Source organism: Alistipes sp. Marseille-P2263, from assembly GCF_018101075.1.
GTDB lineage: Bacteria > Bacteroidota > Bacteroidia > Bacteroidales > Rikenellaceae > Alistipes > Alistipes dispar.
Genome location: NZ_JAGQEJ010000009.1, coordinates 57,255 through 114,925, shown reverse-complemented (window position 1 = coordinate 114,925; position 57,671 = coordinate 57,255). Strand labels below are relative to the sequence as shown.

Annotated in this window: 40 protein-coding genes (2 of these 40 cut by a window edge); 21 read left to right on the top strand and 19 right to left on the bottom strand. The window is 63.9% G+C overall.

Annotation, left to right across the window (positions count from 1 at the left end; translation table 11 throughout):
* The 4 genes from KB554_RS11200 to KB554_RS11185 all read right to left on the bottom strand — a co-directional run.
* A protein-coding gene (locus KB554_RS11200) for a S46 family peptidase (RefSeq protein ID WP_211036174.1) crosses the window boundary here: on the bottom strand, positions 1-1,759 show its 5' portion. The gene continues 374 nt to the left of window position 1, outside the view; 1,759 of the gene's 2,133 nt are visible here — the first part of the coding sequence; its start codon is at positions 1,757-1,759; its stop codon lies off the left edge, out of view.
* Between the two features lie 6 nt (positions 1,760-1,765).
* On the bottom strand, positions 1,766-2,707 hold the full coding sequence (gene nadA / locus KB554_RS11195; RefSeq protein WP_211036173.1) for a quinolinate synthase NadA: 942 nt from the start codon (positions 2,705-2,707) through the stop codon (positions 1,766-1,768).
* 388 nt (positions 2,708-3,095) lie between these two features.
* The gene (locus KB554_RS11190) at positions 3,096-4,148 is read right to left on the bottom strand and encodes an Mrp/NBP35 family ATP-binding protein (protein WP_211036172.1); all 1,053 of its coding nucleotides are present in this window, start codon (positions 4,146-4,148) and stop codon (positions 3,096-3,098) included.
* A gap of 33 nt (positions 4,149-4,181) precedes the next feature.
* Complete coding sequence (locus tag KB554_RS11185; protein WP_211036171.1) at positions 4,182-5,312, bottom strand: 6-bladed beta-propeller; 1,131 nt, start codon at positions 5,310-5,312, stop codon at positions 4,182-4,184.
* A gap of 165 nt (positions 5,313-5,477) precedes the next feature.
* Here KB554_RS11185 and sppA point away from each other — a divergent pair, with 165 nt between their 5' ends.
* A complete protein-coding gene (sppA, locus tag KB554_RS11180) occupies positions 5,478-7,253 on the top strand; it encodes a signal peptide peptidase SppA (protein WP_211036170.1) in 1,776 nt (591 codons plus the stop codon).
* 102 nt (positions 7,254-7,355) lie between these two features.
* On the opposite strand, the gene KB554_RS11175 is transcribed toward sppA, so the two are convergent.
* The 7 genes from KB554_RS11175 to KB554_RS11145 all read right to left on the bottom strand — a co-directional run bounded on the left by KB554_RS11175 (position 7,356) and on the right by KB554_RS11145 (position 16,727).
* Positions 7,356-8,903: an arylsulfatase gene (locus tag KB554_RS11175; protein WP_211036169.1), complete on the bottom strand. Its 1,548-nt coding sequence runs from the start codon at positions 8,901-8,903 to the stop codon at positions 7,356-7,358.
* Between the two features lie 179 nt (positions 8,904-9,082).
* Positions 9,083-10,474, bottom strand: coding sequence for an MFS transporter (locus KB554_RS11170; protein WP_211036167.1), 1,392 nt, complete (start codon positions 10,472-10,474; stop codon positions 9,083-9,085).
* Positions 10,459-11,949, bottom strand: a complete 1,491-nt coding sequence (locus KB554_RS11165) for a sialate O-acetylesterase (protein ID WP_211036165.1) — start codon at positions 11,947-11,949, stop codon at positions 10,459-10,461. Before KB554_RS11165 ends, KB554_RS11170 begins: the two co-directional genes overlap by 16 nt.
* A 4-nt stretch (positions 11,950-11,953) precedes the next feature.
* Positions 11,954-14,182: a hypothetical protein gene (locus tag KB554_RS11160; RefSeq protein ID WP_211036163.1), complete on the bottom strand. Its 2,229-nt coding sequence runs from the start codon at positions 14,180-14,182 to the stop codon at positions 11,954-11,956.
* 4 nt (positions 14,183-14,186) lie between these two features.
* Complete coding sequence (locus tag KB554_RS11155; RefSeq protein ID WP_211036161.1) at positions 14,187-14,849, bottom strand: D-lyxose/D-mannose family sugar isomerase; 663 nt, start codon at positions 14,847-14,849, stop codon at positions 14,187-14,189.
* Positions 14,846-15,859 carry a carbohydrate kinase family protein gene (locus KB554_RS11150; RefSeq protein ID WP_211036159.1) on the bottom strand — a complete coding sequence of 338 codons (1,014 nt, stop codon included), beginning with the start codon at positions 15,857-15,859 and terminating at the stop codon, positions 14,846-14,848. Before KB554_RS11150 ends, KB554_RS11155 begins: the two co-directional genes overlap by 4 nt.
* A gap of 13 nt (positions 15,860-15,872) precedes the next feature.
* A complete protein-coding gene (locus tag KB554_RS11145; RefSeq protein ID WP_211036157.1) occupies positions 15,873-16,727 on the bottom strand; it encodes a class II fructose-bisphosphate aldolase in 855 nt (284 codons plus the stop codon).
* 371 nt (positions 16,728-17,098) lie between these two features.
* On the opposite strand from KB554_RS11145, the gene KB554_RS11140 reads away from it, so the two are divergent.
* From KB554_RS11140 to KB554_RS11120, 5 genes are all read left to right on the top strand, one after another.
* Positions 17,099-20,149: a TonB-dependent receptor gene (locus tag KB554_RS11140; protein ID WP_211036156.1), complete on the top strand. Its 3,051-nt coding sequence runs from the start codon at positions 17,099-17,101 to the stop codon at positions 20,147-20,149.
* A 12-nt stretch (positions 20,150-20,161) separates the two neighbouring features.
* Positions 20,162-21,703, top strand: a complete 1,542-nt coding sequence (locus tag KB554_RS11135) for a RagB/SusD family nutrient uptake outer membrane protein (RefSeq protein ID WP_141428347.1) — start codon at positions 20,162-20,164, stop codon at positions 21,701-21,703.
* 21 nt (positions 21,704-21,724) lie between these two features.
* Complete coding sequence (locus tag KB554_RS11130; protein WP_211036154.1) at positions 21,725-23,956, top strand: hypothetical protein; 2,232 nt, start codon at positions 21,725-21,727, stop codon at positions 23,954-23,956.
* Positions 23,957-24,022: 66 nt separating this feature from the next.
* Positions 24,023-25,315 (top strand): hypothetical protein, encoded by a 1,293-nt coding sequence (locus KB554_RS11125; RefSeq protein WP_211036152.1) that lies wholly within the window; start codon positions 24,023-24,025, stop codon positions 25,313-25,315.
* A gap of 11 nt (positions 25,316-25,326) precedes the next feature.
* Positions 25,327-26,574 carry a hypothetical protein gene (locus KB554_RS11120; RefSeq protein ID WP_242116260.1) on the top strand — a complete coding sequence of 416 codons (1,248 nt, stop codon included), beginning with the start codon at positions 25,327-25,329 and terminating at the stop codon, positions 26,572-26,574.
* A gap of 50 nt (positions 26,575-26,624) precedes the next feature.
* Here the strand turns inward: KB554_RS11120 and KB554_RS11115 are convergent, their stop codons facing one another.
* On the bottom strand, positions 26,625-27,497 hold the full coding sequence (locus tag KB554_RS11115) for an AraC family transcriptional regulator (RefSeq protein ID WP_141428343.1): 873 nt from the start codon (positions 27,495-27,497) through the stop codon (positions 26,625-26,627).
* Between the two features lie 97 nt (positions 27,498-27,594).
* Here KB554_RS11115 and KB554_RS11110 point away from each other — a divergent pair, with 97 nt between their 5' ends.
* Positions 27,595-29,862 (top strand): GH92 family glycosyl hydrolase, encoded by a 2,268-nt coding sequence (locus tag KB554_RS11110; protein WP_211036148.1) that lies wholly within the window; start codon positions 27,595-27,597, stop codon positions 29,860-29,862.
* A gap of 619 nt (positions 29,863-30,481) precedes the next feature.
* Here the strand turns inward: KB554_RS11110 and KB554_RS11105 are convergent.
* Both KB554_RS11105 and KB554_RS13415 read right to left on the bottom strand, forming a co-directional pair.
* Entirely contained in the window at positions 30,482-31,855 is a 1,374-nt protein-coding gene (locus KB554_RS11105; RefSeq protein ID WP_211036146.1) for a sigma-54 dependent transcriptional regulator, read from the bottom strand.
* 21 nt (positions 31,856-31,876) lie between these two features.
* Positions 31,877-34,528 carry an ATP-binding protein gene (locus tag KB554_RS13415; RefSeq protein WP_211036144.1) on the bottom strand — a complete coding sequence of 884 codons (2,652 nt, stop codon included), beginning with the start codon at positions 34,526-34,528 and terminating at the stop codon, positions 31,877-31,879.
* 119 nt (positions 34,529-34,647) lie between these two features.
* Between KB554_RS13415 and KB554_RS11095 the strand changes: the two genes are divergently transcribed.
* The 6 genes from KB554_RS11095 (at position 34,648) to KB554_RS11070 (ending at position 41,270) form a co-directional block, all read left to right on the top strand.
* Positions 34,648-35,070, top strand: coding sequence for a hypothetical protein (locus KB554_RS11095; protein WP_141428339.1), 423 nt, complete (start codon positions 34,648-34,650; stop codon positions 35,068-35,070).
* Positions 35,071-35,180: 110 nt separating this feature from the next.
* Positions 35,181-36,152 (top strand): ATP-binding cassette domain-containing protein, encoded by a 972-nt coding sequence (locus tag KB554_RS11090; RefSeq protein ID WP_211036142.1) that lies wholly within the window; start codon positions 35,181-35,183, stop codon positions 36,150-36,152.
* Positions 36,153-36,157: 5 nt separating this feature from the next.
* A complete protein-coding gene (locus KB554_RS11085) occupies positions 36,158-36,373 on the top strand; it encodes a hypothetical protein (RefSeq protein WP_141428337.1) in 216 nt (71 codons plus the stop codon).
* Positions 36,374-36,386: 13 nt separating this feature from the next.
* The gene (locus tag KB554_RS11080; protein WP_141428336.1) at positions 36,387-37,709 is read left to right on the top strand and encodes an ABC transporter permease; all 1,323 of its coding nucleotides are present in this window, start codon (positions 36,387-36,389) and stop codon (positions 37,707-37,709) included.
* 173 nt (positions 37,710-37,882) lie between these two features.
* A complete protein-coding gene (locus KB554_RS11075; protein WP_141428335.1) occupies positions 37,883-39,145 on the top strand; it encodes a phosphoglycerate kinase in 1,263 nt (420 codons plus the stop codon).
* A gap of 127 nt (positions 39,146-39,272) precedes the next feature.
* Positions 39,273-41,270 carry a M13 family metallopeptidase gene (locus KB554_RS11070; protein WP_211036209.1) on the top strand — a complete coding sequence of 666 codons (1,998 nt, stop codon included), beginning with the start codon at positions 39,273-39,275 and terminating at the stop codon, positions 41,268-41,270.
* Positions 41,271-41,373: 103 nt separating this feature from the next.
* On the opposite strand, the gene KB554_RS11065 is transcribed toward KB554_RS11070, so the two are convergent.
* Both KB554_RS11065 and KB554_RS11060 read right to left on the bottom strand, forming a co-directional pair.
* Complete coding sequence (locus KB554_RS11065) at positions 41,374-42,381, bottom strand: GNAT family N-acetyltransferase (protein ID WP_141428325.1); 1,008 nt, start codon at positions 42,379-42,381, stop codon at positions 41,374-41,376.
* A gap of 22 nt (positions 42,382-42,403) precedes the next feature.
* On the bottom strand, positions 42,404-43,237 hold the full coding sequence (locus tag KB554_RS11060) for an acyltransferase (protein WP_141428324.1): 834 nt from the start codon (positions 43,235-43,237) through the stop codon (positions 42,404-42,406).
* Positions 43,238-43,331: 94 nt separating this feature from the next.
* On the opposite strand from KB554_RS11060, the gene rsmH reads away from it, so the two are divergent.
* The 8 genes from rsmH to KB554_RS11020 all read left to right on the top strand — a co-directional run bounded on the left by rsmH (position 43,332) and on the right by KB554_RS11020 (position 53,038).
* Positions 43,332-44,234 (top strand): 16S rRNA (cytosine(1402)-N(4))-methyltransferase RsmH, encoded by a 903-nt coding sequence (rsmH, locus tag KB554_RS11055; RefSeq protein WP_211036140.1) that lies wholly within the window; start codon positions 43,332-43,334, stop codon positions 44,232-44,234.
* A gap of 7 nt (positions 44,235-44,241) precedes the next feature.
* A complete protein-coding gene (locus tag KB554_RS11050; RefSeq protein WP_141428322.1) occupies positions 44,242-44,757 on the top strand; it encodes a hypothetical protein in 516 nt (171 codons plus the stop codon).
* 8 nt (positions 44,758-44,765) lie between these two features.
* Positions 44,766-47,027: a penicillin-binding transpeptidase domain-containing protein gene (locus KB554_RS11045; protein ID WP_211036138.1), complete on the top strand. Its 2,262-nt coding sequence runs from the start codon at positions 44,766-44,768 to the stop codon at positions 47,025-47,027.
* 1 nt (position 47,028) lies between these two features.
* Positions 47,029-48,501 carry a UDP-N-acetylmuramoyl-L-alanyl-D-glutamate--2,6-diaminopimelate ligase gene (locus KB554_RS11040; protein ID WP_211036136.1) on the top strand — a complete coding sequence of 491 codons (1,473 nt, stop codon included), beginning with the start codon at positions 47,029-47,031 and terminating at the stop codon, positions 48,499-48,501.
* A 4-nt stretch (positions 48,502-48,505) separates the two neighbouring features.
* Positions 48,506-49,750 carry a phospho-N-acetylmuramoyl-pentapeptide-transferase gene (mraY, locus tag KB554_RS11035; protein WP_141428319.1) on the top strand — a complete coding sequence of 415 codons (1,245 nt, stop codon included), beginning with the start codon at positions 48,506-48,508 and terminating at the stop codon, positions 49,748-49,750.
* Positions 49,751-49,816: 66 nt separating this feature from the next.
* Entirely contained in the window at positions 49,817-51,172 is a 1,356-nt protein-coding gene (gene murD, locus KB554_RS11030) for a UDP-N-acetylmuramoyl-L-alanine--D-glutamate ligase (protein ID WP_211036134.1), read from the top strand.
* A gap of 4 nt (positions 51,173-51,176) precedes the next feature.
* A complete protein-coding gene (locus tag KB554_RS11025) occupies positions 51,177-52,574 on the top strand; it encodes an FtsW/RodA/SpoVE family cell cycle protein (RefSeq protein ID WP_211036132.1) in 1,398 nt (465 codons plus the stop codon).
* 62 nt (positions 52,575-52,636) lie between these two features.
* Positions 52,637-53,038, top strand: coding sequence for an RNA-binding S4 domain-containing protein (locus KB554_RS11020; protein ID WP_211036131.1), 402 nt, complete (start codon positions 52,637-52,639; stop codon positions 53,036-53,038).
* A 230-nt stretch (positions 53,039-53,268) separates the two neighbouring features.
* Here the strand turns inward: KB554_RS11020 and KB554_RS11015 are convergent, their stop codons facing one another.
* The 3 genes from KB554_RS11015 to KB554_RS11005 form a co-directional block, all read right to left on the bottom strand.
* Positions 53,269-53,736 (bottom strand): lipocalin family protein, encoded by a 468-nt coding sequence (locus KB554_RS11015; protein WP_141428315.1) that lies wholly within the window; start codon positions 53,734-53,736, stop codon positions 53,269-53,271.
* A 26-nt stretch (positions 53,737-53,762) separates the two neighbouring features.
* Positions 53,763-55,781 carry a S8 family serine peptidase gene (locus KB554_RS11010; RefSeq protein WP_211036129.1) on the bottom strand — a complete coding sequence of 673 codons (2,019 nt, stop codon included), beginning with the start codon at positions 55,779-55,781 and terminating at the stop codon, positions 53,763-53,765.
* Between the two features lie 95 nt (positions 55,782-55,876).
* Positions 55,877-57,671: the 3' portion of a hypothetical protein gene (locus KB554_RS11005; protein WP_211036128.1), read on the bottom strand. 698 nt of this gene lie beyond the right edge of the window; only the last 1,795 of its 2,493 coding nucleotides appear in the window; its start codon lies beyond the right edge, outside the window — the gene reads right to left on this strand; the stop codon is at positions 55,877-55,879.

The window sequence follows — 57,671 nt, the reverse complement described above, 5'->3', positions numbered from 1 at the left end:
AGTTGTACTCGATGCCGTCGGCCGGCTCGTAGGGCAGCACGCGGCCGTAGGTCAGACGGATCGTGAAGTTGGCGTCCGAAGCCCACGCTTTCGAGGGGTTCTGCAACATGAGGCCGGCGATGTACTTGCGGTGGCCTTCGGCATAGAGCTGCGCGGCATCCTTGCGCGCCTCGGTCAGCTCCTTATACTTCTCCATGACCGATCCGGCCAGCTCCACCGCAGGATCCGAAGCCACCTTTTCGGGCGCATAGTCCTCCAGCAGGGCCATCACCTTCTCCTCGGAGGCGAAAACCGAATTGTCGTAGAGGTAGTCCACATAGGCGTCGATGTCGCCGCCGAACCGTTTGTCCACGATCTCACCGTAGAACGACGGCAGCTCCTTCATGTTCTCACGGGCGATGGCCATCATCCGCTTGGCCACCTTGCGGTCGGTCGAGGGGCTGAAGTCCTTGTACCATTCGCTCATCGCCTCCTTGGCCTCGGCGACTTTCTTGATCTCGGACTTGGGCTCCATCGTCTCCGCATCGACGAACGAACGCGCCGGCGTCAGCAGCTCGATGCCGCGCAGAAACGCCTCCGAGAGGTACTGCCGTCCGGCGTCGGGAGCCGACATGCGCTCCACGGCGAGCTTGATTTTCGGCAGCGCGTCGATATACCCCTCCTCGGGCAGCGTGTTCTTCTCGGCCCAGGCCTGGAACGACGCCTCCTGAGCCTCCTTGCGGGCCTTCACGTCGAGTTTCTCGATGCCGCGCGACATGCCGATCGAGTTCTTCCAGTAATTCGACGAGGTGCGGTATTTCGCGGCATACTGGATGCGCACTTCGGGATCGGCCATCATGTCGTCCCAGAGAATCCTCTGCCGCTCGCCGCGGATGAAGATGCGCTGCGGGTTCTCCACGCCGAGCATGTTGTCGATCTCGTACGAGGTCATGTAGCGCTCCGTGGAGCCGGGGAAGCCCATCACCATGGCGAAGTCCTCCTCTTCGACGCCGTCGAGCGACACCTTGAGGAACTTTTCGGCCCTATACGGACGGTTTTCGGCCGCATAGGCCGCCGGACGGTTGTCCGGCCCCGCATAGACGCGGAAAACCGAGAAGTCGCCCGTATGACGGGGCCACATCCAGTTGTCGGTATCGCCGCCGAAGTTGCCGATCGACGAGGGGGGAGCGCCCACCAGCCGGACGTCGGTATAGACCTCCTTGACGAAGGCGAAGTACTGGTTGCCGCCGAAGAACGACTCCACCGAAACCTCCATGCCGGGATTCTCACTGCGGAGTTTCTCGGTCAGCGCCTCGATATTCCCGGAAGTGATCTTCCGGTACTCCTCCTGTCCGGCGATCGAGGGCACGTTGCCCACGATTTCGGGGGTCACGTCGCTGATCTTGCGGATGAAGCGCACCTCGAGCCCCGGAACGGGCAGCTCCTCGGCGTTCGACATGGCCCAGAAGCCGTTCTTGAGGTAGTCGTGCTCGACGGACGAGAGCTGCTGGATCGACCCGTAGCCGCAGTGGTGGTTCGTGAAGAGCAGCCCCTCGGGCGAGACGATCTCGCCCGTGCAGCCGTTGCCGAAGATGACGATGGCATCCTTGAGCGAGGAGCGGTCGATGCTGTAAATCTCCTCGGCGGAGAGTTTGCAGCCGCGGGCCTTCATGTTCTTGATATTCATTTTCTGGAGGTACGGGAGCATCCACATGCCCTCGTCGGCCACGGCCGTAAGCGACACGCAGGCCGCCGCGCACAATAAAAAGATTTTCTTCATAAACGTTTATTTAATGTTGATCATATTCCGTATGGACCGCTCGGCGAGGCGGCGGATCCGCTCGTCGAGCACGATCTCGGGCGAGAGCGTCTCGAGCGCCGCGGCGATGTTCTCCAGCGTCACCATCTTCATGTAGCGGCAGTTGTTGCAGCCGCACGTCTCGTCGTCGGGAGGCGCCGGGATGAAGCGCTTCTCCGGATGGCGGCGGCGCATCTCCGCGAGGATTCCCGCCTCGGTCACGACGATGAACTCCTGCGCGTCACTCTGTCCGCAGTAGGAGAGGATTCCCGCCGTGGAACCCACGTAGTCGGCCACGGCGACGATGTAGGCCCGGCATTCGGGATGCGCCACGACCTTCGCCGCGGGGTGTTCGCGCTTGAGCGCGAGCAGCTTTTCGAGCGAGAACTCCTCGTGCACGTGGCACGCCCCGTCCCAGAGGAGCATGTTTTCCCGCCCGGTGAGCTTCCGGATGTAGGAGCCCAGGTTGCGGTCCGGAGCGAAGATGACCGGACGGTCGGCGGGGATCGACTCCACGACCTTCAGCGCGTTGGACGACGTGCAGCAGATGTCGGTCAGCGCCTTGACCTCCACGGTCGTATTGACGTAGGACACCACCGTATGATCCGGATGCTGCGCCCGGAAGGCGGCGAAGGCTCCGGCGTCGCACGAATCGGCCAGCGAACAGCCCGCCTCGGGGCAGGGGATCAGCACCTTCTTGTCAGGGCAGAGCACCTTGGCCGTCTCGGCCATGAAGTGCACCCCCGCGAAGAGGATCACGTCGGCTTCGACCGACTGCGCCTCGACGGAGAGCGCCAGCGAGTCGCCCAGGAAGTCGGCCACGGCCTGCACCTCGGGCGCGGTGTAGTAGTGCGCCAGAATCACGGCGTTCTTCTCGCGCTTGAGTTCCCCGATGCGGCGGGCGAGGGCGGAGGGGTTTTCCACGTTCATCTTTTATTTTTTCTTTTTATTAAATTAAATTCAATAAAGAAGAATAATAGAAATAGCTGTTGATACTGTTCATAACCCGGACTGTTATTCGTCTATCAACAATCCATCGTCCTCCTTTTTTCTTCTTACGGAATTAAACCTTTAATAATCACAAATGTAGCAAAAAAATCCACAATTGTTGAAAAGAGTTGTCCACATTTCGACAGCCGGTCTTTTTGAACATTCTGTTCCGGTTCGGGGCCTGCGGACGGGGGAACAACTTGCGAAAACTTTTTTTGGTTTCTTCCGGAATCCGTATATATCCGCTTCGGAGCGGGATATGCAAATCTGCGGACCCGGGAGTTTTCATTTTTTATCGTCGGTTTTCAACAGGGTTTCCCACACCTTATCAACCCGCTTTCATCACCTTTTCGACAATGCGGCGGGCGATGTCGCGGTAGCGTTCCTCGACCAGCGGATGCGTCGCGGCGGCCGGAAGTCCCGCGTCGCTTCCCTCCATGATCGACTGCACGATGGGTATTTCGCCCAGGAAGTCCACGCCGTTCCGTTCGGCGTACTCGCGGGCTCCGCCGCGGCCGAAGAGGTAGTAGCGGTTTTCGGGCAGTTCGGCGGGGGTGAACCACGCCATGTTCTCCACGATGCCCGCCACCGGGATCCGGACGTTCTCGTTGCGGAACATTTCCACGCCCCGCGCGACGTCGGCCACGGCTACCTGCTGGGGCGTGGAGACGATCACCGCGGCGTCGATCTTCAGCTCGCCGATGATCGACAGGTGCACGTCGCCCGTGCCGGGAGGCAGGTCCGCCAGCAGGAAGTCCAGCGTGCCCCAGCGCGTCTGGTGGATCATCTGCTTGAGGGCGCTCACGGCCATCGCGCCGCGCCACAGCAGCGCGTCGGTGGGCTTGATGAAGAAGCCGATCGACATGAGCCTGATGTCCATCGCCTCGGCCGGAAGGATGCGGTCCGTACCCTCCTCCTGCACGGCTTCGGGCATGTAGCCCTCCACGCCGAACATTTTGGGCTGCGAGGGCCCGTAGATGTCGGCGTCGAGGATGCCGACGCGGAACCCCATGTTCCGCAGGGCGACGGCCAGGTTGGCCGTGACGGTCGATTTGCCCACGCCCCCTTTGCCCGAGGCCACGGCGATCACATGGGCGATACCGCCCGTCGAGGTGTTGAGTTTCGGCTCGGGACGCGGCGCGGCGCCGCCCTCCTTGACGACCACCAGCACGTCGCTGCCGGGAAATGCCGCGCGGAGCTGCTCCTCGGCCTGGTTCTTGATCTTCACGGCGAACGGGTCGCGCGTCTTGGCGAAGCGCAGCACGACGGTCACCTTGCCGTCGGCCGCCGCCGTATGTTCGATGAATCCGCTCGCCACGATGTCTTTCCCCGTTTCGGGGTGGACGACCGTCGAGAGCACCTGCTTTATCTTCTCTTCCATCATTGCATGTATGCGTTTTTACGTTGTGACGTTTCAGAACAGGTATTTGACCAGGACCGGATTGTCGTCCTCCCGCATCCGCAGGAGGCGTTCGGCTTCCCGGGGCGGAAGTGCCTTTGCGAAGGCTTCGCGCTCCTCGTAGGGGATCAATCCGAGGGCGCAGCCGTCCGACAGGGCGTACAGTCCGACGGGCAGTCCCTCTTCGGTACGGTGGAAACGGAAACTCCGGCCCGTTTTCCGGTCGTAGAAGAGTGTCGTCTGCCGCGGCTGCGGGTATCCGGAGAAGAGTGCCGCGTAGTAGTATCGCTCCGATTGCAGTTGCCTGCCGAAGAAGAAGGGAATCTTCCCGGTCGTGTACTCTTCGAGGTGGCGTGCACCTGCCGCCGGGATTTCGTTCTCCGGGAGCGTCAGCTGTCCGGGTTCGATCGGCGGCTTCGTATCCCATGCGTAGGCGGTGCGCACGCCGTCGGACGAGATCGCATAGACGCGATTGTTCAGCGATTCGTGGTAATAGACTGTATCGCGGTATCGGTTGAATACGGGGCCGTTTCTAAGCGACGACCAGGCTGCCGACGCGGGGAAAAAGTGGTTTTGCAGCGCGAAACCCTCGCGGGTCCAGATCCGGACGCCTCCCTCCTGGGCTCGATGCTCGGACGACCAGGTGACGAGGCTCTTCGCATCGAGCCACTCGAAGTGCTGGTAGTTGGCGGGAGGTTCGGGCAGTCGTTCCCGCCGGATGAAATCACCGTCGAATCCGTAGGTGATGATCTCCCCTATGGGATTGAGCAGCGAGACGGTTCGCCCGTCGGGGTCGATCAGAAAATCGCGTGCGCGAAGATACTCTCCGGGGCCGCGCCCGATCCGTCCGATCCGTCGGATGAACTTCCCGTCCGGGGCGAACAGCAGGAGCGAGGAGTTGCTTCGGTCGAATACGAACAGGGTGTCCCGGCAGGTTTTCAGCAGTTCGGGGTAGGACAACAGGCTCGCTTCGGTGGTCTCCAGCGGCGTGATCTCCACGCCCCGGAACAGGTCGTCGAGACGCACCGGCGTCTCCTGCCGGGGAAAGGGAAGCAGCGGGTAGTCCGTCGTCGCGCCGCCCGTGCAGGAGAGCCCGATCGCCAGCGCACCGACCGCCGCGGCGATCCTGTTTATCCCTTTGTTCATCGTACTTTGCGTGTCTGTTCCGGACAAAGATAACGCATATTTTAGAGAATAAATACATAACGACAGATTATTTTATCGAAAAACGATAAATTTTATTTGTTTTTCATAAAATATCGTTATATTTGCCGAAGAGAAAAATTTGTATCCGCATAATAAGAAGCCACTATGAATTTCATCAAAACCTTTCTGGCCGGGCTTCTCGCCTTCGTCGTGGGAACGTTTCTGGTCTTTTTCATCTGGATTTTCGTATTGATGGGCATTGCCGGGTCGATGGAGAAGAGCGTCGCGGTCAGCCCCGAGTCGATCCTCAGGATCGACTTTTCGGAGATCATCACCGACTCCCCTTCGTCCGATCCGCTGGCGGGGCTGAACCTCGTGTCGCTGCAACGGACACGGCAGTTGCCGCTGTTGCAGGCGTTGCGGGCGATCGAAGCCGCTGCGTCCGACGACCGGATCAAGGGCATCTACCTGCGTATGAACGGCGGGGGCGGCGTGGCCGGAACGGCCCTGCTGGAGGAGTTGCGCGAAGCGCTGGAGGAATTCGGGCAGACGGGCAAGTTCATCGTCGCCTACAACGAGGTCTATTCGCAGGGGCAGTACTACCTCGCCTCGGTGGCCGACAGGATCTACATGCAGCCCGAAGGCGGCATGGACTGGTCGGGACTTTCGATGAACCTGATGTTCTACAAGGGGCTGTTCGACAAGCTCGACCTGAAGGCCGAGGTGTTCCGTCCCACGGTGTGCAGATACAAGAGCGCCGTGGAACCCTACATTCTCGACAGAATGTCGGACGAGAACCGCGAACAGATGCAGGAGCTGGTCAATTCCGTCTGGGGTACGATTTCGGGCACGGTGGCCGCGGCCCGCGGCATCGACTCCGCGGCGATGCGCGAGATCACCGACAGATTGCAGGTGACGCTGCCCGAAGACGCGCTCGAACACGGCTTCGTGGACGGACTGATCTACGAGGACCAGATGAAGGAGGTCTTCGCCGAGCTGGGCGTGGCCGACGACGGGGAGGGCAACTACGAGTTCGTGTCGCTGGGCGACTACGCTTCGATGGTCGGGCCCGATCTGGACAACCTCGGAGCCGACCGGGTGGCCGTCGTCTATGCCGACGGGCAGATCGTGGACGGCGAGGGCTACGGCGAGGAGATTTACGGCAATACGCTGGCGGCGAAGCTGGTCGGCGTGCGCGAGGACGAGAAGGTGAAGGCCGTGGTGCTGCGCGTCAATTCCCCCGGCGGCAGCGCGCTGGCGTCGGATGTGATCTGGCGCGAGATGGAACTGCTGAAGGCCGAAAAACCGGTCGTCGTGTCGATGGGTTCCTATGCCGCCAGCGGCGGATACTACATTTCCTGTCCGGCCGACGTGATCGTGGCCGACCGCACGACGCTGACCGGTTCGATCGGGGTTTTCGGCATGTTCATAAATCCGATCGACGCGCTGAAGAACAAGCTGGGCGTCACGCTCGACGGCGTGAAGAGCAACGCTTCGGCCGGCATGGGGTCCGTATCGGCGCTGACGCCCGTCGAGCGGGCTTCGATCATGCGCGGCGTGGACAAGGTGTACGAGACCTTCACGGAGCATGTGGCCGCGGGCCGCAACCTGCCCGTCGAACGGGTGCTCGAGATCGCCGGCGGCCGCGTGTGGTCGGGCGAGGATGCGCTGGAGATCGGACTCATCGACACCTACGGCGGTCTGAAGACGGCCATTGCGATGGCCGTGGACAAGGCGGGGATGGGCGACGATTTCCGCGTCGTCGAGGTCCGCGAGGAACCTACGGGCCTCGCCGCCTTCCTCTCGGCGATGAACGTGAGCATCCGCGAGGCCTTCACCCGCTCCGAGCTGGAGACGGTGATGAAGGAGTACGGAGCCGTCCGCGAGGCCACGCGCTTGCAGGGTATTCTGATGTATTCGCCCTGCAAACTCGAGTTGTAGCAGGCCGAAAGCCGTGCCGGATGACGGGCGGCGGATTCCTTCACGGGAATCCGCCGCCCGTGTCGTATCGTACCGCCGAAGGCGGGAAAGAGGGCGGAGGGATCACCTCCCGGAGCGGGGCGGCCGGGCCTTGATGCGGTCGAGCAGGGCCTTGAGCCGGGCGACCTCCCCGGGGTTTCCGGCGGCGACGTTCCGGCGTTCGCCGGGGTCGTTCCGTAGGTCGTAGAGCTGTTCCGCAGGATCGTTTCCCATTTCGGTGTCGGTCGCTTCGTTCCGGGCCGGGGCGTTGCTCGGGGCGATGTATTTCCAGCCGTCGGAGATGACCGAGAGCGTTTGCGAGAGGTTGATGCCGACGACGTATTCCGCCCCTTCGGAGTCGGTTCCGAGGAGTGTCCCGAGGTGGTTCCGGCTGTCGGGTGCGGCCCCTTCGGGCAGCGCGGCTCCGCAGAGCGCGGCCAGCGAGGCGTAGAGGTCGATATGGCTCAGCAGGGCGTCTGAAATGCGGTTCGCGGCGACGTGTCCGGGCCAGCGGACGATGAACGGGACGCGCGTGCCTGCCTCGAAGGCGCTGTACTTGCCGCCCCGGAAATCGCCCCACGGCCTGTGGTCGCCCAGCAGTTCGGCCGCCCGGTCGTTGTAGCCGTCGTCCACGACCGGACCGTTGTCGCTGCTGATTATGAGCAGCGTATTGTCCGCGAGGCCGAGCGAGTCGAGCGCATCGAGCACTTTTCCCACCGTATGGTCGAACGAAAGGACGGCGTCGCCGCGGGGCCCCATGCCGCTCCGGCCCGCGAAGCGTTCGTGCGGAACGCGCGGAACATGGATGTCGTTGGTCCCCAGGTAGAGGAAGAACGGCCGGCCGCGGTTGTCGGCGATGAACCCCAGGGCCTTTTCGGTTATCCGGTCCGCGATCTCCTCGTCGCGCCACAGGGCGCTTTTTCCGCCCTTCATGTAGCCGATGCGCGGAATGCCGTGGACGATGGCCTGGTCGTGTCCGTGGGAGGGAGTCATCCGCAGCAACTCGGGGTTGTCGCGTCCGGTCGGCTCTCCCGGGAAGGGTTTTTCGTAGCTCACGGCGATCGGGTCTTCTGGGTCGAGGTTCACGACCCGCTGATTCTCGATGTAAACGCACGGGACGCGGTCGCCCGTGGCGGCCATGATGAAGGAGTAGTCGAACCCGATGTCCCGCAGTCCCGGAGCGATTTCGCCGTTCCACTGCTGCCGGGCCGTCTCTCCCAGGCCGAGGTGCCATTTGCCGACGGCGCCGGTGACGTAGCCCGCGGATTTGAACAGGTCGGCCAGCGTATATTGCTCCGGAGAGATGATCATGCCGGCGTCGCCCGCGGCGATTCCCGTACCCGGTTTTCGCCACGGGTACTGTCCCGTGAGCAGGCCGTAGCGCGCTGGCGTGCTGGTCGATGCTACGGTATGGACGTTCGTGAACCGGACGCCTTCGCGTGCGGCCCGGTCCGCATTCGGCGTGGCGATGGTCCGGGAGCCGTTGCAGGAGAGGTCGCCGAATCCGAGGTCGTCGGCGTAGATGATGATGACGTTGGGCGGTGCGGCCGGCTGTTGGCCGGCTGCCGCCGCGGGGGCGAGCCCTGCCGCGCAGAGCGAGAGGCGGCCGAGTGTGTCGAACGGTTTGTGCATGGCGCGATAATTCGGTTGAGGCTTTGCCGGGGCCGGCGGCGGAACCGTGCTGTCGCTGCGGTTCCGCCCGGCGTACGGTTTCTTTCCGGCAAGTTTACGAATTATTCGGGAAATACCGAAGAAAATCGCCCGGAATCGGCGGATTCCGCCCGGCGGAACGGAATCGGCATTCTGAAAAGTCACTCTCCGCCTCCGCCGGAACGGGCGCGGAGTTCGGCGAGTTTCCGTCCGATTTCGGCCACCCGTCTCTCGCCCAGCGGGTAGCAGGCGATGAAGAGCACCGACAGAACGGTTCCGGCTGCCGGGAGAAGGCTCATCATCGCCCGGATGCCGTTCTGTACGGCGGCTTCCTGCATCGCATTGGCCTCGAATCCGTAGTGTCCCAGCAGCCAGCCCGTGAGGGCGCCTCCGAGCGTCCAGCCGAATTTCTGCGACATGGACGACGAGGAGAAGATCAGTCCCGTGGCCCGGCGTCCGGTCCGCAGTTCCGAATAGTCCGCAATGTCGGCGTACATCGACCAGAGCAGCGGGAAAATACTCCCCGCGCACATGCTGATCAGAACCTGGAGAAACATCATGGCCCAGACGTCTCCGCTGCCCGGCAGCCAGAAGGCCAGGCTCAGCACGGTGGCCGCCGCCATCGCTCCGAGATAGGCGTTTTTCTTGCCGACGCGGTTCGAAACGGGAGTGACGAGCAGGATGCCGGCGATGTTGGCCGCCTGTCCCAGCACCAGGAAGAGCGTCGTGAGCGAAATGGCCGTTCCGTCCGGGCCGAAGGTCTGTTCGGTCTGTACGTAGTACTTGAAGTAATAGACGGCTGCTCCGTCGCGTATCGAATTGAAAATCAGGGCCGCGATGCCGGCTCCCAGCAGTATCCACCACGGGCGGTTCCGCATCAGGTCTTTCAGGTCGTCGCGGAGCGGCGTACGCTCCGTGCGGACCGGACGCACGCGTTCGCGCGTCCAGGCGTAGGTGCAGAAAAGGAAGGCCGTTGCGACGACCGCCAGGGTTGCGACGGCGGCCTGCCAACCCGTCTGGGGCGTGCTTCCGCGGCTGAACCAGCCGACGAGCGGTTCGATGAGCAGAAGGGCCAGCAGGCTGCCGCCGAAGGCGAAGAGCATCCGGTAGGAGGAGAGTTCCGTGCGGGTCCGGGGGTTGTCCGAAATCACTCCCAGCAGCGAGGCGTACGGAACATTGACCGCCGAATAGACCATCATCATCGCGCCGTAGGAGACGTAGGCATAGACGAGTTTGCCCGTCGGACCGAATCCGGGCGTGGTGAAGGTGAGTATGCCGGCGATGCCGAACGGTACGGCGAACCGGAGCAGGTAGGGGCGGAATTTTCCCCGGCGGCTGCGCGTGCGGTCGGCCAGTACGCCGACGACGGGATCGACGAACGAGTCCCACAGCCGCGTGACGAGAAACATCGTGCCCGCGGCGGCGGCCGGAAGACCGAAGACGTCGGTGTAGAAAAAGAGCAGGTAGGAGCCGAATAGTTTCCAGAACATCGACGACGCGGCGTCTCCGAGGCCGTAGCCGATCTTTTCGCGCAGTTTTATCGGGGTGTGCATGTCTTTTCGGAAATTCGGGCCGGAACCGCATCGTCCCAGTCGTCCGTACGGAACGGGAATGCGGGAAGCCCGGCGGTGTTCGTGAGATTGACGTCGCCGACGACATTGCGGAACGCGTAACGGACGGCGACGGGTTCCCGCACGGCGTCGGAGCGGACTTCGACCTGCCGGCTGAAGTCGTATCCGCGGTGCAGCACCCGCGCTTCGGCCGTATGGAATACGCGGTCGGATCCGGCGATTTCGAATCCTTCGAGCGGAACGTCCACGGGATGCAGGGTCGATTCGCTGCGGAAGGTCACCACGGCCCGTCCCTCTCCGAACGAAACGCTTTCGAATTGCGGTCCCCGCGAGTCGATGCCCGACAATCCGTATGTCCCCGCGAGCGCCAGCAGCGCCAGTCTTTGTCCGACGATCCGTTTGCCGGGCGGGTGGATTTCACGGGCGTCGCCCAGGTCGGTGTTCACCGCCATGTCGGCATTGGGAATGAGTTCGAGCGCCCGAAGCTGGGCCTCTACCAGCAGCGGCAGCAGTACGGGGTTCCGCTCGCCCCGGAAACGGTGCATCGGAATGTCGTAGTCGAAGGGGGCGAGCTGCACGTAGTAGAAGGGCATCCGTTCGCCTCCGCCCCATGCGTCGCGCCATTCGGCGACCATCGCCGCCATGTTCCGGGCATAGTCCGCATGGCAGCCTTTGTTCGATTCGCCCTGATACCAGACGAATCCCCGGAGCGTGTAGGGCGTGAGCGGCCGGATCATGGCGTTATACAACGCTCCCGTGCGGTTCTGGGGATCGTGTTCCGCATCGGTGGCGAGAATGTCGTGCCGTACGTTCCGGGCGGCCTCCCGGCTCATCCAGGCTTCGATGCGCGTGGCTCCCCAGTCGCTTTCGATCAGGCCGATCGGAATGCCGAGCGCCCGGGCGAGGCAAAGGCCGAAATGATACCCCACGGCACTGAACCCCGAAGCCGAACGCATCGAGGAGACCTGCCATGTTCCGGTGCAGTCCTCCTGCGGTTCGTGCGAGACGGCCCGGGAGACGCGGAACAGCCGGATTTCGGGATGCTCCCCGGCCAGCATGGCCGTTTCGAGGGATCCGTTCACCGGCTGGGAGTCGAATCCCCGCAGGGGCATCTCCATATTCGACTGCCCGGAGCAGAGCCAGACCTCTCCGATCAGAATGTCGTCGAGCACGAGGGGATCGCCGTCGTCGATGGTCAGCGTATGGGGGCCTCCCGCGTCGGGAGTTTCGATCCGGACGCTCCACCGGCCCGATCCGTCGGCCCGGACCGCAGCCGGCTCCGCGCCCCACGAAGGGGTGACGGTCACTCTCCGGCCCGGCTCCGCCCGGCCCCAGATGCGGGCGTCGCTGTTGCGCTGGAGCACCATGCCGCTGCCGACGAGCGACGGGAGGCGCACCCGCCCGTTCCCCGACAGCGACAGTCCGAGCGCCAGCAGCAGGAAGATCGGTCGTTTCATGCGTTCATTCGGTTACGTTCATGGACGTACAGCGTCTCTTGCGGGGAGAACGGCGGTACATCAGCGTGTAGCATGCGTTCATCTCCGGGTGTCCCTCCACGCTCAACTCCACTCCGAAACGGTCGGTGTCCCATGCGGGAAGCCGGAACCGGGCCGTCGGTCCCGCCGTATTGCGGTTCGGTTCGACGGAAGGGCTTTCCCAGCGCAGGATGCGTTCCTCCGCACGGCCCGCACGGAGGGTTACGGTGACGACGAAGGGTCCCGTCCGGGCGAAAACGTCGTTGAGTATCCAGACCTCGGCTTCGAACGTCTCGTCTTCCTTCCAGTCGAAGCGGGCGAAACGGGCGCTGGCGCAGAGCGGACGGCAGGCCCGGCGGACTTCGGCGATCGCCGGTTTGAGCACCGCGGGATAGGCTACCAGCGAATTGTTGGCCGCTGCGGGCCACGGCTCGTCGAAACACCAGTTGAGCGCCATGGAGCAGTAGGGTTTCTGGCGGCGCGCCTCCTCGAATACGGCCTTGTAGCCTTCGCCCTGCAACAGGGAACTTTGGGCGATCAGCTCGTCGAGCGTTTCGGCCGGCGGAAAATAGCGGGCGAGCGTGGGCAGTCCGAGCCATGTCGAGGGATCGCCGTCCCAGGCTCCGAAGGCGTGATGTTCCTCCCAGGCCGTGCCGGGACGCGGCGGGAAAAGCTCTTCGGCGGGAATGATCCCTTCGAGAACCTCCCGCGGCGAGATACCCGGAATGCCGAATTCGGTGTAGGCCGTGAAGCGGCTGCCGTTCATCATGCGGAAAACGTCCTTTCCCTGCCAGCGGAACAGGTAGTGGCCGTGAGCCATGCCGTTGAGGGGCGACGTGGCGTTGAACGGGATTTCGGGGGAGAGCCGGTAACACAGCGCGTTCAGCAGCCGCAGCGGAAGCGACTGGTCGGTCATTCCCGACCAATTGTTGAACAATTCGTTGCCTCCGCACCAGACCGCCAGCGAGGGGTGTCGGCGCAGCCTTCGGATGATCGCCGCGGCCTCCCGTTCCAGTACGGCGAGGTACTCCGGGTCGTCGGGATAGCAGTTGCACGACAGCGGAAATTCCTGCCAGACCATTATTCCCCGGCGGTCGCAGCACTCGAAGAAGGCGTCCTTATTGACGATGCCGCCGCCCCACGAACGCAGCATGTTGAAATGGGTCTCCGCGGCAATTCCGATCAGCGTTTCGTAACGGGCCGCATCGACCGTGCCGGGGAACAGTTCGGGGCAGACCCAGTTGGAGCCCTTGGCGAAGATGCGGCGGCCGTTCAGCTCGACCTGCGCGGGGGCGGCGCTCCGGGTTTTGGGAAAGCCGGCGGGTTCGCTCCAGGCCCCCTCGTTCATCACCAGACGGATGCGGCGGAAACCGATCCGCTCCTCCACGCATTCCAGATCGCACCCTGCGGCGTCGCGGAGCGTGTAGCGCGAGGTGTACAGCGCGGGTTCCCCGTGGTCGTGGGTCCACCACAGCCGGGGGTTCTCCAGCCGCGCCGCGAGCGGTTGTCCGACGGCTCCTTCGGCCCGGGCCGCGCAGCGGCCGCGGTCGTCGAAGAGTTCCCAGACGCCGCGGCATTCCCCGCACTCCGCGCCCCGGCTTTCGATCCGCAGATCGGCGCCGGACAGGTCGTCGTCGAGGGTATAGACGACATCGACCTCCCGGAGGTGGGACCGGCGGCGGATCTGGAGGCCCGTTTCGTCCCAGATACCCAGCGGGACGAGCCGCGGATGCCAGTCCCAGCCGTAGCCCACGGCGGGTTTCACGGAGGCCGAAGCCTGTGTGCGGTCGTCCGGCATTCCGGCGCGTTTGGGAACGGGAAACAGGAGTATTTCGAGCCGGTTGCGGGGGTGGAGGTGCGGCGTGAGGTCGATCTCCACGGGTGCGAACATGCCTTCGCGGGCCAGGAGGAGCGTGTCGTTGAGGCGGATTTCGTAGCGGTAGTCGATCCCCTTCGATACGAACCAGAGCTGCCGGTCCTGCCCGAGCCCGGGGGCGTCGAACTCCGCGCGGTAGGTGAAGAAACGGTCCTCCATCCACGTCATGCGGCGGTAGTTGTCCGCACGGTTGTAGTCGGGATACCCTTCGGCGCGGGCCATGTCGAGCTGCACGGCGCCCGGAACCGTCGCCGGAACGAACCGTTCCGGCACGGATTTCCGATCCGGCGCGTGTCCGACGATCCACGTAAGCGGTTCTGTTTTTCGGGTTCTGATCATCGTCTTAACGGGGGTATTCGTTGCAGAGCAAAAATTCGGCGGGCCGGTCCTCGTCGATTCGCGGATAGCGTCCCAGCGGTTCGTAGAAGCGGTTGTCGGCCGTATCGTCATTGACCGTCGAAACTTCGCCGGCCAGACAGTCGCCGCCCTCGGCCCAGAACGTATGGTACACGTAAGGCTCGAAGGTGATGCTTTGTCCCGGCCGCAGCCGGAAGGTCTCTCCGGCGCGCACGGTCGTCTCGATGCCGTCGATGCGGAACGTGCACTCGGCGTCGGCCGGGCGTTCGGCTTCGTCGGCACGCCAGACTCTCATGCACAGCTCGCCTCCGCCGCGGTTGATGATATCCTCCATCTTGTGCCAGTGGAAGTGCATCGGCGTCGCCTGTCCTTCGCGTACCACCATGATCTTTTCGCAGTAGGGTTTGCGGTCGTGCGGGGGATTCCCGTTGCGCAGCGTGAAGAGCGTCAGCCCCTCGCGTGCGAAGTCGCCCTTGCCGAAGTCGGTTACGTCCCATCCCAGGGCGTTGTCGCGGATTTCGCGGCAGGCATCGCCGCAGTCCGCCCACATGGCGGGGGTCCAGGTCGCCCATTCGGGCAGTGCGAAGCGTTGTTCGGCGAGGAAGTCCAGCGCTTCCCGCACGTATCGGTTTATTTCGGAGCGTTTCATAGTTCGGTATAGTTTCGGTGAATGAATTCGTTGAGTCGGTGCAGAGTCGGAGCGCCTCCTGTGCTGGTGGCGCTGAAGAGGTTGAAGCGGGCCGAGGCGTTGGCCGTCCGCAGGGCGTCGCGCAGCGGCATCCGTTCGTGCTGGGCGTAGAGCATTCCGGCGCAGAAGGCGTCTCCGGCGCCCACGGACGAGACGATCTCGTGCCGTGCGACCGGTACGGAGTCGCACCAGCACCGTTCGCCGCTGCGGGAGACGGCATAGCCGCCTTCGGGGAAATGGATCGCGCAGAGTCTTCCCACGCCGCGGCCGAGGAGCATGGCGGCCGCCTCTTCCACGCGTTCCCGCAGCAGGGAGCCTTCCGGCGTGCGGAGCTGCAAACCGCAGACGGCTCCCGCCTCGATCTCGTTGACGATGAAATAGTCGGTGTACGGAAGACAGGGGCCGACGATCTGCCGGAAACGGTCGCTCTCTTCGGAGACCACGTCCACCGACGTTTCGTACCCCTTGCGGCGCAGTCCGTCGAGGACGCGGGCCGCGACGACGCCGTATTCGGGATCCGGCCTGTCCAGCTCGTCGAGCAGGAGCAGGTAGCCCAGATGGAAAATCCGGGCCGGGGATTCCATACGCGCGATCTCTTCGGCGCCGAGGCGGGCGTTGGCGCCGCGGAAGTGGAAGAAGGTGCGGCAGCCGCCGTTGATCTCCGACATGACGTCGGTGTAGGAGGTGGCGCAGTCGTCGAGCGTCAGCATGTTGCGCCGGTCGATGCCGCAGCGGTCGATTTCGCGCAGGACGTAGTCGCCGAACGCGTCGCGGCCGATGCAGCCGCCGGCATAGAGCGGAAGGTCCGTGCCGAGGCGTGCCAGATCGGCCAGCACGTTGTGCGAGCAGCCGCCCAGTCCGGTTTCGATGCGGGAGATGGTCGTCAGGTTGCCCCGCGTGGGATACCGCTCGATGATCTTGATGTTGTCAACCAGCCAGTTGCCGGCCGAAATGATTCCTTTTCGTTCCATGACACCGGGCGTTTCAGGCTTTGCCGTCGCTTTCGAAGAGCCGGATGTGCTCCGCGACGGCCCGTTGGGAAGCTTCGATGATTCGTCGTTTTATCCCGATGTATCCGGGCGAACCGCCCCGGGCGAGGTATTCCGCGACCGCTTCGGCCGCGGCGATCTGGATCGCCGTGGCGACGTTGATCTTGCAGATGCCGTTGCGGATGCAGGCCTTGAAGTCCTCTTCGCTTGTGCCGCTGCCTCCGTGCAGGACCAGCGGCACGGCGTTCCGGGCATGGATCTCGCGCAGCCGGGCGATATTGAGCCGCGGGGTGGCCGTGTAGCGTCCGTGAAGATTGCCGATGGCTATGGCCAGCGCGTCGGTTCCGGTTCGGGCGATGAACCGCGCCGACTCTTCGACGTCGGTGAAGACGTCGGCGGCCGCGGCCGCCGTGCCTTCGCCTCCGAAGCCGGTGTCGCCCACCCGTCCCAGTTCGGCTTCTACATCGACGCCTGCGGCGTGCGCCAGCCGGACGACGAGCCGGGTCTGCTCGGCGTTCTCTTCGAAAGGCAGTTCCGCGCCGTCGAACATGACCGACGTGAATCCCTCCCGGACGGCCCGGATGCAGGTTTCGATACTCCGGCCGTGGTCGAGGTGGACGGCGACGGGGACTTTCGCATCGCGGGCCGCCCGCAGGAATACCGGGGCCATCAGCTCCATCGGAGCTTCGGGGAACTGCACTTCGGCCAGTTGCAGAATGATCGGCGAATGCAGCTCCTCGGCCGCGGCGACGGCCCCCATGACGTTTTCGACGCTCAGGCAGTTGAAGGCCCCGACGGCGTAGCGTCGCCGGAGAGCGTCTCGGGTTATTTCTCTGAATGGTATCAGCATGATCGGAAAATGGTTTGAGTGAAGGCGGCCGAATGTGAAAGTTTCATGATTCAAAGATAGCGGGTCCGGACGAGAAAAACCGGTGGAATATCGACATAAGCGCGTGATATTTTGACAAGATGAACGAAGTTTCGCCTGTCGTGTAATGCGGTATGGATCAGTGATATGTATATTTCTTCCGAGGGTGTGCGCAGGGGATGCGATCGTGTGAAAATATTGCTACGTTTTGTCAATATATCACCATGTATTTGCTTTTCTTTGGGCTATATTTGTAATAGTCCGTTTGGACGGATTCGTGCAAAATTCGTTTCCGCACACCTTTTATTTATACGGCCGATTGTGAAAACCAAACCTTCTAACCTATTTGAAACATGATTGAAAAGAGACTATTCATGCTGTTGGCTTCCCTGCTGCTGTACGGCGCCGGCCTCTCCGCCCAGGAGATGACCGTACGGGGAGTGGTGACGGGCGGTTCCGACGGACAGCCTGTCGCGGGCGCGTCGGTGGTGGTCAAGGGTTCCGTCAGGGGCACGACGACCGATGCGTCGGGCACATACGCCCTGGACGTCGCCGCGGACGATGTGCTCGTGGTATCGTTCCTCGGTTACAAGACGCAGGAAGTGAACGTGGCCGGCAGGACCGCCGTGGACGTGAGGCTTCAGGAGGAGGCCGAACTGGTAGACGAGGTGGTCGTGATCGGCTACGGTACGATGAAGAAGAGCGACCTGACGGGAAGCGTGGCCTCGGTGAGGGCCTCCGACGTGACGCAGGTTTCGTCGGGGTCGATCGACAAGCTGCTCCAGGGACGCGTCGCCGGTCTGACGGTGATCGACAATTCGAACGACAGTCCCGAGGGCGGCGTGACGGTCCGGGTGCGCGGCATCAGTTCCATCAACGGGTCCAACTCCCCGCTGGTGGTCGTGGACGGAGTTCCGATGGGCGACGCCGGAAACCTCAAGAGCGTCAATCCGGGCATCATCGAGTCGATCGAAGTGCTGAAAGACGCTTCGGCCACGGCGATTTACGGTTCGCGCGGCGCCAACGGCGTCATCATGATCACGACCAAAAGCGGCAGGAAGGAGCATCAGAACGTCTGGTTCTCGGGCAAGGTCGGCGTGGGCGTTTTCAGCGATCGGCTCGACTACTGGCGCGATCCGGTGACGATGGCCCGTCTGGAGAACGAGTCGTACGAGAACGGCGGCGCCGAAGGACCCTACACGGGCAAGATATGGGCCGACGGGACCTATTACCCCTCCGTTTCCGAGATCGAAAGCGGCGAATGGCCCTATCGCACCCGGTGGGCCGACTATGTGTTCCGGACCTCCGTTACGCAGGATTACAACGTGGGAATCGAAGGCAGCAACGCGAAGAACCGCTACTATGTGAGCTTGGGGTATTACGACGGCGAGGGCATGCAGCACAACGACGACTACGAGAAGTACACGGTCGATATGTCGTACGACAACCAGGTGGCCCGCAATGTCAAGCTGAAGACCAAGGCGGGATTCGTGCGGGGATTCCGGACCTACAACAACGGGACGAGCTACGGCTGCAATCCCCTCTGGCCGGTCTATAACGGCGACGGCTCCTATTTCAAGAGCCAGCCCAAGGATTACAGCAATCCCGTGATGATAAACAACGAGGTCAAGAAGGAGTCGGACGACATGTCCGGCTATGCGCTCGTGAAGGCCGACTGGTCGATTCTGCCGGGCTTGACGCTTTCGGTTTCGGGCAACGCCCGGGCCGAACAGAGCCGTTCGGCGTTTTTCAATCCGCCGCTTTACACGCAGGCGGGCGACAACTACAACGGGGAGGGCGGCAACAGCGAGTCCACCTATGTTAATCTCACTACGGACGGATACCTGACCTACGACAGAACCTTCGGCGACCACGCCTTTTCGGCCATGGTCGGCGGCAGTTACGAGAACAGCGTAAGCCGGGGATCGAGCATCACCGGACGGGGCTTTTCGAACGCCGCGCTCGAGGACGAAGTGGTTTCCGGCGCCGACAAGGTCATCACCACCACGTCGCGCAGTCAGGAGATGCTCGCTTCGGGCTTCACGCGTCTGAACTACACCTACAAGAACCGCTACCTGTTCACCTTTACGGCCCGTGCCGACGGGGCGTCGAAATTCGCCAAGGGACACCGTTGGGGCTTCTTCCCCTCGGGCGCCGTGAGCTGGAAGATGGAGGAGGAGCCGTGGATCAGGTCGCTCGGATTTTTCGACCAGCTCAAGCTGCGCGCCAGCTACGGCGTTTCGGGCAATCAGGGCATTTCGCCCTACCAGACCTTCGAGCGTTTCGGCTACGACTACTATTGGTGCAACGGCGAAGAGTACACGGTTTACGGCATCGGTTATCAGGACGGCCGCGAGGGGCTCGGCGACCGTTTCGTCACCTATGCGGGCATGGCCAACCACGAACTGACGTGGGAGAAGACGGCCCAGTTGGACATCGGCCTCGACCTCTCGATCCTCAAGGGACGGCTGAACGTCACGTTCGACTACTATTACAAACGCACCACCGACCTGCTGCGCAAGCAGTACCTCTCTCCCAGCACCGGGTTCGACACGGTGTGGGTCAATGACGGCGAGATCCGCAACAAGGGTTTCGAGGTGGCCGTCACGGGACACATCGTCTCGACGAAGGACTGGAATTTCAGCGCGACCGGCATCTTCAGCCTCAACCGCAACAAGGTCGTGTCGATCGGCACGGCCGAGAACTCGGGCTGTACGGTCGATGCCAACGGCATCTATTATACGCAGTACGGCGGCAGCGTTTACAACGACGCCTTCCTCAACGTGCTGGCCATCGGCTACCCCGTCAATTCGTTCTACGGTTACATGGTGAACGGCATCATCCAGACGCCGCAGGGCGACGGGTCGAGTCCCAACACCCGTCCGGGAGAGTTCAACTATGCGGGGCTCAACGCCGACGGAACGCTCGATCCCGACCGGCGCGTGATTATCGGCGATCCGAATCCCAAGTTCACCTCGAGTCTCAACCTCTCGCTGTCGCACCGGATCGGTCTGGACCTTTCGGTGATGATGTACGCCGTCTATGGCAACGACATTTTCTCCTACCGGAAGCTCACCTCTCCGGCGCTGATGTCCGGCAGGTGGACGCCGGAGCGCCCCACGAACGAGCGCCCCAGCCTGCGGTACAACCGCCAGTACCATGCCTCTTCGTGGTCGGTCGAGGACGGTTCGTTCCTGCGCATCTCCAACATCATGCTGGGCTATACCCTGCCGGAAAACAAAATCCGGGGCATCAAGCACCTGCGCGTGTTCGTGAGCGCCAGCAACCCCTTCACCTTCTCGAAAGTCAGCGAATACGATCCCGAAGTGGGAGAGAACGGCATCGGGGGCGTCGCCTATCCCAAGGTCTGCGTCATCACCGCCGGCGCGGAGTTCAAATTCTAACCTGATAGAGCCATGTTGAAAATGAAAAAGACATTCCGATACCTGCTTCTGCTCGGGGCACTGACGGGCTTCGCCTCCTGCCTCGACGAAGTTCCCTACGGCACTTATTCGAACGAGACCTTCTACAATACGGAGGCCGATGCCGAATCCGCGCTGATGTACGCTTACGTGCCGATCAACTACATCGACTATTGCGGCCGATTCCTCTTCTTCCTGAGCGACGTGCCGACCAACCAGTACAAATCCTACGGCAAGGCCGACGAAAGCCCGCTGTTCCAGTGGGACATCACTCCGACGAGCGACGAGGCCATCTACTTTTTCAAGTCGGCCTACGTAAGTCTGGCGCGCACCAATTCGGTGCTGGAGAACGTCTCGCGCATGACGTCCATCTCGGCGATGGCGCGCAACAGGATTCTCGGCGAGGCGCATTTCCTGCGCGCTTTCAACCACTTCATGCTGGTCATCAACTACGGCAGCGTGCCCATCCGGTCGAAAACCGTTTCGACCGTCTCCGACTCCTACAAGGATTTCGCCCCGATCGAGAAGATCTACGGGTTCATCATCGGCGAGCTGGAGGAGGCCATCGGTCTGCTGCCCGTGAACAAGGTGCAGGGCCGGGCCGACAAGGTCGCCGCGCAGGCGCTGCTGGCGCGGGTTTACCTCTACCTCGCCTCCTCGAAGGCTTCGGGCGCTCCGGGCTACGACTGGGTCGCCGATGCCGATGACATGTATGCGTTGGCGGCGCAGTATGCCTCCGACGTGCTCGAAGGGCAGACCGTCTATCGTCTCGACCCCGATCTGGGCAATGTTTACGACGTCGATCACCAGGCCGACGGCGTGGAGCATATCTTCATGACCTCGATGAACCGCGAGGCCAGCGGCATGGAAGGCACTTATTCGCAGCTGCCCCAGATGTTCGCGATCCAGACGGGCAATATCGTCTATATCTCCTCGTCGCTCGCCGGCGGAGGCGAAGTGATGAAGTTCATGAATTACGAGTCGGGGTTCCAGGTGATGCGCGTGGACAACGAATTCCGTGACACGTATGACGATGCGGACCTGCGCAAACAACTGATGGTTACGACGATATACAACGAAGACGGCAGCGTGCTGGCGACTTACGACCCTTCGAATCTGACGAGCAGCGACAACGTGAAGAACAAGTTCTTCTATCCGTTCTGCCGCAAGTACACCGATCCGAAGTCGAACTCGAACCGGACGTCGGCGAATCTCTACCTGATCCGGTTCGCCGAAGTGGCGCTCACCTACGCCGAAGCCGCGGGACCGACCGAGGAGGGATATAAATGGGTGAACGAGGTGCGCAAACGCGCCGGGCTGGGAGCGCTGCCCGAGGGGCTTTCGGTCGCGGACTTCCGCGAGGCGGTGATTCAGGAGCGCATCAAGGAGCTGGCCTTCGAGGGACACGGCATCTACGAACTGCGCCGGCTCAACCGGGCCGACGAGCGGCATATCACCAACAAGGCCTTCAAGCCGACCTACGCCTATTTCTATCCGGCTCCCCAGCGGGAGATGGACCTCAACCCCCAGCGATAACCGACCTAATACCAACGCATCATGAAACGATCGTACAATGAATACCTGCTGCCGCTGCTCGCCCTCGCGGGTGCGTGGCTGACGGCCTGTTCGGAGGACGGGACCGATCCCGCGAACCCCTACGAGGGGAACTTCACGCTCACGACGCAGGCCGAGGTCGATGCCTTTCCCACCCGCCGCGAGGCCAACCGGATCACGGTCACGGGCGGCGACATCACCGATCTCTCGTCGCTCGACGTGTCGGCCGTCGGCACGCTCGTCATCCGGAATACGGGCATCGGAACGCTGACGCTTCCGAAGACCTTCTCCGTGGCCACGAAACTCGAAATCGCGGAAAACGAATCGCTGGTCTCCGTCGGAGACCTGGCGCTCAGGTTCGTCATCGGCGACATCCATATCGAGGACAATCCGCAGCTGACCGACATCAGCGGTCTCATGAATCTCAAGAAAATGACCGGAAAGCTCTTCGTCACGGGGAACTCCCTGCTGGGCGAGGACAAGCCCGATCAGCCCGATACCTACGGATTCAACGTCATCAAGTACCTTATTTCCAATTCGGTGCTCGATTCGGACAACGTGACCCTGTCGAACAACCATCCGCTGGCCGTAACCGACCCGTCGCTGATCGGGCAGGGCGGCGAGTCGGGCGGCGTGTACAGCTATACGATCAAATCCGACGCCGAGGCCGCCGCATTCAGCCCCTCGGGCAAGGAGGTGAAGGACCTCACCGTGACGGGACCCCAGGTCACCGACGACGGCATGGCCCTGCTGGCCTCGAAAATCGACGTCGTACAGGGGACCATGACCATCGACGGTGCGGCGATCAAGACCACCGAGACCTTCTTCGGCAAGGTGGAGTGCCGCGGCGGCATCGTCCTGCGCAACATCGAAACCTACGACGAGGACAGCGGCAACAAGTTCTTCAACAACAACGGATTCAAGAACATCACGCAGATCAGCGGCGATTTCGTGCTGGAGAATATCCCCTACCTGATTCACTGGGGTTCCGGCAACGGCTTCGCGCAGATCGTCCGCGTGGAGGGCGACCTGACGGTGCGCAACTGCGGCATGCAGCAGATGGCCTTCGCCTCGCTGTCCGAAGTCGGCGGCGACATGACGCTGGAGGACAACTGCGTGGAGACCTACCAGGGATTCTTTTGGAATCTGGCCACCGATCTGCGCCGTATCGGCGGAAACCTCACGCTTATCGGCAACGATCACCAGAACGGACTGGGCGGTTTCGAGAAACTGGAGTATCTGGGCGGCGACATCACGATTGCGGAGTGCGGTACGGACGTCAGCGCCGGAGGAGGCATCCCGTATGTCTCGGTCGCCGGACAGGTGGGTTTCGACCTGGTGGAGCGGTGGATCGTCTCCGGGGTGGTGCAGCCCGGGGCAGCGGTCGATTGCCGCTATGCCGACGGTTCGTCCGTCGAGTTTTCGGAAGTACCCGATCCGGGAACGCCCCGGACCTATACGATCGCGGGACGGGACGAACTGCTGGCTTTCGCTCCGCAGGACGGTTCGGCCGTCGGGGAGACGGTGCAGGACCTCACGATTCTCGATCCGGACAATACGATTTCGGATCACGATCTGTCGTTCGTCAAGAACCGCGTCGGGAAGATCGCCGGGACCCTGACCGTCGAGGGAACCTCCCTGACGACGACCGAAGTGCTCTTCAACGACGGAGGGTTCACGGTGGACGGCGGCATCGTCTTCCGCAACTGTGCGCAACTGTTCAATCTGAACGGCATGAAGTCGATGACGGCGGTCGGCGGCGACCTCGTCTTCGAGAACTGTCCGAAGATCGCGACCAACTGGGGAGCCGGGAGCTGCCTCTCTCAGATAGAGAGCGTGGCCGGCAGCGTGAAGCTCTCGGGGGTCGCCGAACCGATGGCGGGCGTGACTTTCCTTTCGCTCCGGAGCGTAGGCGGCGACTTTACGGTGGAGAACTGCAACGGCGACTTCTGGAATTTCGACGTCATGCCGCTCGAGACGGTGGGCGGCAGTCTGACGATCCGCGGCAATGCGAAGCTCAACGGTCTGGGCGGTTTCGCCGGGCTCCGGAGCGTCGGCGGCAACGTGACGGTGACGGGCAACGGGGCCGAGTCGGGCGGAATTCCCGTGGAATCCGTGTCCGGGCAGGTGGGACTCGATCTGCTCGGCGAACTTTACCGGGCGGGCGTCTTCTCCTCCGGGGCGGAGTTCGCCATCGAATCCAACGGAACGAACTACCGGATCGACGAATTGTAACGAAATATTGGCAACTGCGGTTCCGGCCGGAGACATCCGGCCGGAACCCTGAAAACCGAAATACAGATGAAAGGATCGAAATTCATACTATTCGCTGCGGCCTGCCTGCTTTCGGCGGCGGGCTGCGAAAAGGAGTGGGACCGGAGCCGGTGGCCCGAGATTCCGCAGAGGCCCGCTCCCGTGCCCAATACGGGCAATTACGCCTTCTCGGGCGGAACGATGTCGGAAGAGGTGCTGCACAACTACCTTTCGCGCGCCGTGACCCAGACGGAGTTTCTCGCCGGTCCCGAAACCTCGAACGACGGAGTGTACGGGACGGAGGACGACGAGCGGATGCTCCTCTCGATCGGGGCCAAATTCATCGGGCGGTCGATCTATTCGTGGGGGCATGAGGAGCTTTTCGTCGATGATGCGTGGCTCGCCGACGCCGGGGCGCGGATCGAGCGGATGCACCGTTCGGATCCCGACCTGATTTTCCAGGCGGCCCTGTTCGAGATCGTGACGACCCGGGTGAACGACATTCCCGTTCCGGAGTGGGTTTTCGAGGCTTTCGGACGGGAGCCCGAGGCCCGCAACTTCCGGTTCGACGCCATCTGCGACGAGAACGGCGTCTATCTGGAGCAGTGGGGCGAGAACACCTGCGTCCCCGACATGTCGCGCGAGGAGACGCAAATGTGGTTCTACTTCATGGCCGTAAAATACATGGAGGCCGGCATCGAGGCGTTCCACTGCGGGCAGGTGATGCTCATGGCGTCGATGGGCGATTCGGAAAACGGCTATGCGGGATACCGGACCCTGCTCTCCAAAATCCGCGAGGCGGCGACGACCAAGGCGGCGCGGGGAACGGTGCTGCTGGACGCCCACCTGGGCAACGGCGGCATCGTCGTCGATGGCGAACTGCTCTTCGACTTCGTGTCGTTCCCGTTGCGGGCGAAGGAGATCGCGGGCGAGCCGATGAAGGCGAAACTCGAAAAGGGATACCTCGATTCGGTGATCGGCTATACGAAGGGCGGCCGGACCCCGAGCGGCTGGACGGCCGAACGGATTCCGTATCTCCTCGAGTTCGACAACTTCGGCGTGAGCGACCATCCGGGACAGTATGACTGGAGCGACCACTACGTTTGGGGTTACGACGAAATATCGTGGTTCAGCCTGCTCGACGACGAGTACGCCCGCGAGTGGCTTGAATACGCCGTGGACTACCTCCGCAGCATGGATCCGATCGGGTACGTCCAGATGCCGGGCTGCCGCGTGTCGGTGTCGGGGCCTTCCCGGTTCTACCGCTGCAACACGCAGAGCGAGGCGTGCCCCACGGGCCGTTCGACCGAGGAGACCATCAGAAGATTGTGGAACGAATGACGATACCTGCCATGAAACGACTGTTCGTATTGCTTTCCGCCGCGCTGGGACTTTCCGCCAGCGCGGGCGCATGCGGCTCTGCGGAGCCGGATCCCTACCGCTTCGACGGTTCGATCTCCCGGGACGTGCTGGACCGCTACCTTTCGCGGGCCGTCACGATGTCGGAGTTCCTGACCGTCGATCCCTACTGCAACGACGGAACCTATCCCGACAAGGAGGCCGACGTGGAGTTCATCCGCAACACCGGCGCCAAGTTCATCGGCCGGGCGATCTACCGCTGGGGCGATGAGAAGGCGCTTGCCGAGCCGGGTTTCTGGGCCGGAGCCGAAGCGCTGATCGACCGTGTGCACGCCTTCGATCCGGACGTGATCTTCCAGGCCGCGACCTTCGAGGCGGTTTACCGCGAGGTCGGCGAGATCCCCGTGCCCGCCTGGGCTTTCGAGGCGCTGGGACTGCCCGTCGAGGAGCGCTGTTTCGATTATGCGCAGATGCTCGATCCCGGTGGAAAATACGTGGACCAGTGGGGGCCGGGAGCCAGCGTGCCGGACATCACGCGTGTCGAGACGCAGTTGTGGTTCATGTTCCTGATCGGCTCCTATGTCGATATCGGGGTCGAAGCCGTCCATCTGGGGCAGGTCTATCTGATCGGCATGAACGACCGCGGATGGCAGACATGGGACAGCTTTCTGAAGAAGGTGCGTGCCCGGGTCTGCCCGCGGGCCCGCCGTCACTTCGTGCTTTTTGACGCCCACACGGGCAGCCGGGGCATGATGGTCGGCGACAGAAGCCTGATCGACTTCAACTCCTTCCCGCTGCGGATCAAGGAGGTTCCCGAAAAGCCGATGGAGTGCGTGCTCGAGGCGGGGCATATCGACGCGGTTTACGGCAAAAGCCCCGGATGCGTGACGCCGAGCGGCTGGCGGTGCGACGCCCTGCCCTATCTGGTCGAGTTCGACAATTTCGGCGTGAGCGACCATCCGGGCGAGGCCGATCTGTCGGACCATTACGTTTGGGGCTATGACGAAATCACCTGGTTCTACCTGCAGGAACCCGATGCCCGCCGGGCCTGGCTGCGCTATGCCTACGGCTGGCTGCGCGAAAACGATCCGAACGGCCATCTCGAAATGCCCGGCGCACGGGTCGTGTCGGCGACGGCGGGCGGTCCCGCGTTCCTCTGCCGCGCCGTCGCGCAGAGCGACCGGGTTCCCTACGGCATGGGGATCGAGGAGACGATCCGGGAGCTGTGGCTCGGGAAATAGGACTTCTCCGGCCGGAAAAGGCTGCGGTGTTCCGAGGCCTTTCCGGCCGGTCACCCCTTGGGGATGACCGACGCCTTGAACTTGCGCCGGTAGTCGCTCGGCGTGGTGCCGATGCGTTCGCGGAAGACGCGGTTGAAATTGGAGATGTTGTTGAAGCCGCATTCGTAGCTGATCTCCGAAATCGTGTGTTCGGTCTCGATGATCATTTGCGCCGCGCGGTTGATCCGGAATCCGCTGAGGTAGTCCCAGAAGTTGTGCCGCGTGCGTTTTTTGAAAAAACGGCTCGCGGACGACGCCGGCATTCCGACCAGACGGCCGATTTCGTCGAGCGAAATCTTCCGGCTGTAATTCTGCTCCACGAACTGCACGATCTTGTTGATGCGGCGGCTGTGGGCGAAGGAGCCGTCGCCCTGAAGCCCGATCAGCTCGACCTTGGTCCGGTCGGCGCAGGCGAGTTCGTGGAGAATGTCGAGGAACAGCAGCACGGCTTCGAACCCTTCGAGGTGCGGCAGGCGCAGCAGCCGGTCGCGGACCCGGTCCGCGGTGTCCTCCGAAAACCGGATGCCCGGCGCGGGCTGGCAGAGCATCTCCCGGATCGGCCGCAGCTGGTCGGTGTCGAAAATGCCCCACGAGGGAAGGTTCTTGGAGAACTGGACGACGACCACTTCGCAGCGGACGTTCGCATAACTCTCGCCGCGTTTGTAGCAATGCAGCACGTTCGGGTTGGTGATGACCAGATCCTTCTCCGTAAAGTCCTCCACCAGATTGCCCACCGTTCGTTTGCCCCGGACGTGCAGCGTCAGGTTGAGTTCGTAGTCCTCGTGGAAATGGAGCGGGAAATCCATCTGGTTGTCGGGCCAGTGGTTCGCGATGAACAGGTCGTTTCCGCCCAGCGGAGTGATCTCTTTCAGAATGTACTTCATACCGTGCGGTTATCTGAACAAATATAGTGAAAATCGGCCGAAAATTCGTAATTTCAGGCGTTTTTCACTCGGTTCGTCCGAAAAAAATGGAAAAAATATGAACAGGATTCACATGTTTGCGGCCGCGGCGCTTCTGCTTTGTACGGCCGGTTGCCGGGACGAAGGCGTGGGACGCTGGGTCGATCCCAACATAGGGGGCGTGGCGCCGCTGCTGACGACCGTGATGCCGCAGGTGCACCGGCCGCACGCCATGGTGCGTATCTATCCCGTGACCGAACCGGGACTCAACGACCGTTACTTTTCCGACCGGATCTACGGCATCGCCCTCAACATGCCCCGTTACCGGAACGGGGCGGTGACTGCGATCATGCCCACGGCGGGCGATGTGTCGTTCGATCCGGAGCGCTCCTCGTCGTGGTACGACCACGACCTCGAGGAGCTGCATCCCTGGTCGCACCGTGTCTGGCTCGAGGATTTCGGCATCGGGGCGGCGTGGACGACGACCGAACGCGCGGCCCTCTACGAGTTCGACTTCACGGACGGAGACCGCCCTGCGAACGTGCTTTTCCGGCTTGCGGCGCAGGGCGAGGCGAGCGTGGACGGGAATCGGGTCGTGATGGGCTGGGAGGCGGTCGATTATGCCCGCCAGTACTTCTATGCCGTGGCCGACCGGCCGTTCGGAAAGGCGGGGACCTGCCGGGACGGCGTGCTTTCCGACTCGCTCTCCGCGGCGGGCCGGAATATCGGGGTCTGGCTTTCGGATCCGGCCGGCCGGGGCGTCGTGCGTTTCCGGGTCGGAATCTCCTATATCAGCGTGGAACAGGCCCGCGCCAACCTCGAAGCCGAGGCTGGGGAGGCGTCGTTCGCCGAGGTCCGGGAACAAAGCCGCGCGATCTGGGAGGAGACGCTGGGACGCATCCGGGTCGAAGGGGGAACCGAACGGGAGCGGCGGATTTTCTACACGTCGCTTTACCGGACCTGCGAGCGGATGGTCGAGCAGTCCGAGTACGGACGTTATTACAGCGGATTCGACCGCCGTGTGCACGAGGACGCGCGGCCGTTCTACAACGACGACTGGGCCTGGGATACCTACCGCAACCTGCATGCGCTGGGGATGCTGCTCGATCCGGAGCGGAAGGCGGACGAGTTGCAGTCCTATGTCCGGATGTACCGCCAGTGGGGCTGGGTTCCCCAGTTCCCCGAGCTGGTCGAATGGGGCGGCGACTGGTTCGAGGGAGCCTCGCCGGACTGGCACGGCGATCCGATGATCGGCAATCACGTCGCGTCGGTCGCCGCCGAAGCCATCCGCAAGGGGATCACCGATTTCGATGTGGAGACGCTTTACGAAGGGCTGCGCAAGAACGCGCTGGAGGGGACGATGATTCCTTGGCGGGCCGGAGCGGCCCGCGAGCCCGACCGGTTCTATGCCGAACACGGCTATTTCCCGGCGCTGGCGCCCGGGGAGAAGGAGAAATACCCCTATATCGACGACGGGTGGGAGAAACGGCAGGCCGTGTCGGTGACGCTCGAACATAGCTACGACGACTGGTGTCTGGCCCGGATCGCGCGCTATCTGGGACGTGACGAGGATTGCGAGCTGTTTCTGCAAAGGTCGCGCAACTACCTGAACCTATGGAATCCGGAGATCGGTTATTTCGCACCCAGAAACGAACGGGGCGAATGGATCGAACCGTTCGATCCGCAACTGAGCGACGGGTTCGGCGCCCGGAGCTATTTCGCCGAGGTCAATGCCTGTGTCCATGTTTTCCACGTGCAGCACGACATTCCGCGGCTGATCGCGCTGACGGGCGGTCCGGAAGCCTTCGTGCGCCGTCTCGACGAATCCTTCACCCGCGGTCCGAGGCTCGACAAATGGAAATTCATGGGCCGGATGCCCGATGCCACCGGACTTCAGGGGCTCATTCCGGCGGGGAACGAGCCTGCGTTCCACATCCCGTGGCTCTACAACTATGCCGGTGCGGCCTGGAAGACGCAGCACCGCGTGCGGCAGATTGCCGACATCTGGTTCGACGACCGTCCCACGGGATTGAGCGGCGACGACGACGGCGGGGCGCTCACGGCATGGTATGTTTTCGCCGCCATGGGATTCTATCCGGTCAATCCCGCCTCGGGCGAATACGCCCTGAGCACGCCGATTTTCGAGCGGGTGGAGATCGCGCTGCCCGGCGGCCGGAGTTTCGTGATAGAGGCTCCCGGAGCGTCGAAGGTCAATAAATACATCCGTGCGGCGCGGCTCGACGGGAAGCCCCTCGAACGGCCGTTCCTCACGCACGAGCAGATCGTGCGGGGCGGAGTGCTGCGGCTGGAGCTTGCGTCGCGGCCTTGTCCGGACTGTTTCCGGTAGCCGGAGCGGGTTCGGACGGGTCCGGTGCGGCCGGCCCGTCCGGATGCTCCGCGCGGAAGGGGCCGATTCCCGGGCATAAAAAAACTCCGCACGAGGCGGAGTACCAGGCAAACAATTGTTAACTAAATAATCGAGACAACCCCACTGCTCTCGGCTCGGCGGCTGCGGCGACGGCATTCGGTCCGGAGCGCTCCGAAGAGCCGCTCGATCGGCCGTTTCCGTCGGCGAACCGCCCGCTTCGTCAGAAAGTCGCCGTCATCACAAACTCCTTCCTCATGCGGTCCAATTTAAAGGTTCGACTTCAATTCTTATTTGTTGTATGAACCGGTTCAGGGCCGGTTTCACAGAAAAAACGTTCAAGCGGTGTGCCAAACGGTGCGGAAACCTGCCGTTCGCCGGGGAGGCGGGAGCGGAAAGAGGGGCGTGAAAAGGTGCGGGACGGGCCCTGGACGGATTCGGAAGCGTTTCGGAATGGGATCCGGCGGAGTGCTGCGAAGCGGATTCCGCCGGGGAGCGGCGGTCCGACGAAGTGTGGAACGGTGTGGAATCCGCTCCACAATGTTGTGGAAAAATTCCACACCCTCCCCCGGGCCGGTACGTGCCCGCTGCCGGGGAGGGGTCACTCGATGCCGTAGTGGTGCAGTTTGTTGTAGAGCGTCTTGCGATCGACGCCGAGCAGTTTCGCGGCCTGCGACTTGTTGCCTCCCGCGGCTGCGAGGGCGCGGCGTATCTGCTCCTCCTCCGAGGCGGGATCGCGCAGCGAGAAGCTCGGGACGGTCGGGTTTCCCGCCGCGGCGCCGGTGGAGGGGGCGGTCACTTCGGCCGGCAGTTCGCGGCAGGTGACGTAGTCGCCCGCTGCGAGCAGCGTCGCCGACTTCACGGTGTTCTTCAACTGCCGGAGATTTCCCGGCCAGTCGTAGTGCGTCAGCGCGGCCAGCGCCGCGGCGTCGAATCCGACGATGCGTTTGCCCAGCTCGCGGTTGGCCTGGTCGAGGAAGAAGTCGGCGAAGAGCGGAATGTCGCCGCTCATCTGCCGCAGCTCGGGCATGCGGAGCGTGAATTCGTTGATCCGGTGGTAGAGGTCGGCGCGGAACGTTCCCCGGGCGATGGCCGCCTCGAGGTTCTCGTTGGTCGCCGCCACGAGGCGGATGTCCACGGGGATTTCGCGCGTACTGCCCACGCGGCGGATGCGGCGTTCCTGCAGGGCGCGCAACAACTGCACCTGCGTCTCGTAGGTGAGGTTGCCCACCTCGTCGAGAAAGAGCGTGCCGCCGTTGGCCGCCTCGAAGGCTCCCGCCTTGTCGGCCAGCGCTCCGGTGAACGACCCTTTGACGTGGCCGAAGAACTCCGATGCGGCCAGCTCGCGCGGGATGGCTCCGCAATCGACCGCCACGAAAGGTTTTCCGGCGCGCCGGCTGCCGCGGTGGATCAGTTGCGCCACGTGCTCCTTGCCCGTTCCGCTCGCGCCGTTCACCAGCACCGACATGTCGGTGGGGGCCACCAGCCGCACGTATTCGTAGAGCTGCCGCGCCGCGTCGCTGCGCCCCTCGATGTAGTTGAGCGGTTCGGCCGCCGCGCTCCGGGACGCGCGCGGGGCGTTCCGGCCGGACCCAGCGGATTCCTCCCCGGCTGCCGGGGCGTCGAGCGCCTCGCGGATCTTCTTCAGCAGTTCGTCGGGGTTCACGGGTTTGGCCACGTAGTCGCGCGCGCCGAGTTTCATGCACCGCACGGCGTTCCGTATCTCGGCGTAGCTCGTCATCACGATCACCGGAGCCGCGATGCCCTCGCCGGCCATCCATTGCAGCAGGGCGATCCCGTCTTCGTCCGGCAGGCGCATATCGCTCAGCACGAGGGCGTAGTCGCCTTTCCCGAGCGCCGTGCGGGCCGCTGCCGCCGAACCGGCCGTCTCCACCTCGAAGCCCCGTTTGGCCAGCCACGTGCGGAGCATCAGCGCGAAGGTGATGTCGTCGTCTACGATGAGGATGCGTTCCATATTCCCTACAAAGATACGATTTTATTCGGATTCCGGACCTCCGGAGGCCGCTTTTCCGGGAAAGGCCCGTTTTCCGGCCTCCGCGGCGATTCCGCGGATGCGCTCCGCGACGGCCGCCAGCTCGCGGCGCAGCGTATCGGTCAGCGCCCCTTCGTGGGTCTCGGCGCGGCGCAGCGTGTCGGCCACGGTTCCGGCTCCGAGCATCGTGAAGATCGGCAGCATCTTGTGCGCCAGCGCCTTCACGCCGGCCGCATCGTCCGCGTCGAGGGCCTCGCACAATGCCGTGCAGTTCGCCGCGGTCTGCTCGGCGAAGGAGGCCAGGATCGACTGCGCCGCCTCCGCGTCGTCGCCCGCATAGGCCGTCAGGGCGTCGAAGCGCAGCTCGCCGCCGTCCGGCTCCGGGGCGGATGCCTTCGTTCCGGCGTCCGGAACCTGCGGCGACGTCCCGCCGCAGCAGGCCGCACGGATCGCCCCGACCAGCTCGCCGTAGGTGAAGGGCTTGCGCAGGCAGGCGGCGAATCCCCGGGCCGCGAAGTCCTCGGGACGCATCTCCCCGCGTGCCGAGACGGCCACCACGGGGATCCCGGGCGCGACGCCGCGCACGGCCTCCAGCACACCGAATCCGTCGTACGAGGGCATCTGGATGTCGGTGACGACCAGATCGAAGCGGCCGCCCTCGACGAGCCGTGCGGCGTATTCGGGATATTGGCAGCACTCGGCCGAAACCCCCGCGCGGCGGCACATGGCGGCGACCATTTCGAGTTGCAGGGGGTCGTCGTCCACCAGCAGCGCACGCAGCGGCGGCAGCGGTTCGGCGGCTCCCGGTTCCGGCGCCGCCGTCCGGCCCGCCGCGCCTTCGGCCGCGTCGCCCACGGGAACCGTGACGATGAACTTGCTTCCCTGGCCGGGCGCGCTGTCGAGCGAGATCGCTCCGCCGAGCAGCTTCACGAGACGGTCCACGATCGACAGCCCCAGTCCGAAGCCGTCCACACCCTGCGCCGAGCGGAGCCGCACGAACTCGGCGAAAATCCGCTCCCGTTCCTCGGGGCCGATTCCCCGGCCCGTGTCGCGGACCGAAAAGACCAGTTGTCCGTCGGAGAGGCGGGCCCGCAGCGTCACGAACCCTTCGTCGGTGAATTTCAAGGCGTTGGAAAGCAGGTTGTCGGCGATCTGCCGGATCCGGAAGGCATCGCCCGCCACTTCGCGGTCCGTGCCCGGGGCGAGCTCCATCCGCAGTTCCAGTCCTTTGGCGGCCGCTGCCGCGGCGAATCCCGCACGGATCGTCTCGAAGAGCTGCGCCGGGTTGAAGGCCACGGCATCGACCTCCATCTTGTTGGCGTCGAGGCGGTAGAAGTCCAGCAGGCTGTTCACCAGCGCGAGCAGGTGCTCCGACGAGGATTTCATGTTCTGTAGGTAGAGCTCCTGCCGCTTGTCGGAGGTGAGGCGCGACAGCAGGTCGATATATCCCATGACCGACCCCAGCGGGGCCTTGATGTCGTGCGTGATGGCCAGCATCAGCTGCTCGCGGGCCGCCAGCAGCGCCTCATTGTCGCGGTTGGCCCGCTCCAGCGCCCGGCGGTAGCGGACGCTGCGGTTGATGTCGCGCCACAGCACGGCCACGAACAGCAGCATCAGCACCACGGCTCCCGCGGCGACGATGCCCAGTATCTGCGAGGAGCGCTGCCGGATCGCCTCGTTCGTGTCGATGCGCCGCATGAGGAAGGCCGTCTCCTCCTCCTCGAAATCGAGGATCAGGCGGTAGATCTTGGCGTTCACCAGGTCGTTGCTGTACCGCAGGCGCAGCCCCTCGCGCCACGCTTCGTCGTAGATGCCCAGCCGTTCGCTGGTCACGCTGTCCTGCAGGGCGCGCAGGACCAGCGTGATCGTGTCCCGGATCGCCTCGGGCGGCAGCGTCTCCCCGGGCCGCCGGAGCGTATCGACGACGATTTCGCGCCGCGAGATCACCACGTTCGAGTCGTTCCGGGGCGGGCTGAACAGGTCGGCCAGCCGGCGGAAGAACCGCCGTTTGGGGCGCGGCACGGCCACCGTGTCGGAACGCACGAGGCTGGGCGGCGGCAGCGTGTCGGAAGGGGGCGGCAGTACGGGCGCGAGGGTGTCGGGCAGCAGGGGGCGCAGCGTGTCGGTCCGGGGGAGCGAGTCCGGGGAAAGAAGGCCGCCGGCCGGGAGGGAAAGCGTGTCGGGGCGCGCGAGGCTGTTGCGCGACCCTTCGATGAGCGCGCGGATGTTCTTCTCCAGCAGGCTCGACGTGGCTCCGGCGCGGATCGACCGCCGCAGGCTCATCGTCCGCCGCTCCTTGTCCGCGAGCAGCCGCACGATGCTGTCCAGACGCATCGTCTGCAACGAATCCCCGCTTCCGGCGATGCTGCGCAGCGAGTCGATGCGGGCCCGCACGGTCCGCAGCTCGCGCCGGTAGCGCCCCTCGAAGGACTGGTATCCGGCGATCATCAACTGGCCGTAGCTCTCGGCCTGGTAGAGGTGGTAGAGCACCTGATTGACCGCGCTGCGCTTGTTGCGCAGCAGCGCGTAGCTGCCGTCGGGCGCGGAGAGGCGCACCGCCTCCCGATAGACGTATCCCACCGAGAGGATGCAGGCCGCGATGAGGATGACGTATCCCGCGGCGATCTTCGCTTTGACGAACTTCGACTCTTTCACGACCTCAAATATAGGAAGATTCGCGCGAATTTCGGTACGGGAAGGCGGTTTTCGGCCGCCGCAGGCTCCGAATCGGCGGGATTTCGCTATCTTTACGGCCGATACCGAACCGCAAAGCCATGAAAAAATTCCGGATCATCGCGCCGGCCGTCGTCCTCGCCGCCCTCGCGCTGTTCATCTACTTCCGCTTCTACTTCGTCTTCGGCGAGGGCGTGAAGAGCGGCGAACTGAATTATGTCGTTTACAAAGGCGTGATTTTCAAAACCTACGAAGGCAAGCTCATCCAGTCGGGCATCCGCTCGAAGACGGCCGGGACGATCCAGTCCTACGAATTCGAATTTTCGGTGCGCGACCCGGAGCTGGCCCGGCGGCTGATGCTGGAGGGCGGCCGCTCGGTCGAACTGCACTACAAGGAGTATTTCGGCGCCCTGCCCTGGCGCGGCTTCACGAAATTCGTCGTGGACAGCGTAGTCTCCTCCTCTCCGGCGCCTTCCCGGCAGGGGGCCGCTCCGGCGCCCGGGGCCGGACTGTCGGAACTCTGACGGGGATGACGGCTTTTTATTATCGAAAAACGATAAATATTTTTTGATATTCAAAATTTATTTCTACATTTGCCGTTGTAAATTTCCGAGAGAACAAACACGTTACGACTATGGATCTGCTAACGGCGGAACACGTCACCAAACGCTATGCGGCGCATACGGCGCTGGACGACGTATCGCTCGCCATTCCGAAGGGGTCGGTTTACGGCCTGCTCGGCCCCAACGGCGCGGGCAAGACGACCCTCATCCGCATCATCAACCGCATCACCGCACCCGACTCGGGCCGCGTGCTGCTCGGCGGGCGTGAGATCGCCCCGGCCGACATCTACCGCATCGGCTACCTCCCGGAGGAACGCGGGCTCTACAAGAAGATGAAGGTGGGCGAACAGGCCGTCTTCTTCGCCCGTCTGAAGGGGCTTTCGCGCCGCGAGGCCGTCGTGCGGCTGAAGCGGTGGTTCGGGAAGTTCGGCATCGAGACGTGGTGGGACAAGAAGGTGGAGGAGCTTTCGAAGGGCATGGCCCAGAAGGTGCAGTTCATCGTCACGGTGCTCCACGAACCCGAACTGCTGATTTTCGACGAACCCTTCTCGGGCTTCGACCCGATCAACGCCAACCTGCTCAAGGAGGAGATTCTCGCCCTGCGCGACAAGGGCGCGACGATCATCTTCTCGACGCACAACATGTCGTCGGTGGAGGAGATCTGCGACCACATCACGCTGATAAACAAGTCGCGCAACATCCTCTCGGGCAAGGTGGACGACATCCGCCGCCGCCACGGGTCGAACATCTTCGAGATTTCCTACCGCGGCGACGGGGAGGCGCTGCGCTCAGCGCTCGCGGGCCGCTGCGAAATCCTCGCCGGAGCCGCCGATGCGGCCGCCGGGGACGGGGAGGGCGGAACGGAGCCCGCCGCGTTTGCCGGAGCGGACGGCTACGACACCCTCCGGCTCCGCGTCGTGTCCGATGCGGAGGTGCGGCAGGTGATCGCCGCCGCGAACGGGGCCGTCGAACTGCGGCAGTTCCGCGAGATCATCCCCTCGATGAACGACATCTTCATCCGGGCCGTGAACGGACAACTTTGAACCCGATGAAAAGCCGCGAACAACAGGCGCCCCGCCGCTTCGGAAAAGCCGCCGCACGGACGTTTGCCGGCCTGTGTCTGGGACTCGGCATGTACGGAGCGGTCCGCGCGCTGAGGACGGAGGAGAGCACGTTGCGGCTCGTTCTTTCGTCCATCGCGCTGTGCTGCGGCATCCTGCTGCTGCTCCGCATCCGGAAAACGGCAGAGAAAGAGAACCGATGAAAACCACAACACCATGTCCAATATCTCCATCATCATCCAGCGCGAGTTCAACGAACGCGTGCGCAAAAAGTCCTTCATCATCACCACGCTGCTGATGCCCCTGCTGATGGTGGCCCTGATGGCCGCCCCGGCGCTCATCATGCAGTTCTCGCGCGGCGACGAAAAGCGGATCGCCGTGATCGACGAGAGCGGTCTCGTCGCCCCGCGCCTCGAAAGCGACGAGGAGCTGCGCTTCGAGCCGACGGACCTGACGACCGAAGAGGCCCGCCGGACGCTGACCGACCGTTTCGGCGTGCTCCGGATCGGCGGCGACATCCTGGAAAACCCCTCCGACGTGAAGCTCTACGCCAACTCGTCGTCGTCGCTCTCGGTCGAGAGCAGCATCACGGACCAGATCGAACGCATTCTCGAGGCCGAGAAGCTCAAGCGGTACAATATCGACAATCTCCAGCAGATCCTCGACGAGGTGAAGACCACCGTGACGCTCCAGACCTTCCGCAACGACAAGTCGCAGGAGGAGGAGACCCATGCGCAGTCCTCCACCGTGGCCACCGTGACGGGCTACGTCCTGGGATTCATCCTCTACATGTTCCTTCTGATCTACGGGCAGATGGTCATGCAGTCGGTGATCGAGGAGAAGAACAACCGCGTGCTGGAGGTCATGGTCTCCTCGGTGCGGCCCTTCGATCTGATGATGGGCAAGATTCTCGGCATCGCCTCGGTGGCCGTCGTACAGGTGGCCATTTGGGGCGTGCTGATCTGCGGCATCGGCGCCGCGGTGATGCCCCACCTCATGCCGTCCGACGTCATGGCGAGCGCCCAGGCCATGCAGCAGGGGATGCCCGACGCCGCGGCCGCCTCGGGCATGGACCCCGAGATGTTGCAGGCCGTGGCCGCGATCACGGACCTGGGCTATATCGTCAGGATCTTCGTCTGCCTGCTGCTCTTCGTCTTCGGCGGCTACCTCTTCTATTCGGCCATGTTCGCCGCCGTGGGTTCGGCCGTGGACAACGTGCAGGACGCTTCGCAACTGCAGACGCCCATCACGCTGCCGATCATCCTCGCGCTGCTGATGATGTTCGCCGTCATCCGGGACCCCAACTCGCAGATGGCCTTCTGGTTCTCGGTGATTCCCTTCACGTCGCCCATCGTCATGATCGTCCGCATCCCCTACGACATTCCGCTCTGGGAGATCGCCCTTTCGCTCGCGGTGCTCTACGCCTCGTTCGTGGGGATGGTGTGGTTCGCCGCGAAGATCTACCGCGTGGGCATCTTCATGTACGGCAAGAAACCGACGCTCGGGGAGTTGTTCAAGTGGGTGCGGTACAAATACTGACCGCCGCGGGTCCGGGAAATCCGGCCGGGACCGCTCCGGGCCGCGGCCGCGGAGGTTTGCCGCCGTTTTTTCTGTTAGGAAAATAACAGGAAAGCGAAATATTTTCATAAATTTGCGGCAGATATGACCCGACGAAGCGAATGTTTTAACGAATAACTAAAAATCAACGTGTTATGAATTCGATCGACAACTACGATTTCAAAGGCAAACGCGCGATTATCCGCGTGGACTTCAACGTGCCCCTCAACGAGAAGGGCGAAGTGACGGACGACACCCGCATCCGCGCCGCAGTGCCCACCATCAAGAAGGTGCTCGAGAAGGGCGGAGCCGTGATCCTCATGTCGCACATGGGCCGTCCCAAGAAGAATCCCGATCCCAAATACTCGCTCGAACAGATCGTTCCGGCCATCGAGAAGAATCTCGGCGTGAAGGTCGCCTTCGCCGGCGACTGCATGGGCGAGAAGGCCGCCCAAATGTGCAGGGACGTGAAACCCGGCGAGGTGGTGCTGCTCGAAAACCTGCGTTTCTACGCCGAGGAGGAGGGCAAACCCCGCGGGCTGGCCGAGGACGCCACCAAGGAGGAGAAGGATGCCGCCAAGAAGGCCCTCAAGGAGGGCCCGCAGAAGGAGTTCGTCAAGCGGCTGGCTTCGTATGCCGACTGCTACGTGAACGACGCCTTCGGTACGGCGCACCGCAAGCATGCCTCGACCTACCTGATCGCCAAGTATTTCCCCCAGGACAAGATGTTCGGCTACCTCATGGAGAAGGAGGTGAAGGCCATCGCCGCCGTGATGGAGAAGCCGGCGCACCCGTTTTGCGCCATCATCGGCGGTTCGAAGGTGTCGTCGAAGATCGGCGTCATCAAGGCCCTCATCGAGAAGGTCGATTCCATCATCATCGGCGGCGGCATGACCTACACCTTCGCGGCCGCGCAGGGCGGTAAGGTCGGCGATTCGATCTGCGAGCCCGACATGTTCCCCGTGGCCCTCGAGATTCTGGAGCTGGCCAAGCAGAAGGGCGTGCAGCTCGTCATGTCGCCCGATGCGCTGATCGCCGACGCCTTCTCGGCCGACGCCAATACGGACGTGGCTCCGGCGGACAACATCCCCGACGGATGGGAGGGCGTCGATATCGCCGACGAAGGCAAGAAGGCCTTCCGCGAGCATATCCTCGGCTGCAAGACGATCCTCTGGAACGGTCCGGTGGGCGTCTTCGAGATCGACAAGTTCGCCACCGGTTCGAAGGAGGTGGCGCTGGCCATCGCCGAAGCCACGAAGAAGGGCGCCTACTCGCTCATCGGCGGCGGCGATTCGGTGGCCTGCATCAACAAGTTCGGACTGGCCGACCAGGTGTCGTACATTTCGACGGGCGGCGGCGCGCTGCTCGAATACATCGAGTTCGGCGACCTGCCCGGTGTGGCGGCCATCCGCGACTAATCCGGATTCCATCCTACGAGAAGAGATCATCGAGAAGCGGGAATTTCCGGAGACGGGGTTCCCGCTTCTCAATAAAAACCCGACGAAAATGAAAAAGATTGTGCTTTTCGCAGCAACCATGGCTTGTATGGCAAGTTGTCAGAACCAGACCTCCAAGACTCCGGCCATCGACCCGGCGAACTTCGACCTTTCGGTCGCTCCGAACGTCGATTTCTACCAGTACGCCACGGGCGGCTGGCAGGCCCGGAACCCGCTCAAACCCGAATACTCCCGCTTCGGATCGTTCGACGTGATCGCCGAGAACAACCAGAAGCGCATCAACGACCTCTTTCAGGAGATGACCAAACTCGACGCCGCCAAGGGCAGCGTGGAGCAGAAGATTTCGGACCTCTACAAGATGGGTCTCGACTCGGCGCGCCTGAACGCCGAGGGCGCCGCCCCGATCGAGGCGGGCGTCAGGGAGCTGCTCTCCCTGACCGACCGCGACCGGCTGACGGAGGCCGTCGCACGGCTCCACCACACGGTGGCCAATCCCTTCTTCGGCGTGGGCGTGCAGGCGGACCTGATGAACAGCGACGTGAACGCCCTCTACATTTCGCAGAGCGGGCTCACGATGGGCGACCGCGACTATTACCTCGAACCCGAAAACGAGAACATCCGCACGGCCTACAAGGAGTATCTGAAGAAAATTTTCCGCCTCGCAGGACTGCCCGAGGCCGAGCTGGACAAGGCCGTGGCCGGCGTAATGGACATCGAGACCAAGCTGGCCGAGAAGTCGTGGTCGAACGTCGAGCTGCGCAACATTCCGGCGCAGTACAACCCCACGAAGCAGGCCGATTTCGAGAAGACCTACGACGCCGTGGACTGGGCGGCCTACTATAAGGCCATGGGCATCGGCGATTTCGAGACGATCATCGTGACGACCCCTTCGGCCATCGCCGCCGCCAACGACCTCATGAAGAACGCCCCGATAGAGGAACTCCGCTACTACCTCGCGGCGCAGTATATCAATGCGGCGGCCTCCTACCTGAGCGACGAGTTCCAGCAGGCTTCGTTCGACTTCTACGGCAAGGTGATGTCGGGCCAGCAGGAGCAGAAACCCCGCTGGAAGCGCGCCATGTCGGTTCCCAACGGCACGCTGGGCGAGGCCGTGGGCGAAATGTACGTGGCCAAGTACTTCCCGGCCGAGGACAAGGCCCGCATGACGGAGCTGGTGAAGAACCTCCAGAAGGCCCTCTCGCAGCATATCGCCGCGCTGGACTGGATGTCCGACGCCACGAAGGCCCGCGCGCAGGAGAAACTCTCGGCCTTCACCGTGAAGATCGGCTATCCCGACAAGTGGAAGGACTACTCGACGCTGGAGATCGACCCCGCGAAGAGCTACTGGGAGAATATCGTGGGCGCCAACGAGTGGTACACGGCCGACAATATCGCCAAGCTGGGCAAGCCCGTGGACAAGGACGAGTGGCACATGTCGCCGCAGACGGTGAATGCCTACTATAACCCCACGACGAACGAAATCTGCTTCCCGGCCGCCATTCTCCAGCCGCCGTTCTACAATCCCGATGCCGACGACGCGGTGAACTACGGCGCGATCGGCGTGGTGATCGGCCACGAGATGACCCACGGATTCGACGACCAGGGCCGCCAGTTCGACAAGGACGGCAACATGAACAACTGGTGGACCGAGGAGGATGCCGCCGCGTTCAAGGCCAAGACGGACGTGCTGGTCAAGCAGTTCGACGCCATCGAGGTTCTGCCCGCAAAGGACGGCCAGCCGGCGCTGCACGCCAACGGCGCGCTCTGCCTGGGCGAGAACATCGCCGACCAGGGCGGTCTGCGCGTGGCCTGGACGGCCTACCACAACTCGCTCGAGGGCAAGGAGAAGCCCGCGCCGATCGACGGCTTCACGCCCGAGCAGCGCTTCTATCTGGGCTACGCTACCCTCTGGGCGCAGAACATCCGCGACGAGGAGGCCGCACGCCTCACGAAGCTCGACGTACACTCGCTGGGCAAGTGGCGCGTGAACGCCACGCTGCGCAACTTGCAGACCTTCTACGACACGTTCGGCATCACCGACGGCCCGATGTTCATGCCCGAGGAGGAGCGCGTGATCATCTGGTAGGGAACCCTTCGGGGAAGGGAAAAGGGGGGCTGTCCTCACAGGACAGCCCCCTTTCTTGTGCGATCCGGCCTTTCCTTTGCCGGAGAACCCCGTTCCGCGGGGATCAGCCGTTTTTCTTTTTCGTGATCCGCCCGAGGTGTTCCCGGAGTTGTTCGCTGAACTCCTCGCGGCGGTGCTTGAGGTTGGCGCGCCACCCCTGCCAGCGGGTGTAACGCATCCGTTTCTCGGGGTAGATGTCGCGGATCGTGACCAGAATGCCGGTCTCCTCCACGCCGCCGAAGTCGGGATTTTGCACCGTGTCGAAGACCCGCATCGTGGGCGAGAGGTTCATGTAGGCGTTGATGAGCGGCGGGATGTTCTCGTCGAACTCCCGGATTTTCTGGAGCAGGATGCGGTAGTTTTCCATGTAGGTCTCGCCGCAGAACAGCTCCTCGTAATAGGGGTCGTCCAGGTCGAGCGTCAGCGGATGGATGCCCTCGACCAGTCCTTCGCGGTCGGGGAAGTAGCGGCGGAGGAACCAGATGAGCGCGTTGCGCGCCACGGACTTGTAGGAGGTGTACATGGTGACCTTGCCGAAGAGGTACTTCGCCCGCGGGTTGAGGACGATCAGCGCCCCCAGTCCGTCCCAGAGGTTGTCCAGCGCGTAGATGCTCTTCGAATTGCCGCGTGCCTGGTAGGAGGGCTGGACGAACGAGCGGCCCAGCTCGATGGTCCGCGGCAGGTATTTGCGGCGGAACCGGTCGCTGAAGCGGAAATAGTGCTCGGTGGAGAGGTGGCGGGGCCGTTCCGAGGTGCAGATGATGAAACGGTAGCCGCCGACGATCTCTTCGGCCGCGGGATCCCAGACGATCAACTGGTAGTAGCCGTCGCCGGCCAGGTCCTCCTCGTCGATGTCCACCTCGCGGCCCGTGCCGCCGCCTGCGCCCCGGAACGCCATTTCGCGCAGACGCCCCACCTCGCGCATCAGCGCGGGGCACTCCCCGGCGGCGAAGATGTAGATTTCGTTGCCGGCCTTGTGCGTGTCGCGCACCTTCCTGTCGGGCGTCAACTCGGCGCGCAGCAGGTCCCGGTTTACGGGCGGCAGGATCGGTTCGGGCTCTTTCAGTCGCATAACGGGAACAAAAGTACCAATTTTAGCGGGTTTTCGCGCCCCCGGCGAGCTTGTTTTCCAGAAAATACGTCTTTTTGCGTACTTCTTCCGTCTGTTCGCGCAGGGAGCCGCAGTGTTGCAGTTCGGCCACGGGGATCGGGTCGCCTACCGCGATGCGGAAGTGTTTCCCCTTTTGGGAGAACATTTCGTCGGGAAGCCAGAGCATTTCGATGTTGAACCGGATGCCCAGCGCCTTGCGGAAGCGGTCCACGTTGTAGAAGAAGTCCGACAGCCGCCCCTCGACGAAGACCGGAACGATCTGCCGCTGCGAGGCGTAGGCCTTTTTCAGGAAGCTGGTCTTCCATTCGGGATCGGCGATGCGGCCGTCGATGCGGCGCGAGCAGAGTCCTGCGGGGAAGGTGAGGATCGGCAGCTCGCCGAACAGGGCCTCGTCGAAACGCCGGGCGCAGGCCGCATTCTGCGCGCCGTGCTTGTTCACCGGAATCCAGAGCGGACGCAGCGGTTCGACGTGCATCAGCAGGTCGTTCACCACCACGCGCACGTCGCCGAAGCGGTCGATGAGCTTGTCGGCCAGCATCATGCCGTCCATGCCGCCGAACGGGTGGTTCGAGACGAACAGGTAGCGCCCCGCGGGGTCGATGCGTTCGAGCCCCTCGATCGAATAGGTGACCTGCCACTGGCGGAAGCAGGCGCGGATGAACTCCTGCGGCGGCAGCGACCAGTAGTGTTCGAGGATGTGGTTGATCTCCCGCTCGTGGATCGTGCGGCGCAGCCAGTTCACGGCGAAACGGGGTATCCAGCGGGCCGCCGCCGGGGCTTTCTCGGCGAGTACGGCTCCGATGTCTATTTCGGGCATGGGTACGTTCGGAAAATTATATCCACAAATATAGGCATTCTTTTTCGAAAAATCCCTAACTTTACACCCAAATAGACTTTCGAGAACGAAGATTATGCCGCAATACCATACGCCGGTCCTGCTGGAAGAGTCTGTGGACCTGCTCGATATACGTCCCGACGGGACCTACGCCGACCTGACGTTCGGCGGAGGCGGCCATTCGCGCCGCATTCTCGAGCGGCTGGGGCCTGCGGGGCGGCTCTACGCCTTCGATCAGGACCGCGACACGCTGGCCAACCGTCCCGACGACGGGCGGTTCTGCTACGTGGAGAGCAACTTCCGCTTTCTGCGCGGAGCGTTGCGCTGCCGCGGGGTCCGGGAGGTGGACGGCATTCTGGCCGATCTGGGCGTCTCGTCGCACCATTTCGACGCCGTGGAGCGCGGTTTCTCGTTCCGCGGGGACGCGCCGCTCGACATGCGCATGAACCAGCGGGGGCGGCTCACGGCGGCGGACGTGGTGAACGGCTACTCCGCGGAGGAGCTGACGCGTCTGCTGGGCGACTGGGGCGAGCTGGAGACGCCGTGGAAGGTGGCCTCGTGCCTCGTCCGGGCGCGTGAGGCGGAGCCGGTACGCACGACCGCGCAGCTCGTGGCGGCCGTCGCGCCCTGCACGCCCCGCAAGGACGGGGCGAAGTTCCTCACCAAACTCTTCCAGGCCCTGCGGATCGAGGTGAACGGAGAAATGGAGGCCCTGCGCATGGCCCTGGAGCAGAGCCTTCGGGTGCTGCGTCCCGGCGGGCGGCTGGTGGTGATCTCCTACCACTCGCTCGAAGACCGGCTGGTGAAGAACTTCCTGCGCAGCGGCGACTTCTCGGGGCGGGTCGCCAAGGATTTCTACGGCCGGCCGCAGGTCCCCTTCGAACCGGTCACGCGCAAGGCCGTGACCCCTTCGGCCGCGGAGCTGGAGCGCAATCCCCGGTCCCGTTCGGCGAAGCTCCGCGCCGCCGCAAAACGTTGATGCAGCCATGTACCGCGATCACGAATTCGATCCCGTGACTCCCGAGGAGGAGGCGCGCCGTGCCGAGGAGGAGGAGTTCGCCCGCCGCGTGCGGCGCGAGGTGCGCCGCATGGAGCGCGGCGAGGCCGACGAGGACATCCGTGCCGACGAGGAGCGCGAAGCCGAGGAGCGTGCCGAGGAGGAGGAACGCGCGCGCAGGGAGCGCCGCCTCCGGAGCAGCACCTTCTGGCAGCTCTTTTCGGGCACGATCCTCCTGCGCGAGGGTATCTCGAAATACTACCCCTACATGCTGACCATCGCCGGCATGTTTTTCCTGAGTATCGTGGTGATGTTCTGGTCGCTGCACCTCGACATGCGCTATTCGCGCCTCGAACGCGAGGTGCAGATCCTGCGCGAACGGTCGATCCGGCTGCAGGAGCAGCGCTACCGCCGCACCACCCATTCGGCGATCCTCGAGGAGCTGCACCGCCGGGGCATCGACCTCTACGACCCGCTCGCCCCGGGTGAAATCATCGAAAACTGACACCGAGAATGAAGCCGGAGCGATCGAAGATCAAAAGCGATATTCTGCTGCGGGTGAGGCTCCTCTACGTGCTCTTCATCCTCGCCGGGGGCGTCGTGCTCGTCCGTCTGGTGTGGGTGCAGCTCTTCAGCGCGGAGGTGGCCTACAACGCCGACCGCCTTTCGAGCCGCATCTTCACCGAGGAGGTGATTCCCGCCCAGCGCGGCAGCATCCTCTCGCGCGACGGCGAGCCGCTGGCCACCTCGATCTTCCGTTACCAGGCCGCTTTCGACTTCGCCTCGCCGGGGCTGGATTCGCTCAGGACCTTCCGCGAGCAGGCCGATTCGCTTTCGAAGCTGCTCGCCGCCTTCTTCGGGGACCGTCCCGCCTCGGAGTACGCCCGGATGTTCCGCGAGGAGCATGCCCGGCGCTACCGGCTGGTCAATCCGCGCGACACGCAGTATCTCCGTTCGGAGGGGTGGCTGTCGCGGATGCTCGACCGCCTGCGCGGCGAGGAGTACGTCACGCGGCGGATTTACGACACGATCCGCGACCATACGCCCGTCGCTGTCTTTCCCCGCGAGGTGGACTACGCCGAGTGGGAGGTGCTGCGGCGCTATCCGCTGCTGAATTGGAATATGGGCATGGTTTACCGCCTGGTCGAACGCGACGAACGCATCTATCCGCAGGGCGAGCTGGCGCGGCGGACCATCGGTCTGACGGGCGACAAGGGCAATTACGGCATCGAGGAGGCCTACCGCGCCGAGCTGGCGGGCCGCGACGGACGGGCCGTGCGGCAGCGTATCGCGCGCGGGTTCTACGGCCGCGTGGCGGGAGCCGGGCACGAGGACCCGGAGGACGGGTACGACGTGGTGACGACCCTCGATCTCGACTTGCAGGACGTGGCCGACAAGGCGCTGCGGCAGCAGCTCGAGCGGCAGAACGCTCTGTGGGGCACGACCATCGTGATGGAGACCCGCACGGGCGAGATCCTGGCGCTGGCCAACCTCGGGCGCAATGCCGACGGGAGCTTCGCCGAGCGGGAGAACTACGCCCTGAGCCGCAGCATGGAGCCGGGATCGACCTTCAAGCTGGCGACGATGCTCACGCTGCTCGACGACGCGCGGATGCCCGTGACGACCGTTTACGACACCCACAACGGCGATCCGGTGAAGATCGGTCCGGCGCGCAACATCCGCGACTCGCACCGCGGCGACCGCGAAATCGACTTCCGCCGCGCCGTGGCCTCGTCGTCGAACGTCTATTTCGCCGAGGCGGTCTGGGACCGTTACGGCATCACGGGGCGGAAGCAGCGGTACAGCGACTACCTGCGCGACGAGCTGCATCTGGGCGAGACCGTCGGACTGGAGCGGCTCGGCGAACGCGCCCCGTCGATCACTTCCGACTGGAAGGTCCCCGACCCGGGCGTCATGCTGGTGAAGATGGCCTACGGCTACCGCGTGCGCCTGACTCCGATCCAGATGATCACGTTCTACAACGCCGTGGCCAACGAGGGGCGGATGATTTCGCCCGTGCTGGTGCGGGAGCTGCGCCGGGGCGACCGCGTGGAGGAGCGTTTCGAGAGCCGGACGATCTCCTCGTCTGTCTGTTCGCGGCAGACGCTGCGCATCGTCCGCGAGTGCTTGCAGGCGGTCTGCACCGAGGGCACGGCCAGCGCCTTCTTCCGCGACACGACGCGCGTGAGGGTGGCGGCCAAGACCGGCACGGCCCAGATCACCGACGCCCGCAGCCGCGAAGGGCGCTACTACCTGGGGTCGATGGTGGCTTTCTTCCCGGCCGATGCGCCGCGCTATACGGTGCTGACCACGATCGAGACCCGGGCGCAGGCGGGCAAGGCCTACTACGGCGGGCCGCTGGCGGGCCCCGTCGTCAAGCGCATGGTCGATTACATTTACAACCGCGGCCACGACTGGTACGGCCGGGTCGGCGGCGACGGCCCGCGCCGCTATCCCGAGCGGGTGAAGGGCGGCGACATCGCCCAGATCCGCCGCGTGGCCGACCGCCTCTCGCCCCGCGCCTCGTTCGACAGCCGCACGGGCTGGGGCCGCGCCGCGGTGGACAGCCTCTCGAACGTGGCGATCACGAGCCTGCCGGACGACCGGGGCGTGATGCCCGACGTGCGCGGCATGGGGCTGAAGGACGCGCTGTTCGTGCTCGAGAGCCGCGGGCTGAGGGTCCGCTTCTCGGGGCAGGGAGCCGTCGTGCGGCAGAGTATCGCCGCCGGGACCCGCATCCGGCCGGGCGCGGCGGTCGTCATAACGTTGGACTGAGATGAAAAGACTGAAGGATATTTTGGAAGGGACGCCCGTCGGGGCGTTGTACGGCGATCCGGAGATCGCCGTGGGAGGACTCGCGTTCGATTCGCGCGCCGTGCGGGCGGGCGACTGTTTCTTCGCCGTGCCGGGAACGCAGGCCGACGGCCACGACTTCATTCCGGCGGCCGTCGGACGGGGCGCCGCGGCGGTGGTCTGCGAGCGGATGCCCTCCGAGCCGGCTGCCGGGGTGACCTACGTGTGCGTCGGCGATGCGGCCGGGGCGCTGGCCGACATGGCCGCGGCATTCTACGGCCATCCGAGCCGCGAGCTGAAGCTGGTGGGCGTCACCGGCACGAACGGCAAGACGACGACCGCCACGCTGCTCTACGACCTGGTGCGGGCGCTGGGCTACCGCGCGGGGCTGATCTCGACGGTGGTCTATCGGATCGACGGCCGCGAAATCGGGGCGACGCACACGACGCCCGACCCGATCCGCCTGAACGCCATGATGCGCGAGATGGCCGACGCCGGGTGCGAATTCTGCTTCATGGAGTGCTCCTCGCACGCCATCGTGCAGGAGCGCACGCGGGGGCTCGTCTTCGCGGGCGGCATCTTCTCGAATCTGACGCACGACCACCTCGACTACCACAAGACCTTCGCCGAATACATCCGGGCGAAGAAGCGCTTCTTCGACGGCCTGCCCGCGGGGGCCTTCGCGCTGACGAACGCCGACGACCGCAACGGCCGCGTCATGGTGCAGAACACCGCGGCGAAGGTGAGCACCTATTCGCTGCGGTCGATGGCCGATTTCCGCTGCCGGATCGTTGAGACGCACCTCGACGGGATGCTGCTGCGCATCGACGGCGCGGAGGTGTGGGTCGGACTGCTCGGACGGTTCAATGCCTACAACCTGCTGGCCGTTTACGGTGCGGCGTCGCTGCTGGGGCTCGACCGCGGGGAGGTGCTGCGCACGCTTTCGGCGCTGCACCCCGTGAGCGGCCGGTTCGAGGTGATCCGTGCGGAGAACGGGACCGTCGCGGTGGTGGACTACGCCCATACGCCCGATGCGCTGGAGAACGTGCTGCGGACGATCGGCGAGCTGCGCACCCCTGCGCAGCAGTTGTTCGCGGTGTGCGGCTGCGGCGGCGACCGCGACCGCACGAAACGGCCCGAGATGGCGCAGATCGCCGTGAAATACGCCTCGACGGCCATCTTCACTTCGGACAATCCCCGCCACGAGTCGCCCGAGGCGATTCTCGACGAGATGACGGCCGGGCTCGACCCCTCGGTGCGCTACCTGCGCATCGCCGACCGGGCGGAGGCGATCCGCACGGCCGTGATGCTCTCGCGGCCCGGCGACATCCTCCTCGTCGCGGGCAAGGGGCACGAGACCTACCAGATCGTCGGCGACGAGAAACGGCATTTCGACGACCGCGAGGAGGTCCGCCGCGCCTTCGCCGCCCTTTCGAAACCGGAAAAACGCAACTGACACCATGCTGTATCATCTTTTCAAATACCTCGACGAGGTTTACGACCTGCCCGGATCGGGCATGTTCCAGTACATTTCGTTCCGCGCGGCGGCGGCGGTGATCCTTTCGCTGCTCATCGTTATCATCTTCGGGCGGCGGATCATCGACTTCCTGCGCCGCAAGCAGATCGGCGAGGAGATCCGCGACCTGGGGCTCGAGGGGCAGCTCCAGAAGCGGGGCACGCCGACGATGGGCGGCGTGATCATCCTCGTCGCCATCCTCGTCCCGACGCTGCTGCTGGGCAAGCTGGACAACGTTTACGTGCAACTGATGCTGGTCTCGACCGTCTGGCTGGGGCTGATCGGCGGACTGGACGACTACATCAAGGTGTTCCGCCACCGCAAGGAGGGCCTCAAGGGGCGCTTCAAGATCGTGGGACAGGTCGGGCTGGGCGTCATCGTCGGGACGACCATGTGGCTCTCGCCCGAGATCGTCGTGCGCGAGAAGTCCACGCGGCCCGTGGAGACGGTCTATCTCGACGAGGAGGGGCGTGCGGTGCAGAGCGTGCGGCAGACGGTGGTGCTCAGCTCCGAGTCGGTCAAGACCACGCAGACGACCATCCCCTTCATCAAGGACAACGAGTTCGACTACGGCTGGCTCACCGGAGGCAACGGAACGGCCACGTGGCTGCTCTACGTGCTGGTGGCGATCTTCGTGGTGACGGCCGTGTCGAACGGCGCGAACCTGACGGACGGCCTCGACGGGCTGGCCACGGGCGTATCGGTCCCGATCGTCGCCGTGCTGGGGGTGCTGGCCTACCTCTCGGGCCACATCGTTTATGCCGACTACCTCAATATCATGTATATCCCGCAGAGCGGCGAACTGGTGGTCTTCGCCGCGGCGCTGGTCGGGGCGCTGGTCGGCTTCCTCTGGTACAACTCCTTCCCGGCGCAGATCTTCATGGGCGATACGGGCTCGCTCTCGATCGGCGGCGTGATCGCCGTCTTCGCGCTCTGCATCCGCAAGGAGCTGCTGCTGCCGCTGCTGTGCGGGGTTTTCCTCGTGGAGAGCTTCTCGGTGATGATGCAGGTGGGATGGTTCAAGTACACCAGGCGCCGCTACGGCGAGGGGCGCCGCATCCTGCTCATGTCGCCCGTACACCACCACTACCAGAAGCGGGGCATCTTCGAGACGAAGATCGTCACGCGGTTCTGGATCATTTCGCTGCTGCTGGCGGCCATAACGCTGGTGACGCTGAAGATACGATAAGCGATCGGGCCGTCCGCCGGGGCCGCAGGGCGCTTCCGGGACGGCCGGAAAATAAAGAACGGAATCATGCAGAAGAAATTCATCGTCGTTTTGGGCGGCGGAATCAGCGGCTACGGCTCCGCGATCCTCGCCAAGAAGAAGGGGTTCGGGGTCTTCCTGTCGGACTCGGGCCGTATCGCCGACCGCTACCGCGAGCGGCTCGACGAGTGGGGGGTTCCCTACGAGCAGGGCGGCCACACCGAAGAGCGCATCCTCGCGGCGTCGGAGGTCGTCAAGTCGCCCGGGATTCCCGAGACGGCGCCCATCGTGCGGCGTATCCGCGAGGCGGGTATTCCGGTGATCTCCGAGATGGAGTTCGCGGGCCGCTACATCGGCCGGGCGCGCTGCATCTGCATCACGGGGTCGAACGGCAAGACCACCACCACGTCGCTCATCTACAAGATCATGCGCGACGCAGGGTTGAACGTGGCGCTCGGGGGCAACATCGGCGAGAGCTTCGCCTATTCGGTCGCCACGGGCGATTACGACTGGTATGTGCTGGAGCTCAGTTCCTTCCAGCTCGACGGCATGTACCGCTTCCGCGCCCATATCGGGGTGCTGATGAACATCACGCCCGACCACCTGGACCGCTACGGCCACTGCTTTCAGAACTATGCGGACTCGAAGATGCGCATCGTGCGGAACATGACCTCGCGCGACTGGTTCGTCTATTCGGGCGACGACGAGGTGATCTGGCGGCAGTTGCCGCGCTACGACCTGCGCATGAAACAACTGCCCTTCGCCGCGAAGAACGCCGTGGCGAGCGGCGCGGGCGACGCCTTCCTCTGCGACGGACGCTTCACGGCCGCGGCCGGGAAAAGCTCCGTGGAGATCGACACCGCGAAGCTGCGGATCAAGGGGCTGCACAACGCCTACAACGCCATGGCCGCGGCGCTGGCGACCCTCGCGGCGGGCGTCGCCCCGGCGCGGATCCGCCGCTCGCTCTACGAATTCGCCCCGGTCGAACACCGGCTCGAACCGGTGGCCGAGAAGGGCGGCGTGTTGTGGATCAACGACTCGAAGGCCACGAACGTCGATTCGGTCTATTACGCGCTGGAGAGCATGAAGCGGCCCGTGGTGTGGATCGCCGGAGGCACGGACAAGGGCAACGATTACGGGCCGCTGAAGGCATTCGCCCGCGAGAAGGTGCACACGCTCGTCTGCATGGGGCTGGACAACGCCAAGCTCCTGAGCGAATTTGCGGGGGTGGTTCCCGAGGTGATTCCGACCTCTTCGCTCGACGAGGCGATGACGGCGGCGAAGGCCGCGGCCCGGGAGGGCGACGCGGTGCTGCTGTCGCCCGCCTGCGCGAGCTTCGACCTGTTCCGCAACTACGAGGACCGCGGCGAACGTTTCAAGCGCTGGGTGAACGAAAATGCCTGACGACATGGAGCGGGAGGAATACGGATACGACGAACGGACGGCGGCGGAGACGGCCCGCGATGCCGCGCCGCGCCGCCGGGGCGCCCCGGCGGAGACGCCGCCGGGAGGGCGCCGCGGTGCTGCGGGCGACTCCGGACCCGCTGCGGACGATACCGGCGCGGCCGGCGGAGGTGCGGCGCGGCTCGACCTCTTCACGGGCGACCGCGTGCTGTGGATCATCGTCGCCGCGCTGGCGGTGATCTCCGTGCTGGTGGTCTATTCCTCGACGGCCAAGATGGCCTACGACGCGCACACGGCCCGCACGACGGCGCACTTCCTGCGCCAGCAACTGATGATCCTCGCGGCGAGCCTCGTGGTGATGTTCGCCGTGCAGAAGATCAACTGCCGCATCTACAACTACTTCGCCCGCCCCGTCTATTTCCTCTCGGTGCTGCTGACCGTCGCCGTCTATTTCATCGGCGCGACGACCAACGGCGCAGCGCGCTGGATTCCGCTCGGGCCCTTCCAGTTCCAGCCGTCGGAGGCGCTGAAGGTCGCCACGGTGCTGTTCCTCGCGCAGCAGCTGGCCGGGAGGCAGTCGAAGATCGACAAGATCCGCATCGTCCCCACGTGGCGGTTCTGGACCTGGCGCTCGTCGCCCGCGCAGCGGAAAATCTGGCGCGAGGGGACATGGCCGATTCTCATGCCCGTCGCGGTGTCGTGTCTGGTGATCTTCCCGGCGCACACCTCGTCGGCCGTGCTGGTGGCCATGGCCTCGTGGGTGATGATGCTCATCGGACGGGTGCGTTTCGGCGAGCTGATGAAGCTCGTGGGATGGGGCGTCGCGGCCATCGCGGTGGTCATGACGCTCAACCTCGGACGCAGCGAGACGGCCGAAGGGCGCGTCTCGACGTGGATTCACCTCTGGACCTCGTCGCAGGTCGATAAGCCGATCGAGCACCTCACGGACACCGAACGTTCGATGATCGCCATTCACAACGGCGGAATCCTGGGCGAAGGGGCCGGACAGAGCGCCATGCGCGTGGAGATGATCCACCCCGAGAGCGACTACGCCTATGCCTTCTTCGTCGAGGAGTACGGGCTGCTGCTGGCCGTGGTGCTGCTGATGCTCTACCTGTGGATTTTCTTCCGCGCCATCGAGATCTTCCGGCGCTGCGGCACGGCCTTTCCGGGGCTGCTGGTGCTGGGGCTGGCGCTGCTCATCACCTGCCAGGCGCTGCTGCACGTCATGGTGACGGTGAATCTGATTCCCGAGACGGGCCAGACCCTGCCGCTCATCTCGCGCGGCGGCTCCTCGACCCTCTTCACGACCATCGCGCTGGGGATGATCCTGAGCGTCAGCCGTCAGAACGACGAGCAGTCGCACGACAGACCCCGCGCCGAGACGCTCTACGAGCGGTAACGGGTCCGCGGACGGCGGCAACCCGGCAGACAACGGAAATTGAGATCGCATAGTTTTCGGTTATGGACGACATTCGTTTGGACAAATACCTTTGGGCCGTGCGGGTTTTCAAGACCCGCAGCGATGCGGCGGACGCCATCCGCACCAACAAGGTGACGGTGAACGGCTCCTTCGCCAAGCCCTCGCGCGAAGTGAAGATCGGCGACCTGATCGCCGTGCGCAAACGGCAGGTGACCTATTCGTACAAGGTGCTCGGGCTGGTGTCGAGCCGCCAGGGGGCCAGGAACGTTCCGGCCTACTGCCTCGACGTCACGCCGCAGGAGGAGCTGGCGAAGCTCGACGTGCCGCGCGAGACGATCTTCGTCTTCCGCGACCGCGGTACGGGCCGCCCCACCAAGAAGGAGCGGCGCGAGCTGGATACGCTCATGGACGAGGTATTTTACGACGACGGGGAGGACGAGTAGCCGGACCCGCTTCCCGTCCCCGGGGGCGTTTCCTTGCTTTTCGGGCGGAGTGCGCTTCCCGGAGGGTTTGCTTTTCCTGTTTCTTGGGGGCTTTCCGGAGGGTGTTTTCCCCGCTTTCCGGGGTTCGCTTCTTCCGGACCTGTTCTCCGGTGGGTTTCCGGCCGCATTTTTCGAAAAAAAGACGGACTCTTTAAGAGTCCGTCTTTCGGTTGAGTGAGGATCGCTCCGGATTACAGAATCCGCCGGAATCCGTCGGGGAGCGTGCCGGAACGCACCTGGGGAGCGTCGAGCACCTCCTCGGGAATCGGGGTTCTGGTATAGACGCTCACTTCGGCGCCCTCCGTGGCGCTGGTCATCGTCAGGGTGTCGCCGTTGTCGCTCAGTTCGAAGGTGTAGTCCGTGCTCCACGCCACGCCGTCGCTGTAACGGCCCGAAAGGCGCGAATCCGACGCGGCGAAACGGCCGGAATACCGGACGTAGGCCGAAGTCTCCACCTTCTGGAAGATGTCGAATTTCCCGTCGGCCCCGAATTGGACATAGACGTCGAAATCGGCCGGCGTTTCGTGGTTCCACGACGTGAGATGCCACTCGCCCACCACGCCTTTGTCGGAGATGGCAGGTCCGTCGTCGTCGTTCGAGCATCCGGCGCAGAATACGAGCAGCGCGGCTGCAAACAGGGAATAGATATGCTTTTTCATTGGATTCTTTAGTGTGCTACTGTCGTTTATAACCAACCTCCGTTTTCGGCTCCCGTTTCCCGGGCGATGACGGCGAATTCTTTGGAGATTTCGATGCCGCCCATGATCGTCTCCGAGCCGGGGCGGTTGCCGCCGCCGACCGCCTTGACGGTGATGCGTGCGACACCCGGTTTCGTGCATTTTATCATCAACTGGCCGTTGTACATTTCAGGCTCCGCCGTCATGCCGAGCTTCTCCATGTCCTCCTTGGCGATCTCCACGCCCCGGTAGGTCAGGTTCTGGGCCGATCCGCCGAAGTGCTGCGTGAGGGTGATGAGCTCCAGCCTGCCGGTCGAGACCTTCAGGCAGGGCGTTCCCTCGATCTGCATGAGCAACTGGTAGGCGTCCACGGTTCCCGTGCCCATCTTGCCGCGGTAGTCCTCCAGGTTGAGCGTCGCACCCGTGGTCTTGGTTCCCTCGAGCCGCGCGTCGATGTCGTTCACCGAGGTGAGGAGCATCGAGACGAACTCCTCGCGCGTGTAGTGCTTGCCTTTGGCCAGCGCATAGGAGAGGCCCAGCGCGGCGACGCCCGAGACGTGCGGGCAGGCCATCGAGGTTCCCTGCATGTAGCCGTAGTCCGTTCCGCTGATCTCCGAACAGAGCGTCGAGAGCACGCCGGCCTTCTCGCCGCCGCTCAGGCCGCCCGTCTCGCCGCCCGGGGCCGCGATGTTGCAGCCGGGACCGTAACAGGTGTAGTAGGCCGGCAGTCCGTCGGCCGAGAACGACGTGACGGAGATGCAGTCGCGGTAGCCGCCCGGGTAGTCGGAGTAGGGCTTCGATTCGTTGCCCGCCGAGTAAACGGCCAGACCGCCGTCCATCGCCTTGCAGTTGCTCTGGGCGAGGAAGTACCGGATCGCCTCGACCTCCAGCGGGGCCGATTTCTCGTACTCGCGGTCCGACCGGATGCCCGCGCCTTCGTAGCCGTAGGAGCACTGGAGGATCGAGGCTCCGTGGTCGGCGGCATACTTGATCGCACGGCTCACGATGAGGTCGGTGGCGTCCGTGGAGCCGGAGAAGATCTGGCACGACATGATCTGCACGCCGTCGCCGTTGCCCGTGCCTCCGGCCACGCCCGCTACGCCGAGCCCGTTGTTATTGACCGCGGCGACCGTGCCCGCGACGTGCGTGCCGTGTCCCGAATCGCCGTCCTTCTGGCCGTTGGGCAGCGTCTCGACCCGGTCCCACGAGATCGGAGCGTCGGCGGCGAAATTCCAGCCGTGGATGTCCTGATAGTCGTATTCTTTCGAGGGGTTCGGGTTGGTCCACATGTTGGCCGCCAGGTCGGGGTGGGTGTATTTCACCCCTTCGTCCACGATCGCCACGATGACCCGGCGGTCGCCTCCGGTGAGTTTCCAGGCGTCGGCCGCATTGATGTCGGCTCCGGCGAGCGCGGTGGTGGCCACCGCCTGGTCGGCGTTGTTGATGTAGTGCCACTGCCAGAAGAGGTTCGGGTCGTTGAAGTCCGACCGGACCAGACCGCGGGTCGCGCCGCGGGGCTCCTCGCGGAACGGATAGGCCTTGCCGTCGAAGGCCTTCCGGCGTTTGACGCTGAACTGGATCTTCGATATTTCGGCCACGGCGGCGAGCCGGCGGGCCGCTTCGTCGAGGTCCTGCTCCTCGTCGAATGCGAGGACGTACCACCTGTGCAGTCCGGCCGCGCGGGTGCGCGCCTCGTGCTCCCCGGCGTCGGGGAAGACGCGTTCGAGCGAGGAGACGTGCAGGTCGGCGAGAATCTCGTCGACCGGGGCGATGCCCGAGCGCGTCATGGCGCCGCCGCTGCGCGTCGCGGCGTATTGCGCGGCGGCCTGCTCGAGGGTGGGGACGGCCTCGTCGTCGAACTTGGCGATCAGCGTTCCCCGGGCCGCATGGGCGGAGGTGTTGCAGATCTTGGAGACGGCCGTTTCCCCGGCGTCGCCGGCCGTGCCTGCCGGCTCCTGGAGCGGATCGGACGTACAGGCCGCGAACAGCAGGGATGCGAAGATCAGAAATTTCTTGGTGTTCTGCATATACTTGTCTTGTTGAGAATGGTCGGCATGTCGTTATCGTCTGAAAAAGGGAAGCGGCCGGCATCATGCCGAACCTCCGGCCGCTTCCCGGACGGTTATTTCAGTCTTTTTTCGGCCCGCACGCCCGTTTTCCGGAAGTCGCCCGGCGCCGAAGCGCCTCCGGCGGCCGGACCTGCGGCGGTCGTCGCCGCGTCGGCCCGCTTCACGGAGGGAGCCGATGCCGGCATCGGGTTCACCGCGAGATTTCCCGGAAGAACCGGTTTCGCGGGGCCCGTGCAGCCCGCGCCGCCGCTGAACTCGGGCAGCTCGACGCAGTTCCGCGGGGCGAAAGCCTTCACGGCCTGTCGCCGCAGTTCGGCGATGCGCTGCAATGCGGCGCTCGGGAGCTCTCCGCCGAGGTCCTTTTCGGGATCGACGAGCATCATCTCGGTCATCATGCTGAACACCTCGCTGGTCGTTCCGGTGAAGAAGTAATTGAACGTAAGCCCCTGCTGCACGCCTGCGGGCGACGGTACGCAGTAGAGGTATCCGTCGGCGACGGCGCCCACGAACAGACCGTAACCGTAATAGATGGAGGTGGGCGATTCCAGCGGCGTGAAACCGAGGATCGTGCTTTTTCCCTTGTAGGTGGCCGGCGTGAGGTCCTTGTCGGTGTAGAGCGCCAGGACGCCGTTGTAGCCGTCGAAGGTCTGGTTGCCCGGGATGTAGAAGCCGAATACGGAACCGCCGCTCTCGAAGTCGATGCCCGAGAGGCCGTCCACGTTCAGCACCGTGCCTCCCGCCTGTGCGGTGATCTCGGGGTTGTCGGTCATCGTCACGGAGCCGATCTTCCGGCGCATCGGCTGTTCCGAGGAGTAATCCATCAGGTCCATGGCGTAGTAGTTCCACACCGTCGATCTGAGCTTCTCGACCGAAGGCTGCTCCTCGGCGGAGAGGAAGTCTTCGTAAACGAAATCCTCCATGGCCGGGTTGTACGTGCCCGTGGTCTTGTAGGCGGCCTCCTTGATCTCGCTGATGTAGCCGTTGCTGGCGCGCATCAGCAGCGTGTACTCGCTGTCGCCGTTCAGGCCGGTCAGCATGACGCTGAAGTGTTTGTCGTTGAGCTGGGCGAGCTGCTCCTCGGTGAAGGGCGTGCCCTGGCTGTCCAGCAGCGCGTTCTTGTCGATGCCTTCGAGCCGACTGCTGCGGAACAGTCCATAGACGGCCGATTCGATTCCCTCGCCGTAGGCGTAGAACTTCGCCGAGTTGTCCGATGTCAGCCCCTGGCCCGCATACTCGTTGGTGGCCTCGAGACCCACCGTGAGGATCACCGGCTTTTCGTCGTCTGCGGCCACGTAGCCGAACGATACGAAGGCGTAGGAGCGCATCGTGCCCTCCTCGTCGTAGATGCAGCCCACGAGCGTGTATTTGCCCGTCTGCCTGTTCTCGACGCGGATCGTGCCGGATTCGGTGATCGAACCCTGGAACGTGTCCGGATTGTCCTTGTTCTTGTCCATGTCCTGAGCCGTCAGGCTGGCCTGTCCGTCGTCGAGCACGCCTTCGAACACCGCGTATTTCATCTCCCGGGCGTCCGCCGCGAAGGTCGCCGCGATCTCCACGACGCCCTCCTTCGGTTCGCTCTTGGCGAGCGTCACGGTGTAGTCGGGAATCACGACGCCCGGCATCAGGATGCGGTGCATTCCGTTCCGGTTGCCGTAGAAGAACGATCCCGCTTCCTTCTCCAGTTCGAGCAGGATGCTTTGCGCCGGGAAGGTGATGACGCCGTCCTTGAGCGTGCCGTACTGTCCGGCCGACTCCTCCATGACGAAGTTCTCGGCCACGTTGGAGGCGAATTTGAGCTCGCCGTCGCCGGAGTTGAGCGTCAGTCCGGTCGATTGGTAGGGCAGGAAT

Bases quoted from the DNA above. Each gene is read 5' to 3' on its own strand.
- KB554_RS11040 (WP_211036136.1), top strand. From the start codon at position 47,029: ATGAAAAGACTGAAGGATATTTTGGAAGGGACGCCCGTCGGGGCGTTG.
- KB554_RS11160 (WP_211036163.1), bottom strand. From the start codon at position 14,182: ATGATCAGAACCCGAAAAACAGAACCGCTTACGTGGATCGTCGGACAC.
- KB554_RS11135 (WP_141428347.1), top strand. From the start codon at position 20,162: ATGTTGAAAATGAAAAAGACATTCCGATACCTGCTTCTGCTCGGGGCA.
- KB554_RS11145 (WP_211036157.1), bottom strand. From the start codon at position 16,727: ATGCTGATACCATTCAGAGAAATAACCCGAGACGCTCTCCGGCGACGC.
- KB554_RS11130 (WP_211036154.1), top strand. From the start codon at position 21,725: ATGAAACGATCGTACAATGAATACCTGCTGCCGCTGCTCGCCCTCGCG.
- KB554_RS11115 (WP_141428343.1), bottom strand. From the start codon at position 27,497: ATGAAGTACATTCTGAAAGAGATCACTCCGCTGGGCGGAAACGACCTG.
- KB554_RS11165 (WP_211036165.1), bottom strand. From the start codon at position 11,949: ATGAAACGACCGATCTTCCTGCTGCTGGCGCTCGGACTGTCGCTGTCG.
- KB554_RS11085 (WP_141428337.1), top strand. From the start codon at position 36,158: ATGAAAAGCCGCGAACAACAGGCGCCCCGCCGCTTCGGAAAAGCCGCC.
- KB554_RS11050 (WP_141428322.1), top strand. From the start codon at position 44,242: ATGTACCGCGATCACGAATTCGATCCCGTGACTCCCGAGGAGGAGGCG.
- KB554_RS11020 (WP_211036131.1), top strand. From the start codon at position 52,637: ATGGACGACATTCGTTTGGACAAATACCTTTGGGCCGTGCGGGTTTTC.
- KB554_RS11140 (WP_211036156.1), top strand. From the start codon at position 17,099: ATGATTGAAAAGAGACTATTCATGCTGTTGGCTTCCCTGCTGCTGTAC.
- KB554_RS11110 (WP_211036148.1), top strand. From the start codon at position 27,595: ATGAACAGGATTCACATGTTTGCGGCCGCGGCGCTTCTGCTTTGTACG.
- KB554_RS11125 (WP_211036152.1), top strand. From the start codon at position 24,023: ATGAAAGGATCGAAATTCATACTATTCGCTGCGGCCTGCCTGCTTTCG.
- KB554_RS11070 (WP_211036209.1), top strand. From the start codon at position 39,273: ATGGCAAGTTGTCAGAACCAGACCTCCAAGACTCCGGCCATCGACCCG.
- KB554_RS11120 (WP_242116260.1), top strand. From the start codon at position 25,327: ATGAAACGACTGTTCGTATTGCTTTCCGCCGCGCTGGGACTTTCCGCC.
- KB554_RS11150 (WP_211036159.1), bottom strand. From the start codon at position 15,859: ATGGAACGAAAAGGAATCATTTCGGCCGGCAACTGGCTGGTTGACAAC.
- sppA (WP_211036170.1), top strand. From the start codon at position 5,478: ATGAATTTCATCAAAACCTTTCTGGCCGGGCTTCTCGCCTTCGTCGTG.
- KB554_RS11155 (WP_211036161.1), bottom strand. From the start codon at position 14,849: ATGAAACGCTCCGAAATAAACCGATACGTGCGGGAAGCGCTGGACTTC.
- nadA (WP_211036173.1), bottom strand. From the start codon at position 2,707: ATGAACGTGGAAAACCCCTCCGCCCTCGCCCGCCGCATCGGGGAACTC.
- KB554_RS11065 (WP_141428325.1), bottom strand. From the start codon at position 42,381: ATGCGACTGAAAGAGCCCGAACCGATCCTGCCGCCCGTAAACCGGGAC.
- KB554_RS11185 (WP_211036171.1), bottom strand. From the start codon at position 5,312: ATGAACAAAGGGATAAACAGGATCGCCGCGGCGGTCGGTGCGCTGGCG.
- KB554_RS11015 (WP_141428315.1), bottom strand. From the start codon at position 53,736: ATGAAAAAGCATATCTATTCCCTGTTTGCAGCCGCGCTGCTCGTATTC.
- KB554_RS11010 (WP_211036129.1), bottom strand. From the start codon at position 55,781: ATGCAGAACACCAAGAAATTTCTGATCTTCGCATCCCTGCTGTTCGCG.
- KB554_RS11060 (WP_141428324.1), bottom strand. From the start codon at position 43,237: ATGCCCGAAATAGACATCGGAGCCGTACTCGCCGAGAAAGCCCCGGCG.
- murD (WP_211036134.1), top strand. From the start codon at position 49,817: ATGCAGAAGAAATTCATCGTCGTTTTGGGCGGCGGAATCAGCGGCTAC.
- mraY (WP_141428319.1), top strand. From the start codon at position 48,506: ATGCTGTATCATCTTTTCAAATACCTCGACGAGGTTTACGACCTGCCC.
- KB554_RS11080 (WP_141428336.1), top strand. From the start codon at position 36,387: ATGTCCAATATCTCCATCATCATCCAGCGCGAGTTCAACGAACGCGTG.
- rsmH (WP_211036140.1), top strand. From the start codon at position 43,332: ATGCCGCAATACCATACGCCGGTCCTGCTGGAAGAGTCTGTGGACCTG.
- KB554_RS11025 (WP_211036132.1), top strand. From the start codon at position 51,177: ATGGAGCGGGAGGAATACGGATACGACGAACGGACGGCGGCGGAGACG.
- KB554_RS11075 (WP_141428335.1), top strand. From the start codon at position 37,883: ATGAATTCGATCGACAACTACGATTTCAAAGGCAAACGCGCGATTATC.
- KB554_RS11170 (WP_211036167.1), bottom strand. From the start codon at position 10,474: ATGCACACCCCGATAAAACTGCGCGAAAAGATCGGCTACGGCCTCGGA.
- KB554_RS11090 (WP_211036142.1), top strand. From the start codon at position 35,181: ATGGATCTGCTAACGGCGGAACACGTCACCAAACGCTATGCGGCGCAT.
- KB554_RS11190 (WP_211036172.1), bottom strand. From the start codon at position 4,148: ATGGAAGAGAAGATAAAGCAGGTGCTCTCGACGGTCGTCCACCCCGAA.
- KB554_RS11175 (WP_211036169.1), bottom strand. From the start codon at position 8,903: ATGCACAAACCGTTCGACACACTCGGCCGCCTCTCGCTCTGCGCGGCA.
- KB554_RS11105 (WP_211036146.1), bottom strand. From the start codon at position 31,855: ATGGAACGCATCCTCATCGTAGACGACGACATCACCTTCGCGCTGATG.
- KB554_RS11095 (WP_141428339.1), top strand. From the start codon at position 34,648: ATGAAAAAATTCCGGATCATCGCGCCGGCCGTCGTCCTCGCCGCCCTC.
- KB554_RS11045 (WP_211036138.1), top strand. From the start codon at position 44,766: ATGAAGCCGGAGCGATCGAAGATCAAAAGCGATATTCTGCTGCGGGTG.